The following is a 56,775-nucleotide window of genomic DNA, read 5'->3' on the forward strand; positions in this document are numbered from 1 at the left end:
CTTAGCAATATTAATCGTATCTACAGCATAGCGATGAAAAGAAAATCCTACAAACACACTTTTCTCAGTGAGCTCACTTAGCCTCAATAGAATATCATCTGTGCCAGGATTATACATCCTTGTATTTCCGTGGATTAAGTCGAGTGAATACGAAAACCAGCTTGCTAGTGCATGAGAGGAACGAACTCCAGCAACAATAACACGATCTGCATTTGTTAATTTCGTTACAGCTGTTGAGAGACTTTCCTCTGACAGCTGCTGCATCATTTTTTGAATGTTTCCTGCATCACTCGCCATTAATTGTTTAATGGAATTCTCTGTTCCGCCATCAACCTTTTTATCTTCTACATAATCAGATAATGAACTCCTTTGTAATAGGATATTTTGAACCTCCTCTTGAAGTTCCTTATATCCTTTATATCCAAGTTGTTTACAAAATCGTATGATAGTTGTTTCACTAACTCCAATTTGTTTTCCAGCTTCCGTGGCAGAAGAAACTGCAAACAACCTGGGATTCTCTAAGATATATGATGCAATCTTCTGTAAACTGTTCGTAAATATATTTTTTTGTTCATAAACTTTTTGGTATATATTTTCCATATAATCCCTCATTATTCAGCGAATAAAGGAATTCCTTTATTTATCAAAAGAAAAGAAGTAATTCCTTTTTTCAGTTAATTTATACTATCATATTTTCGAATGTATGTCACCCTGTATTTGATTTTAAAAAGACTATATTGCTTCAGGCAGCTGACGTTAGTTTGCACTTAATTTAGACAATATTTTGCACGACCTTTTGGCAGTGTCAGGAAATGTGTGTTTACAGCAGAAGGAAATTCCCATCATTAAGAGCCTAATTTCTCAGTATTAATATTGAGAAATTAGGCTCTTGGTTGCTCTATTAAAACGTTGATAGTTGCGGAAAATCTTATTAAAGAAATAGTGCTTTTTGCGCTAATGGCCGTTTTTTGGAACTTGCTTCTTTTTTCGATTATTGTTGTAGTGCAAAAACAGAGCATCTTAAAGCAATCGTACCATCACCAAGATGTATCGGTATCAATAATAGCTCGTTTTTTGCCTACATCCAGAAGTCCCCTCTATTACTTTTTTGCTAATTCAGTCATATAATCAAAGAATGCATTGCGATTTACATCATAAACGACATTAACAGGTCGTCCATCAGCGGTTTCAACTGTACGGCCTTGGCTTGGACCATCAGCGTGCACTATGCTGTTAATGGTTTGTACTTTCACAAGATCACGATTTCCAACAAATGCGGTCGTTAACACATCCCACAAATAGTATGTAGAGTTCGTTGAAAAGTGAACAAGTGGTGGTACCATCGCATAACATTGTCCAAGAAAATCAACACCCAGGTATTTGCGTTCTTTAGCCCAACGCTCACGCACATCTAAGGTTAGCGGTACTTGGTTTGTACTTTCAAGCGCCACTAAATCAATTTCTATGCTGGTATCCCATACACGAGCGGCTGCTTCAGGATCCCAAAACACGTTCCATTCCGCTGTTCCATCATGTTCAGGCTCATGTACGTTTCCTGCTTCACGGAATGTACCACCCATCCAAACAAGCTTTTCAATTTTCTCTTCAATTTCAGGAGCTTCATCTAATGCACGAGCAAGGTCAGTGAGCGGTCCTGTAAATAATAAAGTTGTTTTATCTTCAGTTGCTAAAACCGTATCTATTAAATGAAGATGTGCTGGCTTTTCCGCCACCGGTGTTACAACTTTTCCAGATTCATTTAAAACCGGCAGAGCATCAACATAAAATGCATGCATACGCCAGTCTTTCGGAAAAGGATTTTTCCCACGAGAATTTGATGCTGCTACATCAAGACCGCCATAACCAAAGCGATCAATAATTTTACGGCTCGCAAACATTGCTGGCTCTAAATAACAATCTGCTGGAATGACCGAAACACCTGTGAGTTCAACCGTATCCATTTTTAGTAATAAAAATAGCGAAACGAGATCATCAACTCCGCCATCATGATTAAAGTAAATCTTTCTATTCATAATTTTTTCGATCCCTTCATGATTAATTTTTTAAAATTGCTTGGAGATTACCCAACTGTTTTGTTGTTGAACACTCGGATAAAATGACTCTTTGTTTCCCATTTGCCTGACGCGTCACTGCTAATGATAACATCTTATAATATAAAAAATGCTCCGATAGCTACCAGAGCATTGACTAAAGCATGTGTAAAATACAAAAGGATGAATCAATCGTTTCTAACATTTAACACTTATATCGTAGTCAAGCCATTTACAGCAACATGGTAGAAACTATTGAACCCTATCCCCAGATCTTAATATTTATCATCTATAGCTTCAGCTTTTATTACTTTTACTATAACATAATAAGGGAAATCGGGAACATCATCGTACCATTTCAACAAGAATGGTCACATTTTTTGAATCTAATGCTTTCCTTGCACGGATCTATCCTCTACCATTCTAGAACAATCGCAAGAACAAAGATAGGGCACCTATCCCTATTCTAAGATAAGCGCCCTTTTGTTGAATAGCTATAAATTAAGTTATAGTGGTTTCCAATTTTGATCTTTCATATCTTTTTCGTTTGGTTTTCTTACAAATTCAATACACCTTTTCTCACATGCCCCAAATTCAATGTAATTTCTCTGTGCTTCCCTTAAAGAAGGCGTATTTGCACCACCTTCATAATCAGGATCATTAAATTGAACCGCATCATCTTCCCAAAAACAAATCTCACAAATAGCATATGTTCCAGGGGGTTCATCATCTAATGTTTTATAACCACAACAGGGACAAATAAATTTCATCTAATCACCTTCAATAAGTTAATCAGTAATAATAACAGCTTTTATTTTACGCTGGAATCGCGCCCTTTTGCGGTAGGTCTTAATCATAACTTCTTTTTGAACTAACGCCTCTGTTATGTACCATCATTTGATGATCTCACTTACTCAATTCTTTCATTATAAGTTGGAGTACAAACCATACTATAAAAATCCAGAACCGAAATAAGTTCCGGCTTCTCTTTAAAAGAAATCGGAACTTCATTTATTCGCCGCAATATGTTTAGCGTGACGCATTTGGAGGTTGACAAACATCACAATTACGTTGGTTATTATTTTTAAATTTCTTAAATGTTTTTTCAAAGTTACTGCCACATGCACATTTCAATAGTAACTTTTGAGAAAAACCGTGATATTCCGTCGTTAGCAACTTACTTTCTGAATTGCTCTCAACAAATTCTTTAATTTTATCAATCGTCCATCGTTTATTCATTCTCTTACACCTCCATATTTTATCGATAGGCGGAGGCTTTATTGGCATCCGTTCAAAAGTGAATGTCGTAATTCTCTTAAGATGCTCATTATAACATGAGCTGAAACACAATTAAACAGATGGAAGGTATCTTACTAAACTATCCAGACATATAGCACAATAGGAGCCTGCTCTTATTGAACAATTACACCAGTTAATTAAGTAAAAATTAGTAACTATATATTTTCATTTCTTTTTCTGAAATAACTTAATCAAAAAATAATCTACAGCAATAAATATTAGACGATCTTCCAATACAGAGACCAAGAGCTAAAACTAAAAATGGATGGACTACCATGGCATTCCATGAGGATTTCGAAGAAGCGATGTGGTTGGCATTAGGTGATATGCTATAATTTATATCATACTTGTATGACATTTCTCATGCAGTGGCTTATGCATATGCTATTATGGTGGTTGACTTACGGATGACTAAAATTGTAAATTCCTTAAAGGGAGTTCATACCTTTCTTCCCTTTTGTGCACTCAGATAAAATTATTAAAAACGCCCTCATTTCTAAATTGCGCTTTTCCTTTTGCTTTCATTGTCTTTTTCTTTCTTGTTGTAATATTTTACTCCTTTTATTAGAGCAGCAGTTCGTTTACTAAGATTTCTTTATTTTTCATTATTTCCGGTGTCAATCTTTGGGGTAAACGTAGTCATCAAAACTATAAAAACAGGTAATAAACTCCATAAGAAGAATCCCCAACGGTGTGTCATTAAAGATAATACTAAGAAGAAAGCAAGTGTTACAATTGAAATATAAACAGAACGTCTTTGGTATTTTTTCACCTAGAACACTCCTTTTTAACAATTAAAATATTCTGTGTTTAGTATAACATATCTTATTCCATCAAGTATTGCTTCATAGAGAAGTTATTTCTTAGTCTTTATAAATCAAGAAATGCGAGGTTATCTAATGGTAGATTTAAACGTTTTAATTGTTTAACGACTATCTCTTGTTTTACTTTCCCATCTTCTTGTAATGCTTTTGGATAGATTTCTGGGTGACCGACTACTGCACCTTTTTCAATCCACTGTTTTCGATATAATTGAAAAGCGGCTTCTTTCATTTCATCTGGAGTGACAATATATCCTAAATCTACATCATGATCTTCGCTGTACCCATATTGAAAACGACAACAAGGGCATATTTCATAAGAAGGAGCATTGGTATTCTCTTCGTATGGTGTTTCATCTTCTACCCCATCGTATCCGCAAATTGGACATGTATAAGTTTTCATCTAAATTCAGCTCCTTATTGATTATTATAATTTACTCCAGCTTTTTTCTTCCAGTCTTTTTGCCCATATTTAGGTTTGAAAAAGTTTTTATCACATATTTTTCGTTAAAGAAATAAATTCTCAAGTGTAATCTCTTTTATTTCTTTACCAGCACGTATTGTTTACCTTCTAAATAGAATGTATCGCAATGATGGGTTATATCTTTTAACTTATATGGCTATATGAGATCACTATATAAATTAGAAAGGCAGTTAAAAAATTTAGCAAACAACTTTGATAAAATTAATCACGAAAAACACGGGACACCCAAAAACGAATTCAGCCAGAATCACAACTAATGGAAATACAACCAGGGGATTCTATAATGGTTGATAGAATTATTGTACTAGCTGATACATCTCGCCACCTGATTGACCTTAATAGCTGTCCTTACTCGAACTAAAAAATATATAATACTAATGCAAATAATGACAAGCTAATTGTAACCACATAAATCCAAATGAGTGAAGGCAAATTGGATTTTAGCGATTTTGTCTCGTACTCAAGCGATCGTTCTAATTCACTTGCGGCCTCTTCTCCAGCTTCTTCATACTTCTTTTGTTTGTCTTCTTCCTGTTTCATTCCATACAAAGTCAATACAATAGCAATCAGACATACAACACCAATAAGAACAATCATTCCTGCACTTACCACCATGTGCCCTCCTTAATTCGTACCACACTTGAATAGCAAAAAAATTAATAAATACTTCAAATCTATTATATAGTATTTTCTTTAACGCTTGTTATTCTCTACCGCTTTGTTGATTTTTTGTAACTTCACTTGCTGCAAAAAACGAAGCCCACTTAATAATGGGCTCCGCCTTATTTAATCGATACAATCTATTAAACTGCAATAACACCAATTAATACAGCAATAATTAAAAGTACAATACTTAGTCCCCACATCCATAAAAGAGAATAACGGATATGTTTTCCCATTTCAAGGCCTGCCAAGCCTAATGCGAGCCAAAGTGCAGGTGAAAATGGACTAACAAAGGTACCTACAATATTACCAATTACCATGGAATATGCTGTAGAAAGTGATTCAATTCCAAATCCAGTAGCAATTTGATCAACAACTGGCAATAAAGCAAAGTAGTAAGCATCCGTGCTTAACAGTAAATCAAATGGTACTCCGAAAAATCCGATAATTAAGTGCAGATATGGTGCAATAAATGCTGGAATAATTGTAACGAGATCCTCTGCAATCGAATTCAGCATTCCAGTTCCGGTAAGAATACCTAAAAAGGAGCCTGCTGCGAGAATTATCGTTGCCATCATTAAAGCACCAGGTGCATGACTGCGTATTCTTTCCGATTGCTGTTTCATATTTGGATAATTAAGCGGCAAGGCAATACTAAGCCCAATCATAAATGCAAAGCCTGCTGGAATAATTCCCCATACAAGTACGCCAATTACGGCAAGAAAAAGAATCGCATTTACCCAAAGTAATTTAGGTCTGGTCAATGACTCCTCATCTTTTGCAGAAGACGAATCACCATTTATTCTTTCAATTGCGGCTGCAGATTCTTTCGCACTGACCAGTCCATAATGCTTGCTTATTCTTCGCTTTTCCATAACTCCAAGGAAAGCGGCTAAAGCAATCATCAACACAAGACCACTAATTTGAATTGGTATCAATGGTCTCCAAAGCTCAGTGACATCCATATTTAGTACAGAAGCTGTACGTCCTAAGGGACCTGCCCACGGAACCATATTCATAATACTGGCACTTCCACCAATTAATAGTAAAAGCAAATACGGGTTCATTTTTAAATGCTTATACAACGGTAAAAGTGCTGGAATTGTAATTAAAAATGTAGAAGCTCCAGAACCATCCAGATGTGCAATTGCTGCCACAAAAACTGTACCAATACTAACTGTAATAACGTTTCCTCTTGTAAGTCGTATCATATTTTGAATTAAAGGATCAAAAAGTCCCGCATCTTGCATGACGCCAAAAAACAAAATAGCGAAAATAAACATGATCGCAACTTCAATTACGGTTAATGCACCTTCTGTGAAAAAGTCTCCAATCTCTGAAAATCCAAAGCCTGCAATAAGCGCACCGATTAATGGCACGAGCACCATGGCTACAATTGGTGTTACTTTATTGCTGATCAGTAGTACCACAATAATTAAAATCGTCAAAAAACCTATTATACTTAAACTCACTCTAATTCCCCTTCCTAACTAAACGCAATACATCATCTTATCTCCCATACCCTTTATGTAAGCGCTAGCAAAACGTATAAGTAAAAAATAGTTTGTATTTTTTACTTATTGAAAAAAGTAACATAAATGAATTTAGGAAGGAAGTTTCTTATCATAAACGGTCTAATTTTCATATTAATCATTTTGTTCATAAGTTTCACAAGTGAAATATCTTCGCTCTGGTCTTCCTACAGTCCCATATTTCAGTCTTGTTTCAACCTGATCTATACTGACTAAATACTCTAAATATCGTCTTGCTGTTGAACGACTCGTCCCAATTTGTTTGCTAAGCTCAACAGCCGTAACCCCCCCAGATTGTTCGGTTTTCAACAAGCTTGTAATTTCCTTTAACGTAATCGCATCAATCCCTTTTGGCAGACCAGCACGCTGCTTTTTTGGTATTGTAGCTGGCTTTGACCAAAACATTGCATCTATATCTCCTTGTTCCATTTCCTTTACAGATGATAGTAAATGCCTTCTTTCTTTATACCTCGTTAACATTTGCTCAAATCGAGTCACATCAACTGGTTTGATAATATAGTCAAACACACCGCCACGAACTACTTCTTGAATTGTCTCTACTTCTTTTGCGGCTGTGATAACAATAATATCTATTTCTTTATATGTGCTTCTGATCTCCCAGAATAAATTTAAGTCTTCTACATCCGGAATATAGATATCCAAAAGAATAATATCCGGAAGTTCATTACCTTCACTAAGAAATGCCAATGCTTCTTCCCCTGTCCTTACCGTATCACTTACGATAAATCCGTCTACTTTTTCAACAAATTGGCGATTTATATTTGCAATGCGAAAATCATCTTCCACGATTAAGACACGATAAGCTTCATGCATCTGTATCTTCCCCTTTCTTTGGTATGATCATGATAAAACAGGCGCCTCCCAGGTCACCTTCTTCTAGAATTAATTGACCCTCAATCCGTTGGACTGCTTGATACGTTAAAGCTAATCCAATTCCTCGATGGGTTCCATTCTTTGTCGAAAAGCCTTGTTCGAAAATCCATGGAATATCTGATTCAGCAATACCCGGGCCGGAATCTTCTACTTCCACTAACACATCTTCTCCAATATCTGTAAACAAAATGGATACATTACGATTATTAGGCTTTTGATCTCTCACTGCTTCGATAGCATTTTCGATTAAATTCCCAAGTGCAGTTAATAATACATCTTTTTCCTCTTCCGAAAAGCGATAGGAAAGCTGACTATCTGGATGGATCGACATGTTCACACCAAGCTCATTCGCTTGATTGAATTTCCCTTGAAGAATGGCGTGAATAAGTGGATCTGCAATATTATCTGTCAAAAAACGCTGCCATTTTTGCATTAGTTTACTTTCTTTTTTAATAAATTCAATTGCTTCCTGATTCTGATTCAGCTGCAGGAGACCAAGAATGGTATAAAGCTTATTGGAAAATTCATGTGTTTGTGCACGTTGCGTATTTGCATACTGCTTTACCCTCGATAACTCATGGATAACACCTTCTAGCTCTGTTTTTTCACGAAATGTCAGAACGGTTCCAATAATTGTTTCCTCGTTATACATCGGGGTTTGGTTTATTAGTACCACTTTTTCACCAAGAATCGCTTCTCTGTCATAGAAGCTTCTATTATGATGTAGAAAATCTTGTATATTTAAAGAAGGGATTATCTCTTGAATTAACTTTCCACTGTAATCCTTTTCCCCTACTCGTTGTTTAAATAAAAGTTGCTGGGCTTGAGCATTCATCATTGTAATGTGCCCATTATTATGAACAGCAATTATCCCTTCATGTGTTGATTGCAAGATAGCTTCCTTTTCGATCATTAATTGTGATATTTCTTCCGGCTCCATATTGGACAGTAATTTTTTGATATAATGTGAAATAAAAATAGCTCCAAGAACACCGAGCAATATTATAAGAAATAAGGTAATCCAAAGCGAATGATTCTGATCTGCAATCACTTTCTGTATATCATCATTTAAGAATCCAACCGATACAACTCCGATAATTTCTCCTTCATCAGAGAAAACTGGCGCTTTTCCCCGAATGGATAATCCGAGCGACCCCTCTTCAACAGAAACGTAGGACTCTCCATCTTTCAGGGCCCGTTCATTATCGTCTCCAACCATTCTTTTTCCGATGTGATTTGTACTGGGGTGTGAATAACGAACACTCTCTGTATTTCCAACTACAATAAATTCTGCCTCTGTTCCCTTCCGAATGGGGGCAACAATATCCTGAATGACAGCTGCCGGATTTTCCAATTGAAAAGCTTCCCTCAATTCAGGGATGTTTGCGACACTTGTGGCAACACCGAGCGCTCTTTTCCCAATCTGTTCTTCCATCGTATCCTCAATAAAGTTCTCAAGGAATAATGCGAAAATGATAAAAACCCCTACAATTAAGATACTTATTAATGCAATCATTTTTGCTTTTAGCTTAATCCTTATTCTTGGGCGGATGTTTTGTTTCTCTGATGACTTCCGCATTTTCCCCGCTCCTTTTGAAATTTCCTTATATACTGTTTCTCCACTATAACATTCTTCATAAAACACATTATTTTAAGAATACTAACCAGCTACTATAAAATCAAACTTGGCTGTTATGCCTCTGAAATTTTCAAATTCTTTGATTCTCCAGCGAGAAATCGTTCACAATGGTTTCACTGAATCGCCAACACTTAATTCGTGATATAATGTTATACTAGCGCTACATACATAATAGATTGATTGTTCGAAAAGAAGCATAAATAAAAGGGGACATTCAAATGAAGAAAATACTCCTGCTACATATACTATTAGCTTTCATTCTTATCGGCTGTAGTTCAGAAGCTATTGAAACAAACATGTCGGAAAAAGTAGATGATTTTCAATTCACAACACAAGATAATGAGAGCTTAGGCCTTAAAGACTTGGAAGGTCAATGGTGGATAGCCGATTTTATTTTTACGAATTGTACGACTGTTTGTCTTCCAATGACAGCAAATATGGCTGAGTTGCAATCCAGAATGAAGGACGAAAACCTCGATGTCCAGCTTGTATCTTTTTCAGTTGATCCCGATTATGACACACCAGAGGTTCTGAAGGAATATGGCGAGCGTTATCAGGCAGATTTTGGAAACTGGTCATTTTTAACTGGATATGACTTTCAAACAATCAAAGAATTATCAATCAAATCCTTTAAAAATTTGGTCAAAGAACCACTAGAAGGAGATAATCAAGTCATGCATGGGACTAGATTCTTTCTTGTTAATCCTGAGGGAGAGGTTATTAAAGGGTATGATGGTATAAGCTCAAGTGAAATTGATATTATCGTAGGAGATTTGAGAGCTGTAACCAAGGAATAGCACATAGATAAGGAGTTGAAATGAGTTGCCGACCAGTGAATACAAGGCAATCTATTCAACACTATATAGCACACTCGAAAAATTAGATCATACAGATAAACCAAAAATCATTGCCATTGATGGACGATGCGGAAGCGGAAAAACGACATTAGGAAAACAACTTGCCTCAAAGTTCGATTGTACCCTTTTTCATATGGATGACTTTTTCCTTCCTTTGAAATGAAAACAGAAAAACGGATGTCTGAGCCTGGTGGCAATGTTCACTACGAGCGATTTAAGGAAGAAATTATTCAGCCTTTATAAAATGAAATACCAACCGTTCATCGACCTTATAATTGTCAGAAGAAAGCGCTGGATAATCCAATTCAAACAGCATTCTTCATCCATTCAATAATTCGAGTAATAGGAAGGGCTGCTCCAGCACGGAACAGCCCCTTTACATAGACAGTGTTAATTTCTAATTTGACCACTACCTTTAATTTGAAACTTACTTGATGTTAATGCCGCAAGTCCCATCGGACCCCTAGCATGTAACTTTTGTGTACTGATTCCAATTTCGGCTCCATATCCAAATTCAAATCCATCGGTAAATCGGGTTGAGGCATTATGGTAAACGGCCGCTGCATCGACATGCTGCAGGAACATTTCGGCATGTGCAGTGTTCTCCGTAATGATCGACTCTGAATGTCTCGTTCCATATTGATTAATATGTCCGATTGCTTCCTCAACCGAATCCACTACCTTAATACTAATGGAAAGCCCAAGGTATTCGCTCGACCAATCTTCCTCTGTTGCTTCGATAGCAGTTGGAATAACTTTTCGAACAAGCTCGTCAGCATAAATTTGTACACCGTTATCCCCTAGTTTTTTCATTAGGTCACTACCATGTTGATTGAACCAATTAGCATCGATTAATAGAGACTCGATCGCATTACACACTGATGGCCGCTGCAGCTTTGCATTCAGTACAATTTGCTCTGCCATTTCTTTCTCAGCTGTCCTATCAATAAAGATATGACAATTTCCAGCGCCTGTTTCAATTACTGGAACTGTAGCTTCGCGCACAACCGTATCGATCAGGTTTTTTCCGCCTCTAGGAATTAATACATCCAGGTAATCATTCAAACGAAACAACTCTCCTGCTGTTTTTCTGCTTGTGTCCTCGATTAATTGTACGGCATTCTTTGGAAGAGCACTATTCTCCAACGCACGGTGAATCGATCTGACTAATGCAATATTCGAATGTTTAGCCGATGAGCTCCCTCGCAAAATAACTGCATTACCAGTTTTTAACGTAAGTGTTGCGGCATCTACTGTCACATTCGGTCTAGCTTCATAAATGATACCTATGACTCCAATAGGTACTCGCTTTTTCTCTATGTTGAGTCCGTTTTCCTTGTTGATCGTTTCTAAGATTTCACCGATCGGATCATGGAGGTCAATTACTTGATGGATTGCAGCAGCAATTCCTTCAATACGCTCTTGATTCAGCATAATCCGGTCTAATACAGATTCCGACAGACCCTTTTCTTTTCCTGTTGCTAAATCTTTTTCATTCTCAATAAGAATCATTTCCTGATCCATTATTAATTGCTCTGCTATCAAAGCTAATGCTTCGTTTTTCTCTTTTGTTGTAACTCCAGTCATCAAATAACTTGTTTTCTTAGCAACCTTCCCTTTTTGAATAACTTCACTCATGACAGTTCCTCCCCAATTTTTTGTACACTCACCCAGCCATCACGGTGGATGGCTTCTATAGATGGCGTGATGCGTTCATTTTCCATATGATCTTCAATTGCCTTTTGTAATTCAACGGACGAACAGCATATTTCTCCCTTGCCAAGTAATTCATGTATTCCATAAACCTGGACGACATCACCCTTTTCAAATGTCCCGCTTATTCTTAGTACTCCAGCTGAAAGCAGACTACTACCGTGATGGGATATTGCTTCTTCTGCCCCTTTATCAACATAAAGCTTACCCATTGATTCGGAGTGAATTGCTATCCATTGTTTCCGTGTATTTATGTGCTCCTTAGCATGACCGGCAATATACGTACCATCTCCGCTTCCTTGCAACACTTGAAGGAGTTTATCATGGCCATTTCCATGACCGATAAAGACAGGAACACCTATCATTGTTGCCGTTTTAGCGGCCATTAGCTTTGATTTCATGCCACCTGTTCCAACTTTTGAACCGCTCGTTCCTGCAGCTTCGATCATTTCATTTGGAATCTCATCCAGGAAATCATATTTTACCGCCGAAGAATTCGTTCTTGGATTCCCACTATAGATTCCATTAATATCTGTTAAAATAATGAGCTGATCCGCATGGATAAACCCACTAACTAAAGCTGATAACATATCATTATCACCGAATGTCAATTCTTCAATTGACACAGTATCATTTTCATTTATGATTGGAAGAATACCTCTTTCCAGCAGCTCTGTCATGGTTGCATAAGCATTCCGGTAACGTTCTCGATTTGAAAAATCATCCCGCGTTAATAGTAGCTGTGCCGCCGTTATTCCAAAGACACTGAATTTTTCCATATAAGTTTGAATCAATAAGCTTTGCCCAACAGCAGCAGCAGCCTGCTTTCCTTTTAAGGTGACGGGTCTTGATGAATAACCAAGCCTTCTAAAGCCAGCTGCAACAGCACCTGAAGATACAAGAATAACTTCATGGTTTGCTTCTCGAAGCGCAGCCAGCGCGTGAATATGATCATTTAGTTTTTGCTGATCGATTTCACCCTTATCATTTGTTAGGGAGCTACTGCCAATTTTGACTACGATTCGTTGCTTACGCATTTCGATTACCTCCATTAAACGTATTTCCTTATGTACACAAAAAAGCCCAATCGCCCTATATTATAAGGACGAAAGAGCTCTCTTCCGCGGTACCACCATTACTTGAATGTATGCACATTCCACTTCATCCATAACGCTGGAAATGCGCCCATGTATTGGCATGGGACTCTAAAGGTAGGTTCTGCAGGTTGTCTATGACGGAATCTTTCAGCTTCTAAATTCCGCTCTCTTTCATAGCAAGTACCGCATACTAGTCCTTTATTAACGTTCAATATATTGATTTCTATTATGGCGAGAAAAAATCCCGTTGTCAATAGGTAAAATATTCAGTTCTTTTTATTGGTAATTTTTAATTTGATGAAGGTTATTATGAAAGTAAAGGACGTGTTGCTCGATAATACTAAAAAAAGACAGCTAGAAGATTCTACTGGATGAATAAAAAATTAAGCCCACTTTTAAAGAATTGGCTTATCGTAGCTCGATAAGCCAATTCCATATATAATGTATTATTCTGCTAAAGCGATTTTTATATGGGCTAAGTGGTGCTCTTCGTGCCAAGCTAATTTTGCAACTTTTGTTGCAACCGTGATTTTACCGTTTTTTTGGTGAGTAAACGCCAGATTTAATTGCTCTTCAGTTAAATTATTCCCTAAAGATACGATGCGTTCATTTATGCCTTCTAGCATTTTAATGGAACTTTCTATAGGAAGTTTTGTATCCGGTTGAATAGCCCACTTGTCTTGATCAAAATTTGGTACTGTGGGATTTTCATCTGTTAAAGCAAGCTTCAAACGTTGATACATATTCAACTGGGAATCTGCAATATGATGAACAAGCTGACGAACTGTCCAGCTGCCATCACGATATTGTCTGCTGAGTTCCTCATTACTTAATGAGTCAACAGCTTTCCTTAAACGGATCGTGTAAGTTTCAATTTCTTTTAGGCATTCATGTGTATTTTCTAATGTTACTTTTTCAGGAACCTGTAATTTCCCTATTGGATATTTGACATCCATTTTTAATCCCCTTTCCTTTATTCGTTATTTTTAATTTGATTAGATCATCCTCTTTTTATTTTAACATATCTATCTAATCCCTCTAGTAAACGCTTTCCATAGAAATGGTCCTCTTTTTCAAGAAATACCTTTCCAATTAAATATAGATTAACAACGATTTTTTTGGGGAAAATACATATTGGTTGTCATTTTCTCGATTTATTATAAGATTGTTAAAGAGTTCACAATTAATTCATTTCCCGTTTGAAATATTGTCATATCTAATATCCAATTAGGTACGTCAACACGTTAGAATGAACTTAGATGTGCCTTTACATATCTAAGTAGAGCCTAATCTTAGGTGGTTTATTTGTGAAATTAAGGAGGAGGATCTGCGTTGTTATTTGATGATCCGGTATTTGCCAGTAGATTATTAACCCTTTTAACCCTTTCGTTTCACATTATCTATGCAACCATCGGTGTAGGGGTGCCCCTCATGATCATGATTGCACAATGGGTTGGAATCAAGAAGAACGATATGCACTATATGCTGATGGCTAGACGATGGGCAAAAGGGTTTGTCGTGACGGTTGCCGTAGGTGTCGTGACAGGAACTGCAATTGGTTTACAATTATCACTATTGTGGCCTAACTTTATGGAGCTTGCTGGTAATATCATCGCATTGCCATTATTTATGGAAGTTTTTGCTTTCTTCTTTGAAGCAATATTCTTAGGGATTTATTTGTATACATGGGATCGTTTTGATAACCCTCGTAAACACTTACTATTATTGATCCCGGTTGCACTTGGAGGTGGTATGTCTGCTGTCTTCATTACGATTGTCAACGCCTTTATGAATGCCCCAGCAGGTTTTGACATTATGAATGGACAACTTGTAAATGCAAATCCGATTGCAGCAATGTTTACTGCAGCAATGCCGACGAAAGTGTCCCACGTACTTGCTACTGCTTATATGACCGTTGCATTTATGCTGGCAGCCATTGCTGCATTCAGATTGCTTAAAGGTTCGAAACATGAATACCACAAAAAAGCTTTGTTTATGACGATGAAAATCGGACTTATCTTTTCCATTGCAACTGTGTTAATTGGAGACCTGTCTGGAAAGTACTTGGCAGAATATCAGCCTGAGAAACTAGCTGCAGCTGAATGGCATTTTGAAACTGAGGAAGCTGCACCACTCATTCTTTATGGAATGCTTGATGAAAATCAGGAAGTGAATTACGCGCTGCAAATTCCATTTGGATTAAGTATTCTTGCGCATGGTTATCCAAATGCAGAAGTAATTGGATTAGATCAATTTCCAGCAGAAGAACAGCCACCGTTAATTATCCATTATTATTTTGATTTAATGGTTACAATCGGTATGTTCATGCTGGCTCTCTCATTCGTCTATTGGGTTGGAGCAAAACGAGGCTGGTCTTTCGTTAAGACAGCATGGTACCGATCACTTATTGTCCTTGGTGGGCCATTGTCATTCTTAGGAATTGAAGCTGGCTGGTGGATGGCGGAAGTTGGTCGTCAACCTTGGATACTCAGAGGAATCATGACGGTTGATCAAGCAGCAACATCAAGTGATTATGTTGGCCATATGTTTATCCTTTTCGTAGGATTATATTTCGTTTTAGGTGTTGGTACGGTTGTCGTGCTAAGACGAATGTTTAAAAACGATCCGATTGAAAAGGCGATCGCCAAACAGCAAGGTGGTGATTCTGAATGAGTTTAGAAGTTCTAGGAATTTCCGTACTCTGGTTATTTTTATTTGGATATGTCATTGTCGGCTCGATCGACTATGGTGCAGGGTTTTTTAACGCCCAAAGCATTATAACTGGTAAGCAACATATTTTATCTAAAATTATTCAGCGTTATCTATCTCCTGTCTGGGAAGTAACGAATGTATTTTTTGTTTTCTTTTTCGTTGGGATTGTTGGGTTCTTTCCACAATCGGCATATTACTTCGGAACAATTTTACTGATTCCAGGAAGTATTGCGCTAGTATTGCTGGCAATCCGAGGCTCTTATTATGCGTTTGAATCGTATGGAGCACGAGGTCATAAAGGATATGCCTTTATGTATGGAGCTTCCGGACTGTTAATTCCAGCTTCATTGTCGATTGTCTTAACCATCTCTGAGGGTGGGTTCGTATCCATCGTGAACGATAACCCAGTGCTTGATTACGCAGCTCTATTTACTAGCCCATTAACCTGGTCTATTGTGGCATTAAGCATTGTTGCTGTTTTATATATATCCGCTGTCTTCCTTACGTGGTACGCATATAAAACTGGTGATACAAAAGCAACTGATTTGATGCGGAAATACGCACTTGGGTGGGCTTTACCATTGATTATTACTGCTAGTGGCATTGTTTATGAATTAAGCTCTCACAATGAAGCCCACTTTGAACGGATTATGGATTTGTGGTGGATGTTTGCACTTTCCTTTATATTATGGTTTGCAACAGTATGGCTCATCTGGAAAAGAAGAAACTACGGTATGGCATTCTGGCTGCTTGTCGGTCAATTTGCAATGGCATTTTTCGCGTATGGAGTTTCCCATTATCCGTACTTGCTTTACCCGCATCTTACCATTTATGAAGGGTTCACTAATACGGCGATGGCAATTTCATTAGTATTCGTGTTTATTCTTGGCCTAGCCTTATTGCTTCCCTCCTTGTATTTGTTATTACGGCTATTTCTGTTCGATAAAAATTATGTACAAGGAATCAAGAATAAGAAGGAGTGAGCTAAATGTTTCATGATTTTCTAATCTTTGTCGCTCCCATTCTCATTATTCTAATTGCGATTGCGGTTGCATTTTGGGGAGCCGGTAAGGATAAACCTGTAACAAAAGAAGCTGACGAGGACTAATCTTCTCCGTCAGCTTCTTTTTCTTTTTACAGATCTGCCAAAAAAACACTTTGTTCGATTTTCTTCATTTGATAAAAATAACCTTTACTTTTCATCAATTCTTCAAAGGTGCCAGCTTCTGCAATTTCCCCTTGATCCATGACAATAATTTGATCCATTTTCTCAAGCCCTGTTAAACGGTGACTAATTAAAACGACTGTATCATTTTCAGCTACTTCAAATAGCCGTTTATATAGCTGTTCCTCTGTTAATGCATCGATGGACGAGGTTGGTTCATCCAGCAGCCATAATGGTGCTTGTTTTAGCAGTATTCGCGCCAGTGCTAATCGCTGCTTTTCGCCGCCTGAAAGATTCTCTCCCTTTTCTAAAACTTGATCATCCAATCCAAAATGATTTAACTGTACGTGAAACAGAATGTCTTCCATCTCTCTGTCAGCTAATCCATCCTGAGAAATCGCTAAGTTATCTCGAATTGTTCCATAGAAAAAATGGTTCGACTGAAGCATAACATTCGCATGCTCCCAAATGCTCTCAGCTTTTAGATCGGCTACCGATTGATCATTAAGTGAAATAGCACCATCTCGTACCTGGTACAATTTCAGTAAAAGCTGCATAATGGTAGACTTCCCGGACCCACTTGGACCGACAATTGCCGTTTTTGAACCAGCAGGTAAATGAAACGTTAGATCTTTTAATGTATCACGTGATTCTGTCGGAAAAGCAAAGGACACATCATGAAAAGTAATGGAAGGAGCCCGTTTAATTTGCAGCGTTTCGAACGAATCATCCTCATTTCCTTTCCTCTCCATTACCTCATCTAGCCTTGTTACTGCCTGACGACTTTCTTGAAGATAGCTTGGAAAAGCCGCCATCGGAGAAGTATTTTCAAACAGTGTTAAGGATATCATCACAAGCATGGCAAGAAACAAACCATCTAGCTGCTGTACGGATACGAAATATGCACTTACCGTTAGCACGGATACGGAAACAAGTAGGGATAGAAACGTATTTGCCGATTCACTAAATAAACGATGCACATTTTCCCGCTCCTGCTCCAACAAATACGTATCAGCTGATTTTAATAATGCTTCCTCTTTGTCATCTACTTGCTGATATATTTTTAAATCACGAAACCCGTACAGGAATTCTGTTACTTCCGTTGATAAATTGCCTCGCTCACTCCTAACACGATAATCGATTTTCCGTTGCTTCATGCCGATGACTAACGGAACAACCAAAGTGGTTAATAATAATCCAAGTAGCAGAAGCAAGGCTGCTTCAATGGAGAAATAAGCCGTGAAAAGAATGGTAACAAGAAATACAAGAACAAGCACTATCGGTGGGTAAAAAACACGTAAAAAGTAATTTTGCAGCGATTCTACATCGCCAACGATTCTTGCTAGTAAGTCTCCACTGCGATGACTTTGAAAAATAGTTGGTGCGAGTGGCTCCATTTTTTTATAAAACGAAACACGCAAATTACTTAGCATTGTAAAAGTCGCTCGATGTGAAAAATATCTTTCACCATATCGACTTAATGCCGATATTATTCCGAGTAGCTTAACGATCGCAACAAGTACCATCAAGGAATAGATCGGTGGCACTAAGGCTGCCTTGGAAATTAAATAACCACTCGATGAGAATAGCCCGACGGCAGTTACTCCAGCTAGAAATCCACAAGCAATTGAAAAAATGACATCTTTTTTTTCCTGCAACACGATCTTGATGACAGAACGTAATCCCTTCATTTAGTCATCCCTCCCTGCTGTACAGTCACCATATTCCGATAGGCTTCTACCGTTGTTAGTAACTCATCATGTGTTCCTGCTGCCTTAATTTCACCGTTATCTAAAAGGACGATTTTATCAGCCTTTTGAATCGTATGAAGGCGGTGAGCAACCGTAATAACTGTCGAATGTTTTCCTAGTTCCTCCATTGATTTCTGAAGAATTTGTTCCGTTTGCAAATCCAGCCCTGTCGTCGGCTCATCAAAAAGAATGACAGATGGGCGTTTGAGAAATGCTCTGGCTAGCGCTATTCGCTGTTTCTCCCCACCAGAAAGGCCTCTTCCTCCTTCACCGATTAACGTGTCATATCCATGTTCAAGCGAATCCACTAAATCATTAATCCCTGCCTTTTCAGCTGCTTTGATAATTTCTTCTTGATATGCGCTTTTTGTAGAACCAATTGCAATATTCTCTGCAATCGTACCTGAGAATATATACGGATTCTGTGAAATATAACTTAATTGGTCAAACCAATCCTTCTCTCTGTATTGCTTTAAGGAAGTTTCATTTACTTGAATCATTCCCTCCGTTAGCGGGACTAGTCCTGCTAGCATATGCAATAATGTCGTTTTTCCTGATCCCGTTTTTCCGATAATCGCAATCTGCTCAAAAGCTTCGAGTTCTAAATTAATATGCTTTAATGCAAAACCGCCTTCCTTGTAAGAAAATCCTGCTTCATTCACTTTAATATGGACTGGCTTATTTTTCGCCAAGGGTAGTTCTCCCCATCGTGTCTCATCATCTTCCAGTGCAGAAAGCTCTATATCTAATTTATTCGCTGCCGCCATGCTCGTCCGTCCCGTATGAAATGAATTTCCTAGCTCCTTTAATTTCGTGTAAAACTCTGGAGCAAGAATAAGCATTAAAAAGCCAGTAAAAAACGTGATATCTTGAAAAATAATCATTCGAACAGCAACTTCTAACGCGATAAGCCCAATGCTTAGCATAGAAATAAACTCTAAAGCCAGAGAATTCGTAAATGCAATTTTAAGCACTTCCATCGTTGCATCACGGAAATCTAAGCTGCTTTTTTGAATGGTTTTCTCCTGCTCTTTAGACCGTCCAAATAATTTCAATGTTGTTAACCCTTGCAGCGTATCAAGAAACGTACCGGAGAACGCATTCATCTTATCTAGCTGCTGTTCGGATTTGTCTTTCGTATTAAAGCCAATAATTATCATAAATATAGGAATAAATGGTGCGGTAACTAGGATAATAATTCCTGTTGCCATATGTTCCATTAAAATAACAACAAGGATGAAAAGCGGTACAATCGTTGATTGAATAATTTGTGGAATATAGCTGCTAAAATAAGAATCTATTTCATCAACCGTATCCAATAGGAGCCCAACCTTTTGACCAGACTGTCCTTCCAATGAAGCTTGCATTGAATTTCTTGAAAATGTATGTACAAACAGCCTGCGCAGCTCTCTTTTAGCAAGAGTAGCCATTCTTGCTCCTGCTCTTCCATTCAAATAATTTAGTCCTGTCCGTAAAAAAAGCGCTACGATTAAGCCTATAATTAACGGGCTAATTTCTGAAAATGAATAGCCTTTTAGGAAAATACGATCAATGATTATCACAAATAAATAACCTTGACCGATAATAGCAAACGCAGAAAGAATCGCAAGCACAATAAAAAGTATGAGCTTTCCTTTCTGTTCTGCTGCTATATTCTTCAATCTATTCATTGATTCTCCCCCTAACGAAAGCTATTTTAGTGAACATCTTCACATAAGTATACATGATTTAAAATACCGAAGTAAACGGATAGCTAGGGTGTTAACATAGTTGTCGATTTTAAGGGTGATAAAATTAACCTTGCTCCTTACGTTAGAGAATTTTCACCGTCTCCAAAAGAGGAAGTAGAATTCACGTAAAAACTGCCCAACAAAACGAGCGATCGCATAGTCTCACTTTGTTGGGCAGTCAGCTACTTCTTAATAAATTTTATAGCAAAGTAAATAACGCATGCAATTACAGCATAAATGAAAAACATGACAAAAAAGCCCCATAGTCCCATTACTGCATCTGCAAACTCCATGTTTCCCCGATTCGTAATTGCTTGCTGCAATTCAATTGCAAAAACGATAACAACCATAATGGTGAACGTATAGATAAAGGAAAATATCGTCGTACTCCATTTAAGCTTTTCCAATAGCTTGAAAAAGATATAGACAAAGAAGAAAATCGTCATTCCCATAAAGCCCATAATCCAAAAATGGAGTTCTTTATCTGTCATATGTAGACCGAACATGTCTGTAAGGATGTCATGAATATTATTTACAATTTCCGCAAGAGTAATAACGATTTCTCTCATTTTATCTCCCACTTTTCATTTGTCTTTATTACAATTTATCCAAATCATCAGCCATCTCCCAAAGTCAGTGATTTAGATAATCGTTCTATTCCGAAAGCGCGTTTAAATTTGCCAATGCTTTCTTCAATTGGACAATCTCTTCTTCTGTTAAAGTAACACCTTTACCCATCTTTTCCTTACCAGGTGCCCAGTCTCGTAAATCATATTTTGGTGGGCGACCATTCCAGCTGATCACATTCAATTCCTTTGTCCATCCTTTTGGCGACTCCGAAATAACAGCAATTGTTTCTACAATTTTATAATTTAATTCAGCCATATTCATACTCCTTTATGCTTCATTCTATTTAACAATCAAAACAGGGCACTTGGCGTTCTGTACAATCGTATTGCTCACACTACCTAACAGAAGACTTTTTATATTACTAAGCCCCCGATTGCCTACAATGATCAAATCTATTTCGTTAGCTAAAGCATATTCACAAATCGCTCTCCCCGGGTTGCGCTGTGAAAAGTCCGTCCGAATTTCCGTTATCGTAACAATTCCTAATGCTTCCATTTCCTTCTTGATTTGATGTAGTTCCGGTAAAAGAAATTCTGCATCTGCCATGGATATGTTGCCTGCAATAGCTGTCTCGTTACTTTTAATTCCCGGTGTCACAACAGAAATAACATGTACTTCTGCTTTTTCTGTAATTGACGCCTGATTCTTTGCCTCTTTAATCGCCTTTTTACTACGATTTGAACCATCATACGATACGAGAATTTTTCGATTCATTTGCATTCCTCACTTTATTAAAGGTTAGCTACTTAATCCACTTAATTTATTATACATGGATACGTCTAGAGAGGTTAATTTTTTAATGGCTTTCGTCAGACTTCATATTTGTTAAGTTGACACTGATGTACGGACTGCGCCCCATATTTTGGAGTAGGTTCGACTTATCGAACATTCCTGCGCAGGTGATTCACTCCAGAGTATAAGTGCTACTAATCTATGTCTTCCCAAGTCGGTAAGTCTTCGTTATCGTGTCATAAGGTATTTATCCACAGCATTCCCTGGTATCAAAAAAAGGAATAAGCTTCACTGCTTACTCCTTTTCTCTAACTTAATATCCGATTGCGTTTTTCACTTTATAGGCCGCTACTAGTTTACAAATAGACGCTCTTTCTGACTCCGTCAATGGTACAAGTGGTAGACGAACACCACCAACTGGTACTCCAATATGGTTCAGTGCTTCTTTTACTGGGGTAGGGCTTGGAACTGAAAACAATGCTTTCATTACTGGCAAAATATGTCGGTGTATAGCACTGGCATTAGCTACATCACCATTCTGAAAAAGCTTTACCATCTCTTGCATCTCATTACCTAATATGTGTGATGCTACAGAAATAACCCCAGTTCCACCTACAGCAAGTGTCGGCAATGTCAGGCTATCATCCCCGCTGTAAACAGTAAAATTATCAGAAGTATGGCTTATAATCTCCGAAACCTTATCTAAATCCCCACTAGCTTCTTTTAGTGAAACAATGTTTGGGATTCTAGAAAGTCGAACAATCGTTTCTAATTCCATGTTTACCACACTTCTACCAGGAATATTATAAAGCATGACAGGAAGTGCTGTACTTTCTGCAATCGATTTAAAATGCTGATACATGCCTTCTTGTGACGGTTTATTATAGTAAGGAACAACAAGCATAATCCCATCAACACCTGTAGCCGCTGCCTCTTTCGTTAATTCAATAGATGCTCTTGTATTATTCGTACCAGTTCCCGCAATAACAGGAATCCTTCCATTTACTTCTTCTACAACTGTTTGAAATAACTTCACTTTTTCATTATTAGAGAGTGTTGGTGATTCCCCCGTTGTCCCAGCAACAACTAAACCTTCTGTACCGTTTGCTATCAAGTAATTAACTAACCCCTTTGTTCGTTCAAAATCAATTTCTTCCGCCTCATTAAACGGAGTAACCATTGCTGTTAATACATTACCAAAATTCATATCAATACACCCTTTTCATCCAATATTTTATTGATGCTTTAGGACCAAATTAAAAAGCAGCAACGAGAGAGAGCTCGCTGCCGCTTATAGAACATTATTTACCGTTCTAAGCTTGATAGCCCTCCATATAGTTTCCTATATGACAGTCCCGTATCTATTTGATAACAGGCCCAGCTTCAGAAGATGAGTCTTCTTCCACTTCGGCAAATCCCCCTTTCCTCACATTTCTTCAGAGCTCATTCTCCTCCATGTAAGTATTAATGGTCTTTGCACCTCTACCCTTACTTTACAAATCTAAAATAAGAAAGTATTTAATTATTATGTGTATTATAACAGGGATATATCTAGAAAACAAGCATTTGAACCACAAGAAAAGAACAGCATTACTTTCAAAATGATGGGCAGGATAAGCGAACAAAACATACGCTATTACATAACTTAATTCTGAGGAGGTAATTAAGATGGAGCGAAATTCATATCGTGACCTCCCTGCAAATTTCGGTGATAAGCTAATTCTAGTAGGTGGTTTAATTAGTACCATTGGAAGTAATTTGGCAGTTATTGGTTCCTTTATCACATACGAACAGGAAAAAGAAGTGGAACTACAAGTAAATCAGGAAAAGATACAGATGGATCAGCAGATTCTATTGATGCAGCAGCAAATAACAGACTTGCAAAAAAAGATAGATATGCTATATCAAGATCAAAATCACGGGAAGTCATAGTTGCATGTTAAGCAAAGAAACTGTTGTCCAAACTTATGTTTAGAGAACAGTTTCATGCATTTTAGCTAAATGTATCATAATGTACAATTTCTTCTCTTGCTAGGTGTTTTTTCGGTTTTAATGCTTCTTGAGGATACCCCATTCCCAAAATAGCGACAATACGGTGTTCTTCCGGAATGCTAAGCAGCTTTCGCACATGGTTTTCCCTATCGATGGATTCGTTCTCATCCTCGGAATGATAAACCGCTCCAAACGCTGCACCAAGCCCAACCTCAACTGCTTCGAGCCAAATAAACGCACAAGCAATTGATGCATCCTGCAGCCAGTATTTACTTGTTTGGGGCTTTCCCGTAACGACAATCGCCGCCTGTGCCTCTTTTAACCATTTCATATAAGGTGTTGTTGCAGCAAGACTGTCCAAGGTAGAACGATTCCTTACTACAATTAACGACTTTGACGGAAGATTATTTCCTGATGGTGCATAATAACCTGCATCCACGACTTTTTCTAGTACTTCATTCGGAATGCAACGGTTAACATACGCAGTAATTTCGCGCCTTTCTTGTATCGCTTGAAAAACATCCATCGTACAACCTCTCTCCCTTTATTCTTATTTTCTGTATTAATCATATCAAACTAATATGATTTAGACCACCAAACGTCAAGTTATTTTTAACAATCCATGAGTATGTGTTTAGTGACAGACCCTTCAAAAGTGCTATAATAAAAATTAGCATTCTAGAGGAGGTTCTATCAATGACAATGAAAAAAACGTTAACACTTGCAGGTTCGGACACAAGTGGAGGTGCAGGTATCGCTGCTGATTTAAAAACGTTTCAGGAGCATGATGTATATGGTATGACTGCATTAACCTGCATCGTTACAATGAATCCAGAGGGATGGAATCATCACGTAACACCAATTGACCTGGATCTTGTAAACAGACAATTAGACACGATTCTATCCGTCGGAGTAGACGCGATGAAATCCGGTATGTTAGGCTCGGTTGATATCATTAAGCTTGGTGCAGAAAAAATCGATGCATATAAAATTAATAATTTCGTACTAGATCCAGTTATGGTTTGTAAAGGCGAAGATGAAGTATTACAGCCGGAAAATACAGACGCAATGCGTGAATATCTTCTTCCGCGCGCACTCGTTACAACACCTAACTTATTTGAAGCTAGTCAATTAGCACAGACTAAGCCCTTAAAATCAATTGAAGATATGAAACAAGCTGCATTAAAAATCCACGAGCTCGGTGCCAAGAATGTTGTCATTAAAGGCGGCAAGGCGCTGGATCATGAAAAAGCGATTGATTTATTTTATGATGGTACAGACTTTGAAATACTTGAAAAAGAAAAAGTCGATACCACATATAATCATGGAGCTGGATGTACATTTGCTGCAGCAATCACAGCAAATCTAGCAAATGGCAAAAGTGTAAAGGAATCTGTATTTGCTGCTAAGGATTTTGTTACTGCAGCAATTGCTAATGGTTGGAAGCTAAATGAATATGTTGGCCCAGTTATGCATGGTGCCTACAACAAAGTAACAAACAACAAATAAATATTAGAACAAGCCTTGGAAACGACTGCATTCGATTTTCAAGGCTTTTAATAAGCATTAGAATTCACAATCACTTCCTGATACAAATTACTTAGAATATTCTAGTTCTATCATTCAAATCTACAATTAAGATTCTTACCGTAGGTGAAAAGTTACAAAATGCTTTTACATCGTTTAGTTTTTAGGCTTTTGGGCAATATAGTGGTATAAACTATTAGATAGGAGTGAGCACCATGAAAAAGTTTATGGTACTAATAACAATAACAACATTAGCCTTTCTTATTGCAGCATGTGGAGGAACTACGGAAGAAGATACAAATCCTCCAGCGGATAATAATGCGGGAGAGACGGAAAATAACGCCACAAACGATCAAGATAATGCTTCTAACGATCAAAATAATGGCAATACAGACAGTGGTTCAGCGACAGATAATAATGCAACGAATGACAGTGATAATGTAACAACAGATACGGAATCCGATTACGCGTTTACTAGCTTTGATTTAGAAGCAGATTTCGAAGGAACAGAAGATATTGTCGAAGTAGAATATGAGCAGGATACGAACGAAACGGAAGCATCCTATCGAAATGAAACACAAGGAATTCAATTACGAGGCGATGAAGCGATGCAAGAGCTTGATAGCATCTTCTCTACTTTTGACTTTGATGAAAATACGCCAAAGGAAGAGGTTCTAAGTACTGTCCTTGAAGCTTTCAATATCCCAACTGACGCGCAGAATGTTGAACTAGACATCGAGTATGCTGGTGGTACGGAAGTCGAATATCAACAGTAAACCATTTGCAGCATAAGCTTCAACTAAAAACTCCGCTGTTTTGTATACGATACAAGCAGCGGAGTTTACTATTAATCATTATTTTACATCAGCAGTTACTTTAAAACTTTCAGTCCAGCTAACAAAATTCGTTACAACGGAATCAATAAATTGAACTGTTGGCTCATCTGTCAGATTCCCTTGTGCGTCAATTTTTTCATGAACAGAGCCAACAAAAACTTCATTTCCAGGCAATGTCAATGTTGCTACTCCTGGCGCATTCAAAATTTGACGTAAATGCAGTTGTGCTTTCACTGTACCTAACGCCCCCATTGAAGCTCCAACAATCATTGCTGGCTTTTTCACCATTACTTTTTCTACACGAGAAAACCAATCAATTGCATTTTTTAGCATTCCAGAAATAGAGCCATTGTATTCTGGAGTTGCAAATAAGATTCCATCACTTGCCATTATTTTCGCACGGATTTCTTTTACAACCTCTGGCGGAATTAGTTCGTCATCTTCGTTATACATCGGCAGCTGATCAATCGGTAAAATTTCAATATCAACTTTTCCTGCATATCTATTCTGCATGAACTGAACAAGCTTCATGTTATAGGACTCTTTACGGTTACTTCCTACCATCGCAACAATTTTCATTCTATAATTCCTCCATCTATAGTTACGTATCTTATTGTAATACTTTAATTACATAACTATATGTTTATCAAATTCAGGTCATATATTCAAGTAATGTGACTTCTCGAACTCACTTTCAGCTTTCACTCAAAATAATTGTTATTTCAGATATGAAAATAAAGCGTTTACAAAATGTAATGTTTAATTATTGTAGAAAATAGGCTAAAATAAATCTAGTTGAAAGGAGATTCATATGAAAAAATTAATAATGCTTTTATTAATATCGACCGTACTTTCCGGTTGTTCCTTCATTGAGGAGACGAATAATACATTGGACTATGCAACAGAGGCAACGGAGTATTTAAATGAATTGAGCAACTTTACAGAAGAGGTTCCAGGACTTGTAGATCAAGCAGTTTCCGACCCGGCAGTACAAGAAGATTTGAAAAGTCATTTCATAGCCTTAGAGGAATCCATTGCTGATTTTAATGCCATAGATGTTCCTGAACTCGCAGAAGGTCTGCATCAAAATTTCACAGAAAAAAATCAACAACTCTTGGACATTACATCAAATGTTATTCAAAATGGAGAAGTAGCTGTTGAGAAGCTAGAGGAATCGGAATTATTCCAAACGATTGAAACGATTACTGAACTCCAAAATCAAATCGAAGACCTTGGATTTTAATATATGAATCGGTTATGATGCATCGCCTGCGTTCATAGCCGGTTTATTTTTCATCTGGTCTTATGCCAAAGAAATAAAATTTCCCCAGCTAGACTATCCGCTTGATCATGGTACTAAACTCGGCCCGCTCACTTTGAAATTTAGTTTGCTCAACAAAGCCCGCTTTTTCATAAAGACGAATGGCTCGTTTATTAAAGGTAGCAACGGTTAGTCTTATATCTATTCCTTCATAGTTTTCTGCTACAAAATCAAGAATAGCTGAAAAAAACGAAAAGCCAAGCCCTTTTCCAGTAAATGCTGGCTTCATACCTAATCCCACATCTACACAAGCTTCTTGATATGCACCACGTGGATAGCCAGCAGGCACCTTAGCAGAAGCTCCAACACAGAAAAATCCTATCAACACATCGTATCGGTCAAAGACAACATAGTATTTATTTCCCGTCAATTCCATAATTGCATGACTTGTTAATACTTGATTATAGAAATTATATGGTCGTTCATATTTCCAGCAAAGAACCTCAATCGCATACGTTTCTGTCATGTTCCTTATCGTATATTGCATGTCATTTCCTCGCTTTTTCTGCGGCATGTATTATCCCAATATATACTTAATTATAACAAGGAGAATTGATGATTGTCTAAAAAATGATAGCCAGCTCTCCATTAATATTTTAGAGGCGGCCCAATTTGAACCACCTCTACAACAATTAATTATAGTTTCTTTTAGCTTTCCGATTTTTCCACAGTTTTCTAATGATTGGATAAAGAATCGGACCATATCGAATAAGTCTTCGTAGTAATCTGCTCATATGCATCTCCCTTACAGTAGTCGATTTTAATCCTATATCATTATCATTCCTTTGAATCAACATAATTAAACTAATCTAATTATTTCACATAAAGAAGTTATTTTTCCGCTTCTGCTTCTTTAATTTTTTCAATGAAAGTCCATAGCAGCTGGAAGACTTGTCGTTCATTGCCAATTACTTCTCGTTCATCAACTATTTTTGACAAAGACATGAGAACACTTTCTACTAAAAAGAGTCGTGGTTTTTCCATTTCTAATTCACCGATTAAAAATTGCAGATATTCACCTTTCTTTGTATGATTCCCTTCTCGTTTGTTTACTTCTTTAAGTAATGTCTCTAACTGAGAAATTGTTTGTATTTTTAAAGACATGATATTCTCACCTATATCTTCTGGAACGTTTGAAATCATATCCGCATGAAAAAGCACTTCCTGGGAGTGTCCTTTCACAATGGGCTTTATAGAATCGATAGCAAATTGTATCACTTTTCTTGGCGTTATTTCTTTATTCTCATTGATTTTCAAAAGATGAACGGCGTGATGGATAGTCCCCAAAAGAATGACAGCATGATCCAATGCAAAGCGTTCTGTATCCGCTCCATTAACCTCTTTTAGTCTTTTTGCAACCCATTGTAATTCCCTTCTGTGTTGCTTTCCAATGAATGCTTGTAAATCTTCATCATCCAAAAGCGATATCGAAGAAAAAAGCGCCATCATGCTATGCTTGCGATTCGTATCCATCCGAATAGCTATTTGTTCAGCTAAAACCTTCTCATCATTTATATTTTTCCCATGCGCAATCTCATTTCTTTTTTGGTTCGTTTCTTCATATACAAATTCCAATATTGCCATTAAGCATTCATTTTTTGAAGTAAAGTAATTATAAAACGTCCCCTTTGCAATTTCCGCTTCATCTAAAATATCTTGAATTGATGTTGCTACAAATCCTTTTTCAATAAACAAACGATGTGCAGCATTTATAATTTGCTTTTTCTTACGGTTCATTTAATCACCTTTTTATAATAGTCGTCTAGTTATAATATAGTCTTTTAAACTTGTTATATCAATTTTTACATAGAAAATAAATTATATACTTGATATTATTAGACTGTGAGTATAGAATATACTTTGTCCTAAATGCAGGACTATTTAATTATAGAAAGAAGGATTAGGAATAATGAGTGAAATAAATCCTATTCAACATAAACCTCCATATGGTATGATTGCAATTTTATTTATCGGCGCCTTTGTTTCCATCTTAAATGAAACCCTGTTAAATATTGCTCTGCCATCTATTATGGATGAATTTCAAGTAAATCCTACCGCTGTCCAATGGTTGTCTACAGGATACATGCTTATTAACGGAATTTTAATTCCTGCGAGTGCATTTTTTATTCAACGTTTTACGAATCGCAGTCTATTTCTGACTGCAATGACATTGTTTACGATAGGCACATTGCTTGCAAGCTTGTCTCCAACATTCGGTATACTTCTTACTGCAAGAATGATTCAAGCAGCAGGATCAGCGATGATGATGCCATTGTTAATGAATATCATGCTAACTGCCTTTCCAATCGAAAAAAGAGGTACTGCGATGGGTATCTTTGGAATGGTTATGTTTGTGGCACCAGCAATCGGGCCAACTCTTTCTGGCTGGATTGTTGAACACTACAGTTGGAGAATGCTGTTCGACATTGTATTACCTTTTGCTGTCTTCACCTTAATTTATTCCATTTTCAAACTGAAAAATATTACACCACAGCGTGATATAAAGCTCGATGTATTTTCCATTGTTTTATCTAGTTTCGGCTTTGGCGGACTATTATACGGCTTCAGTTCAGCTGGTGACAAGGGATGGGATCACCCACTTGTTTACAGCACAATTATCGTCGGTATCATAGCTTTAATTGCCTTGATACTTCGTCAGCTTCGAATGGATGACCCAATGCTCGAATTCCGGATATTCAAATATCCAATGTTCGCATTATCATCAGCAATCTCCATTGTTTTATCCATGGCAATGTTCTCTGCGATGATATTAGTACCGATTTATATTCAAACCATTCGTGGTTTTTCTCCAATGGACGCTGGATTACTCATGCTTCCTGGAGCAGTCGTAATGGGATTCATGTCCCCGATCACCGGCCGTCTTTTTGATAAATACGGAGCAAGAACGCTTGCCATTATAGGGCTAATTATTGTCGTAACAACGACCTTTTTCTTCAGTCAACTAGATATGGAAATGTCCTATGTGAGTCTCATGCTTTTATTTACTTTCCGTAGCTTTGGAATGTCTATGGTAATGATGCCAGTCATGACAAATGGATTAAATCAGTTACCCATGGAAGCAAACCCACACGGGACTGCAATGAATAATACGCTTCAACAGGTTTCTGGTGCAATTGGTGCTGCATTATTAGTTACCTTAATGAATAATCGTACAGAAGCAAAAGCACTTGAATTAACTGAAAATGCGATGGCAACAATAGATTCTAGTATAGCACAATCTAACCAAGCAATTGCAGAGGCACAGGCACAAATTATCAATGAAGCAATGCTTCATGGAATCAATTTTTCTTTCTTTGTTTCCACCATAATCGGAGCTGTAGCACTAGTTCTGGCATTCTTTATTCGTCGTGTTAAATCAGATGGTACGATTGAAAAAAGGAATGTAAAGAAAAAGGAAGCGGATAAAGCAATTGCAGGATAATAACTGATATAACAAAAAAATCCCTTGAAATTCAACTAAATTCCAAGGGATTTTTAATGCATTAAATTTCTATATCAATTAAGGAAAAGGAATCGAAATGGAATAACCCCTGATCCGTAAGCTTTAATTCAGGTATTACTGGTAAGGTTAAGAAAGATAGAGTTAGAAACAAATTAAATGATTCACTTGCACCTAACTTGCTTGTTGCAGCATTCATTTTTTGTAGCGTTTTGTAAGTATCTTCATAAGTAGTGTTAGACATCAATCCTCCAACAGGTAAAGATAAGGAAGCTAACACTTCTTTTCCATCTACAACTACTAATCCACCATTTGTTTTTAAAACTTCATCGACCGCGCGAAGCATCTCCTTATCAGATACTCCAACAACAACAATATTGTGAGAATCATGTGCCACTGAAGTAGCAATTGCCCCTTTTTGCAATCGAAATCCTTTCACAATCCCTATTCCAACATTTCCGGTACCCTTATGTCTTTCAATCACAGCCACCTTCAGATGATCAGTTTTTGCTGAAGCAACAAACAATCCATTTTCTACGTGTACACTTTCTTTTAAATGCTTCGTCACAATACTGTTCGGCATAATTTCGATAATATTACAATCAGTTGATTTAAGAGGAAGCTCTAAATCATTTTCCGTTAGCTTTTTTGTATGAAATGCGGGAAGAGAAGCCATCGTGCTTTGAATTGATCGCACCTCAGAAAATGATGCTTTATTAATTTCTCCCTTATCTACAACACACTTGCCACCCTTATATACTTGATGAATGGAGACAGACTGTAAGTCATCTAACAGCAGAAAATCTGCCTGATATCCTGATGCAACAGCTCCAATATGACGTAAACCAAAACATTCAGCAGCATTTAAGCTTGCCATCTGAATCGCAATTGCCGGGTCTAGTCCCTTTTCCATTGCAAGTCGGACAATATGATCAATGCTTCCTTGCTCTACAAGATCATCTAACAATATATCATCTGTTACAAACATACACCTTCTGGAATTTTGTGCTGTGATAATCGGAAGTAATGCCTCTAAGTCCTTGGCAACAGTACCTTCTCTTACCATTAGATACATCCCTAAATCAAGACGGGCTTTTCCTTCTTGACTGCTTACACTTTCATGATCCGTGCGAATTCCCGCAGCCATATAGACGTTTAAATCTTCCTTATCAACTCCTGCTGCATGTCCGTCAATTACTCCTCCATTCGCTTGAACCATTGCTATCTTGTTAATAATCTGTTTCTCTCCATTTTTCACAGAAGAAAAATCCATGACCTCAGCAAGACCCAGAACATTTGGATGAGCCAAAAAGGGCTGTAAACCTTTCGCATCTAATGTTGCACCATTGTTTTCAAACATAGTTGCCGGTACACTGGATGGCAAATTGATGAAAATATCCATCGGCAGATCTTCGGCGTCATTCAAAAAAAACTGGATTCCTTCTGCTCCGGCAACATTGGCAATCTCATGTGGATCCGTTATAACTGTCGTTACACCATGTTGTAGCGAAAGCTTGGAAAATTCCCGTGGAGTGAGCATCGTACTTTCGATATGAACGTGACCATCAATAAATCCTGGTACCACTGTTTTCCCACTGGCATCTATTTCTTCCATTCCGTCATACGATCCAATTCCAGCAATATAGCCATCGACAATCGCAATATCTCCATCCATCATTTCTCCTGTAAAAACATTTAGAATATCAGCATTTTTAATAACGGTATCGGCAGGAGTTCTTTTGCCAGCTACTGCTATTCTTTTTTTAATTGCTTCTGAATTGCTCATCAAAACAACTCCTATTCATGTTCTGGAAATACTTCTTTCGTCACAGCTATTTAAACCCCATCATAGCTTTTTCATTATTGAACCGTCAACTTGTACCCAACGTATAATATTCCTGCGCTTGAAATGTTCGAAAGCCACAGGATTCATATAATTTCAGCGCATTGGAATTTTTCGCTTCTACATCTAGAAATACATCGTAACCATTTCTATATTCATTCATTATTACTTGCCTTAAAGCTCTTCTTCCAATTCCTTTTCCTTGAAATTCAGGAAAAACAGCGAATCCATAAATCCAAGCTTCTGACTCTTCATGAGAAATACGTATTTTTCCAACGGACCTCTTTTCATGTTCAATGATAAAAAATCGCTGTTTATCATCTCTCCTTATCCGCTGATTATAATCAACTGCTTCGTCTTCTAAGAAATTAAAACAGCTTATATCTAATTGTATTTCTGTTTTAAAATCCTGTTCTGATAGAGAAGGTCTAACTATAACTTCTATGTCTTCATGAAGGTCCATATTCGACCACTTCATTTGATATTCTGTTGATGTATGGTCACATTTAATTGTTTTTAAAAATTCCTTTGCTGTTGCAGATGCAGCTGGTGCATTCAATAAAATCTCTCTATACTTCCGGTTTTTACAAATGGCAAGTGCTTCATCAAGCAACCTTGAAAATATACCTTTCCTACGATACGCCGGCTTAACCATTCCACATATCTCTGCTTTATTCCCAAATCCATACAAACCTAAAAATGCAATCAGTTCTTCATCTTCATAATAAAAAAAGTCATTCTTTTCGTTTGCCTCTCTATTTTGCAGCATATCCCAATTCAATTTTAACGTTATTTGATCGTCTGCTTCACAAAGATACTGAAGCGCTTTGATATCACGTAATTGTTTTGTCGTTAACATATATTCCCCCATGTTTCTAGCTTATTGGCACATATTCTTCAAGCGGAAAAACGTTATATGCTATGACGTCTTCCCCTTCATAAGCAAACCGATATTCATATGTATTTTCTTCTTCTAGCATCTGCGACAAATAATAGTGCAGATTAGCTATGCCAGTATTTTCGGGATGCAGAATCCAATCGATTTTTTTCCAGTCTAATATTCCTTCTTCAGTTTTGAATGGCGTTTGATAAGTATAATTTTTAGGCACCTCTGCAATAAATGCGTGCATGCCGCCTGAATAATGGCTCTTGTCTCCCCATGTAACCGTTCCTTTATACTGAACCACTGATAAGAGGATTCCGGTTTCCTCTCTCACTTCACGTAAAATACAATCAGTTGGCGTTTCCCCAGGTTCGATTTTCCCTCCTACACCATTCCACCTGCCCATCCAAATAGACTTTTCTCGATTTAGCATTAATAGTTCATCACCCCGTCTAATGAAACAAATGGTATATTTAAACATTATTCATTTCCCTTCATTTTGAAACCAACGAGTGCCCCTAGTGAACAGCCTGCAACATGAGCAGTGTCGATTTCTAAATAATCCATCGTCTCCAACAAAACCTTTGCAGATTCGTTAAAATAATCCACATACGCTTCCGAAACGGATTTACCATGACCACATAAATCCGGTAAAATCACCTGATATTTCCACGAAAATAAGCAGCTTGTTCCGCAAGCTCCGTTCCACCTGTCTGTAGCGCTGTATGCAGGAAAATAATCGTTTCCCCTTCCCTTGACTTTTCCGTATGTAAAATCATTTATTTCCCTCCGATTACTCAACCAGCTCCTCTCTTCCTGTTTTAGAGAGAGGAGCAGCGCTTTTTTTTCTTCTTTTTCTGTTTACCAAATCAGTGCAACCGTACCTGCAACACCTAAATTGCGATCCATGATTCAATATTCATCTGTTTCCATACAAACCAATCATTATCACATCTCACTTCTGCTTGCACAACTTCTATCGTCTATTATTACACAGAGGTTAACCATTCACTTTTCATACGCCCGTTCAGCAACCTTCTGCAACTGTTTCAAATCCGACCATCCATAAACAATTTCATGCATGAACGCACCAGCTATTTTGATTTCTAAACGATCGACAATATGCGCCCCTAATGATTCATAAAAAACCCTTGATGGATTTTCTTCAATCACCTTAACAATCATTGTAGTTATTCCTTTTTGCAGCAATTCTTCCACGACAGGTTGAATAAGCAGCTTTCCGATACCTTGCCGCTGATATGCTTTTAAAATATAAATCGCATTAAGTTCCCCTTCATACCCGTCATACATTTCTGTTCTTTCCTTTTCACCGATAGAAAAACCAACAACTTTGCCCTCAGCATTTTCCGCAACGTATACATTCTGTTCCAATGTATTACGCTCCCAAAGCATTGTTCGTTGTTCATAGGATAAACGATTTAAAAATTCGTCAGGTAAGATCCCCTTATAAGCTGTCTTCCAGCTGTCTACATGTACTTTAGCAATATCTTCTGCATCAACAATCGTTGCTTTTCTTATCATCATTGTTTCTCTCTCCCTTTAATTAGATAGGTTATTTCCCTAGACGCAATACCATTCGAACCGTATTCAACATGTGCCCCTCTAAGTTATCATCATACTCAGCTACCACTTCGAATCCTTTAGCATGATAGAAATTCATTCCAATTTGGTTATTTTTCTCCACATTCAAATGAAGTTCCCTCAAACCAAATTGGTCAATACCGGCTCTTAAAAACGCAGTACCAATTCCTGCCCCTTGATACTCCGGATATATATAAATCGCTCCTAATTCTACTCGCCCACTTTCAGGAACTTGAAAAAAATTAGCAAACCCTACTATTCGGTGATTTATCTCAGCAACAAAAAAGGTAGTGTTTTTTAGACGCCATTTTAAATTTTGCTTACTGTAAACAGTTTTTAGGAAGCGCTCTTGAATATCCATAGGAATAATCCCTTCGTAAGTGGCACTCCAGCTTGTTTTCGCAACGTCTTGCACCTGCTTCATATCTCGCTTTTTCATTTTGCGAATCAAATAATCCATAAAACTCATCCTTTTGAACACTCTTTTTAATTATTGCTTAATTCGAATAGTTTCTAACATTATATCATCAATTAATTTAAAAAGGAGTAGGCAATCACAATTTTTTACATACAAAAAGCATTGCAGCTGTTTGCAATGCTTTAATCTATTAACGATTTTTCTTTATTTTTTATTCCCTTTTTCCAAATGCTTTTCCGTTACCTATTACCTCTGCAGAGAAAGGAAGTTCATATCGTCTATGTATCTCAAAATACCTATTATTGGGAATGTTTATTAGAATCATCTGTAAATGCATTACTATATGCTATTTTCTCTATTAATGTAAATAAAGTATTAACTCCGAATCAGAACTCATTAAAAGAGATAATAGCTTATACCCGGGATGAAGTCACTCCAAAGGAAAAAGCCACTACATACAACCTGGAAGATTCAGAAATTGTTCAGCTTTATGACTATTATATCTTGATGCAGATCTGTACTATGGATAGAAATCAATTTCATAAAGATATTATAAACTACCTGTGAAAGCAGCTAAACAAGGGACGTTCGTTCAGTCCCTTGTTTTACTTAGTAATGAAATCGAGCTTCCACAACAGCCCTAATACCAACCTCACCAGGTTCAATTGGTGTAGAAAAGCTTTCTGCTGAAACTGCCATTGTTTTGAATGTAGCAGGCGTTTCTGAGACTTCTTCCGTTATTTTGATTGGTGTAAGATCAAGGTCTACTTGCAAGCTTTCCGCGATCGTACTAGCTTTTGCTTGTGCATTCTCCAGTGCTTGGATAAGTGCTTGCTGGTAATAGTTTTCTACATTCGTAACTGAAAATTGAATGGATGATACCCGATTTACACCGTTTTGTACTGCAGTATCAATAACTGTTCCAACCTCAGAAATCGGACTAATACGAACCGTAATCTGATTTGTAACCTCATAGCCGCGTAATAACTGCTCACCATCTACAAAATCATACCTAGGGAATATTTGATATGAAGTTGTACGGATATTTTCCCTTGGTATACCTAAATCTACTAACGACTGAATAACTTGATTCATTGTTTGCGCATTGTCCTGTTGAGCCTTACTTAACGATTCATCCTCTGTAATAACAGCAAGCTGAATACTCGCTATATCGGGTTCAACCGAAACTCTACCATTTCCAGTCACTATAAGCATACGATCTTGTTGCCTGGAAACAGGCTGTCTGTATGGAGGTCCATACGAATAATACATCCTTATCCCGCCCCTCATTATCTTTAGCTTCCATAGATAATATGCAAAGGAAAGGGAAAAGATTAAATTTAATTAAATTGACTATCAATGCTTACTCCCAATAGTTAGGATCAGACATTCGAATCTCCTCTACAGCATCATCTAAATCTGCTGGTGTAATCGTAAAAATAGGATAATCCTTATTTGCGTTTTTTGCTGCTTCATAAAAGAATCGATTGCTTCCTGGATATTCTTCATCCATTAAAAGGAGACAGCCATCACTCTTGTCCACAAACCACATATTTTTGGCCTTGAATTGATAAGGTCCTTTATAATCTCCTTGATAAATTGGTTTATAAAAATCTGCAATCATCATTAATTCTTGGTATTTTTCTTTTATAGAATCGGGCCAACGGTTATCCTGATTTTCAAATGGAGGAAAGACACCAATATTAATATCATACATCTCCTTCAATTCGAACACTAAATCTGCTGTCCATAATTCAACACCCATTTGTCCAGAAATTAATACCCATTCCAGGCCTTCTTCAATAAAGCCGATTAGCCTTTTTTCAATTGCTGCTTTTATAAAAGTAATACGTGGATCATCTTCTTTAAAAATATTTAATTCCATTGGTTTGTATCCAGATACGGTTAAAATCTTCATATGTACGAACACCTCATTTAAATACCTTCTTTACACTTATTAATAGGATAGTTACTTTCCTTCCAATTTGTCAAAAGGAAAAGCTGGCAACATATAATTTGCCAGCCCTTTTCTTTCGTTAGCACCATTTTTGTGGCTTTTTACAATTATGGTTTCCATGCCCATATCCTGGTGACATAGATCCTGCTACTTGGCCTCCTTGGCCATATCCCGGTGACATAGCTCCCGCAACTTGGCCTCCTTGACCATATCCTGGTGACATAGCTCCTGCTACTTGTCCCGGACCGCCCGGAACTTGGAAAGATCCACCGTATGCATCAACACTATTTGTTGTATTTTGAAAAGATGTTGAGTGCGGGAAGAAATGATTATTTTTAACTAAATGATGGTTTGTAACAGTTGTATGAGAAGGATGCACATGGTTAACTGTACTTTGTGAGAAAGTATCAACACAATTATACTTTGTCGGATGTACAATTGTTTTACAAGAATTACAACCACAATGACGTCCATGACGATGTCTCATTGAATAATCCCCTTTCTATTATTGGTTCACTTCTAACCTATGTTAGTTAATCGCGGATTGTATGAGACATGTACCTATTTCCTGAAATTTTTCTAAGAAAACGCCTTTTCTGTTACTACTAATAATGTGCCATTAATCCTTTCTTCATCGCAACTCGTTCACAATATAAGAATACCCCAATGCCTATTGCAAAATAAAAAAGTGCATTAAATCCTAATATCATAAAATCTCCGACTTGAAGCTGGTTAAATGCTGCCCCATGGATCATCACTTCGCGAACCATGTCAATCCCTTGCACAAAAGGTAAGAAAGCGAGAACTGGTGACACGGATAAGGGAATAAAGGTTAGTGCCATTAAAATAAATTGCAGGATTTGTAAGAATGCTTGAACCTGCTTTAGAATAATGGATATTCCTGCGATAATGAATCCTACACCAAACATACTAATCACGGTAAGCAATAAAATTGGAGCTATCGTTATCACATCGATATTCAGCCATTGTCCCGCAGTTGCCATCGACAAATATAATAGCACAATCACAATAACTAAATTTATGAACGTCGTGGAAATTAGCCGTACCGTCATAATACGCCACATTCCCATCGGTGACATCGAGAGCTGCTCCAACGTCCCTTTCATCGCCTCATTAATAATTTCATAGCCAATACTATTGATAACCATAAAGGATAAAAACCAGAAAATATAATTTACAATCGCATATTGGATGTTGCTATCCTGTGTACTTGGATCGCCAATTAGCTGAATTCCAGCAAACATTCCGACAAAAATAATGTAAAAGGTAAGCAGCATCGCAATTGTATTTGGTAAATAGCGCTTTAATTCAATATATTCCTTTTTTGTATTTGCTTTAAGAAGATTGAGCCAACGCATCCTGCTTTTCCCCCTTTACAATTTTCATAAAGATTTGTTCAAAATTAATGGTTTTTCGATCAATTGCCTCTACAGGTGTATTATTCAATTTGAGCACATCGAATAAATCATAAATTCCTTCACTTTTTGCTAATTCGATATTTAAAATGGATTGATAAGTATCTTGTTGATAGTCATGTTGTGGAAATTTTTGTAGAAGTAATTGTTGTTGCTGACTGTTCAAAATGTCACCAAGTGTAATGGTGTAGGCGCGAATCTCAAATAATTTCAATAGGTTTTCTACTCGATCATCTGTTACAATTTTCCCTTGATTAATAATCACTGTGCGCTCACAAATATCCTGAATAACATCCATATCATGCGAGCTAATAATAATGGTTCGATTGTAATCCCGAACAATCGCCTTTAAAATTTCTCGTACCTCATAGCCTGTTTCAACATCCAATCCAAGAGTCGGCTCATCCAATAAAATAACATCACTTTCGGCCAGCATTGCCACTGCTATTGCCAGCTTTTGCTGCATTCCTCTAGAAAGTCGATTAACAAGTTCATTTTCCTTACCCTTTAAATTGAATTTTAGTAACAGATCCTCAACTTGATCAATGACGTCCTTCCGCGACATTCCCCGATTTCCTGCAAAGTACTCCAAATTCTCCCTGACAGTCAAACGCCAGTATAGATTGCGATTCCCTTCAAGCACTGCACTGATATGCCGTAATGCTTTCAGCCGTTTCTCCTTATTATCAATTCCATTAATCCGAATCATACCTGAATCAGGTATCAGCAATCCGCAGATCATTTTAATTGTCGTCGTTTTTCCCGCTCCATTTGGACCTAGCAAGCCTAGAATTTCACCTCGATTTACTTTAAAAGAGATATCACTGACCGCGTGTACATATTCTTTTGATCTTCTTTTCCTGTACGTTTTCCTAAGATTCTGAACTTCGATAATCGATTCCATTTATTTCATCCTTTCTTCAATCTATTTTCATTCTAATTAGGAATTGGCCCTGCATCCACTACCCGAAGTTGTAAATCACCTACGTCTAAAGACTGATATTCACATATTACGCAGTGCAGTGATTCGTTTAATTGCAATTGCTTCATTTGATGAGTGACCAATTTACTTGGCTTTCTCTTTTTTGGGGCACTCATCACCTTGATGAGTGACCGATTTACTTAGCTTTCTCTTTTTTGGGGCACTCATCACCTTGATGTTGACCGATTCTCTTGGCTTTCTCTTTTTTGAGGCACTGATCACCTTGATGAGTGACCGATTCTCTTGGCTTTCTCTTTTTTGGGGCACTCATCACCTTGATGAGTTAACGATTTACTCGACTTTCTCTTTTTTGGGGCACTGATCACTTCTATGAGTTACCCATTCTCTTGGCTTGCCCTTTTTTGGGGCGCTCATCAACTTAATGGGTGACTGAACGGCATGAAATTGGGTATTAATCAATCTTACTTATCGTACGAAATCAGCAAGACGTTACTTTACTAGAACTTAAATGACATTATTTAAGAAAAAGTGAAACCTAACTCGCTTTTGAAACGTATTAATATTATCTTTTTGAACGGGGGTGAATACAGATGCTTATCGAGCTCTTATCCGAATTATTTAACGAGTTCTCGCCAATCTATTTCTATATCGGTTTATTGCTCTCCATCATTCCATTGCGAATTTACAATCAACCAAATACTTATCAAACAGATGTGTATCTTCGAAGATCACATGCATTGCAATTTCAATTGCTTTCCTTACCTGACTTAACCGCAACAGCTCTGGATATACGTAATTGGATTACCAATAGAACGAAACGTATTGAGGTACCGGATGATAATGAAGAAGACAGCTCTTCTCTAGTTTTTTATCGTTATAAAAATCTAGGAGGGCTAAAATGGAAACAACTTCTGTATTCATCAAAATTAAAAAATATAGCTTCATCATACTTGGGCTTTTATCAATTGTATTACTTGCTGGATGCCAAGGCACAACCGAGCCAATAAGCGCTAATTCCACTGGTTGGTTTGACCATTATTTCGTCTATACGTTTTCTGTACTAATCAAGGGTTTAGCCGGTTTTTTCAATGACAATTACGGGTTATCCATTATCCTATTGACTCTATTTATTCGATTTGCATTGATGCCTATCATGCTAAAACAAATTAAAAATAATACTGCAATGAAAGAGAAAATGAATGTATTAAAACCTGAAATGGATGCGATACAAGTGAAGTACCGCAACAAGCAGGATTTAGACGAGCAGAAGAAAATGCAGGCGGAATTAATGCAGCTTTATGGAAAACACCAAGTAAATCCATTAGCTTCACTTGGTGGATGTTTACCGATGATCATACAGTTTCCGATATTAATTGGATTTTACTATGCGATTCTTCGAACACCTGAAATTGCAGCCCACTCTTTTCTTTGGTTTAATCTTGGGCAGTCGGATATCATCCTAACCATACTGGCTGTGGTCATCTACTATTTCCAGTTCAAAGTGTCTCTACTCGGTATGGACCCAAAAACAAAAAAGCAGATGACCATCATGGGGCTCCTCTCACCAATCATGATCGGCGTAATTTCGTTAAATGCCCCAGCAGCATTGCCGCTATACTGGGCAGTTGGTGGACTATTCATGATTGTGCAACAACTGATTGCTAAGAAAATGTACAACTCTTATAAAAACAGCGAAAAACCTGCAGAAGCATAATCTGCAGGTTTTATTTTACGTTTTGTTCTTTTAATAGATCTCTAATCTCAGTAAGCAGCTGTTCTTGCTTATCGATTACTTCTTCAACAACTTTTTCTTCTTTCTTTTTAAATTTAGACAGGACGCGGATTGCCATAAAGATTGCAAATGCAATAATCAAAAAATCAACAAAGGATTGAATAAAATTGCCATATAATACTTCCGCATTTCCAACAGTTATACTTAATCCGGTAAAATCAATACCCCCTGCTAAAATTCCTACGAGAGGCGTAATAATATTCTCAACAAAGGATGTTACAATTGCACCAAAAGCTGAACCAATTACAACTGCCACAGCTAGGTCAAAGATATTCCCTTGAAAAGCAAATTTTTTAAAATCCTTCCACATTAATAAATTCTCCTTTTAAAAAGTATACCTACCACTAAATATCAATTCGCAGCACAATTATAATTTTAGGGGATAGAATGGAAAAGAGCAATAATCGTAACTGATTATGCTCTTTTAATAGAAGAAGAACAATTATAAACCATGGTGTGGATTATGATTTTGTCTAGAATGATTTGCATTTTTATCCTTTTTAGAACCACTTAATGGCTCACCATATGGCTGAACTGGACTTTTAGGTAAGTTCACTTTCTCTTGCTGCTTTGGTCCCTTTGGTTTTCCTGCCATGATGTATCACTCCTTTCCCCTTTCTCTTAGTTTCTATTTTAAGTGTGATATTATGCATATTTTTTAATTGGCAAACCAACGCAAAATACTGCTATATCAGTACTTTAAGTAACAATATAAATCTCCTCAAAACTTTTTTGAAAAAAAGTGGATATTTTTAAGAAATCTATGCTATAATATAAATAATTATTGTTGTTCGTGAGAAATACAGGATAGACAGTAGTATCTCTTTAGTGATTTCGTCTTGAGTTGTATCTTGAACAAAAATAGTAATAAACGTGCAAAATGCACATGGAGGTTTTTTTAATGAACACAGGTTCAGTAAAATGGTTTAACGCAGATAAAGGCTTCGGTTTCATCGAAGTTGAAGGTGGAGACGATGTATTCGTACATTTCTCAGCAATTCAAGGCGAAGGATTCAAAACTTTAGAAGAAGGTCAAACAGTAACTTTCGATATCGAAGAAGGTAACCGTGGACCACAAGCTACTAACGTTAACAAAGCGTAAGTATTGATAAAAAAAGCTTTCCCATTTGGGAAAGCTTTTTTATTTTATATGCGACTAAATAGAAAGGATCTCTAACCTAAGATAGGAGCAGAGATCCTTTTCCATTACTTATTTTAAAAACTCGTCTGTTAACGTTGTAACAATTTGCTTCTTGCGAGATACGACGCCTTTTAACATTGCTCTATTGTTTCCTGCAAATGTTACATCAAATCCAGATGCTACTTTATCTTTCCCGCTACCGATTGCAAGTACTTCGGAGTCATTATTTAAAATATCCGTTGCAACAAATAGAAATAGATCCAATCCCTTCGCTTCTACAACCTTCTCTATTTCCGCTTCAATTTGGTCCTGGCTTTTATAAATATCACTCGTGTCAACCGCATTTACTTGAGCAATCTCGACTTTTGCCTCACCCATAGAAAATTCTTTAGCGTCCATCGTAATTAAGTCACGTGCAGACTTATCACTTAGATCAGCTCCAGCTTGAAGCATTTTCAGACCATAGGTTTCAATGTTCACTTCTGCGATTTCTGCAAGCTCATGTGCTGCTTGCACATCTTCATCCGTACAGGTTGGAGATTTTAGCAATAAAGAATCCGAGATGATCGCTGATAAAAGCAAACCAGCAATTTCCTTTGTAACAGGAATACCTTTTTCTTTATACATCTTATTTAAAATCGTAGCTGTACAGCCTACTGGCTCTGCACGAAAATATAATGCTTCTCTCGTTTCAAAATTAGAGACACGATGGTGATCGACAACTTCTAGAATATGCGCATTTTCAATGTTTTCCACACTTTGCTGGAATTCGTTATGGTCCACTAAGATAACCTTCGCACCGTCTTCTACTTTTTCAATCTGTTCAGGTGCTTTGACACCAAAATAATCTAATGCAAATTGCGTTTCATTATTAACGGCTCCAAGTCTTACCGGAACTGCTTCTTCGCCAATTTTATTTTTTAAATCCGCAAAAGCTAAAGCCGAGCAAATTGTATCTGTATCTGGATTCTGATGTCCAAAAATGAATGGTTTAGTCATACTTTTTTTATAACTCCTTTAATGTGAATTTTCTCTTGGCAGTTAAGAAAGTCCAATATTTTCTTACTGCATAAACAGGTGCAACTGAGGTTTGCCACCTAGACTCTTGGTAACAATCAAGTTTTCCAATACTAGAGTACCATATTTTTTGTCGCTATGTGTTATTTTTTGACTTATTCTATGTCTTTTAATGTTTCCGTTACATTCCAGATTCGGTCAAAGGTTGTGTAATTATTCAGTGCAATATCTAAATCATGAAAATAACGATGCAAATCACGAACAATGTCACTATCTTGCTCATCCGATATACGGTTTGCTATATCAACAATATGATTTAAATCCGCAAGTAGTGATTCATCTGTAACTTCTGTTTTTAGCTGTTCGATCTTATCGATGACAGTTTCTGCTTGTCCCCTTTGCTCATCCCAATCCAGATTATTAATCCCACCATATCCAGTTGTGTTATTATAAAACTCGTGCATCGTGGCAATAAAACGGCTTATCTCCGTATTTTCACTCCCAACGGTAGCACGTACCCGATCAATTTCTTCCATTGACTCTTGTGAAATATCCTTCTGATTTGTTGAGCCAACCAAATCCTCATCCTGGAATAGGGACTTTATATCTAGATGGAATACATTAAAAAAGAAGAGACTAGATGCAATTACTATAATTACGACGACCCAAGTCATCGTCCAACCAAACCAACCCATTTTCAGTTTTCTCTTTTTCAAAAAAAGCCACCCCTTGTTGCAATTAATAAAATACAGTTTTTCCACTCCATCCAAGTGCTTCTGTCGTTCCTTATGCTTCCTGTTTATTTTTCATCCGTGTAACATATCATCATTTTAAGAAAGTCATTGGAAACGAATTCACGAAAAATCTGTATCAAAACATCTCCCTTCCTTTATTATTCTTGAAAAGTTTACAATTTCCTTTATAAAAATCCATATAATTGTTAAAGTAGTGCTATTTCTATTATAATCAATACTATTGGAGGGATAAATATGTCACGAAAACAATTCAATTTAACAAGAACTTCTTTACTGACATTTATAAAAGAGCTAGACGAATCTACCATTGATCGCCAATCGGAATACTTTAGTAATACGATTCGCTGGCACATTGGACATGCACTTGTTGTAACTGAGAAATTTTTATTTAGATATCCTGCAAAGTCTACAAATATTCCAAAGGTTTTTGCAGAGCTTTTTAGTTCGGGTACCAAGCCGAGTGATTGGACTTCAGAAGCACCATCACTTGATGTATTAATTGAAGCACTCGAAGATCAGCAAAATCGTGTAAATGAATTTGATGATTTATTTTGGAAATCCAACGTTAAGTTTAAGGTACCGTTTGGCAGCATCGAAACACATGGAGATTTGTTAATCATGCTTGCTTATCATGAAGCAGAGCATATTGGAAAAATCAAAGCAATGCACCAAGTTGTGAAAGCTGGGTAACATGGTCAAGAAATGCATTATAATTGGCTCTGGAATACTAGGGGCAAGCACTGCCTACCATCTCGCCAAAAAAGGCGTCAATGTTATTGTTATTGATCGAAATGATCAAGGACAAGCAACAGATGCCGCCGCGGGAATCGTTTGCCCCTGGCTTTCCCAGCGCCGAAATAAAGCATGGTATAATCTAGGGAAAAACGGGGCGCGGATGTACCATAAGTTAATTAATGAATTGCAAAAAGATGGTGAAGAGGACGTTGGTTATGCTCAAATCGGTGCGATTAGTCTTCATACGGATGAAAAAAAGCTTCTTGCAATGCGTGATCGAGCACTTAAACGCCGGGAGACCGCCCCTGAAATTGGTGAAATTACCTTACTTGATTCGAAACAGACTACATCAATGTTCCCTTTACTTTCAGAAGCGTATAGTTCCGTGCATGTGAGTGGTGCAGCTAGAGTCGATGGGCGCAAACTACGGGATGCGCTGCTTCGAGCTGCAAAAAAGAATGGTGCTGAATTTATAACTGGAAATGCGAGCCTTGTTAGAAATGGCTTTGAAATTACTGGAGTTTCTGTAAATGGTACAAACATTGATGGAGATTGCGTAATTGCAGCAACAGGTGCATGGATGAATGAACTAATCGAACCACTTGGAGTAACTTTTCAAGTTACCCCACAACGTGCGCAAATCATGCATTTAGCAGTTCCTGATATGGATACATCCACATGGCCTGTTGTCATGCCTCCGAATAACCAATACTTGCTAGCATTTGATGGTGGACGAATTGTGGTTGGTACAACATACGAAGATGACACTGGATTTGATTATCGAAATACTGCTGGTGGCATACAGGAAATTTTAAATAAAGCAATTGATGCAGCTCCTGGCTTACAGAGTAGTACCATATTAGAAACAAGAGTTGGTTTTAGACCAGTTACCCCTGGTTTTCTACCTGTAATTGGGGAACTGCCTAATTTTAAAAGACTACTGCTTGCCAATGGACTAGGCTCTACCGGGTTAACAATGGGACCCTATATTGGTAACCAATTAGCAAGCCTGGCATTAGGGAAGCCGCCTGAAATTAATTTAGACAACTATCCAGTAGCTGGTGCTGTTAAATAGGTTGGGTATTTAATCCTTCCTATTTCTAACAATAAACAAAAAACTGCCCTCATGATAGGGCAGTTTTTCAATATAATTATTTAACAATCAAGACCGGGCATGCTGTTCGTTTAGCAACCTTGTGGCTGACGCTCCCCAAAAGAAAGGATTGTACTTGATTTAATCCGCGGCTTCCGATTACCACACAATCAACTTCTCTTTCTTCTGCAAACTGAACAATACATGGGCCAGGTTCTCCATGGAGTACGTGTGTACCAAAAACAACATTCGATTGTTCCAATAAATTCCGAATCGGTTTTATTTTTTCTTTCCGCTTCGCTTCAATTTCAAGCTTATTTGCAGCATACAATACATCTTTCTTAGCGGTATTTTCGTCTACAACATAAACGGTTTCAATGACACCATCAAACTTTTCAGCCAGTTCGATCGCATATTTTACCGCGCGAACGGAATGATCTGATCCATCAACCGCTAGCAAAATTCGTTTAAACAAACGCACCACCCCCGTTTTTTCCATCATAGCACAATCAGCTTAATATTCGGAAGAGATACCATGTATTTTGTTTTTCAACTGCATACTTTCCTTGTTTAGCCCAGTATACATAACTCGAATGTTAGCATCCTTAAACTTTGATTCGATTTTATCCAATGCAGCTATTGCTGAATCATCCCATAAGTGCGCATTCAGCAAATCTATTTCAACACTTTCAACTGCATCTTCATAGTTAAACCGCTTTGGAAGGTCACTAACAGAAGCAAAGAACAATTGTCCGACTACATGATAGATTCGTTTATTTCCTGCCTTATCAAGACTATCTGTCACCGTTACTTTCGAAATTTTCGCTACAAAGAAGATTGCACTTAATATTACACCTGCAAATACTCCTAAGGCTAGATTATTCGTTACAACAACAATTATAACCGTTGCTACCATTACGAACGCATCGGTTCTTGGCACTTTGAAAATATTGCGTACCGAAGACCAATCAAACGTACTAATGGAAACCATCACCATTACCCCAGCCAAAGCTGCCATCGGTATTTGAACAACAAGGTCACCCAAAACGACTATAAGAAACATTAAAAATGCGCCAGCAACAAATGTCGATAACCGACCTCTTCCACCTGATTTAACATTGATACCAGATTGTCCAATCATCGCGCATCCAGCCATACCGCCAAAAAATCCGGTTACGATATTTGCGATTCCTTGACCGCGGCTTTCCCTATTCTTATCACTTTCCGTATCTGTCATATCATCCACAATATTCGCTGTTAAAAGCGATTCTAATAAACCAACAATTGCCAATGCAAGAGAATATGGGAAAATAATCATTAATGTTTCCAATGTTAATGGAATAGACGGAATCAGAAAGACTGGCAATTGCTGTGTCAATGCCCCCATATCACCAACCGTTCGAATATCAACATTGCCGAATATCACAATTGCAGTCACAACTACAATTGCCACCAATGTAGAAGGTATTGCTTTTGTAAAACGTGGAAAAAGATAAATGATTGCTAACGTTAAGCCAACAAGTGCATACATAATCCATGTTTCCCCGACAAAGTGCTCAAGCTGAGCAGCAAATATTAAGATAGCTAATGCATTAACAAAACCAATCATGACGGAGTGCGGTACAAATTTCATTGCTTTTGCTAATTTACATACCCCAAAAACAACTTGAATAATTCCTGTTAAAATAGTTGCTGCTAATAGATATTGCAGCCCATGCTCTGCTACGAGGTTTACCATTAATAATGCCATCGCACCTGTTGCAGCTGATATCATGCCTGGTCTTCCCCCAACAAAGGCAATGACAATCGCAATGCAAAAAGATGCGTATAAACCTACCATTGGATCTACACCAGCAATAATCGAAAATGCGATTGCTTCTGGAATAAGTGCAAGTGCAACAACAATTCCAGACAAAATATCACCCTTCACATTTCCAAACCATTCTTGCTTTAATTGCTCAATTTTCAATTTTTTACCTCTTTCTATTTTATATATTATTGCTTATAAACTACCTAGATTATCATTTTCCAAAAGCTTATCATACCATAATACAAGCTTCTTATCAAAGTCATAATTTAGCGTATACACGGGTGATTTCTTCGTGTTCGGAATTTTATATTTACAGGTAATGACGAATTTGATAACCTATCTGTAGACGAAAGAGGTGTCTTCCATGAAGGGTAAAGTTGTTATACTTATCATTGTGCTTGTTACTGTAATTGCTATGCTTCTAACCTGGTGGTTTATGGAGAATATCATTGAGGATTATGATGTTGATAGAAAATCATTAGAAGAAAGCACAGAGCTTTTCATTTGAGATAGCCAGAGAAGTGTTTATTTCTTTGGTTTTTCGATTTTATCTTCTTCCACTCGCACACTCTAATTAAAACCAGTATCATTATGCCTGTGGTAATACTGCGATTCTTTCGTTGAATAACACTCGATTATCCAACACTTTTCAAATGTTAATTCATTATTCCCCAAAGCTGTTATAAGGCGAGCTTCATTATCCTGATATACTCTTTTAACGATTTCATATCAGCTTGCTTAGAATCCTTATCCAATAGTATTGGAGTATCTGTATTTACCTCAATTAAACTACTGATCGTACAATAAAAGTCTTCTCCAAATGGCATTAACAAACCACTGATAAGATCCCCGTTCTTCAGAGATGGATAGTGATTACAATACACAACACTTATCCTTTGGTGAATCACATCTTGAAAAATAAAGATACTACCACTCCTGTTGCCTGCTTCCGTTACACGATAAAAACCAGGTCGCAGCTCAAGCCAGCTAAATAGAACATTACGCAGCTTTATATTGATACCTTCCAAGCAATTCCTTCTTTTGTTTAAATAATGCTGATATATTGTTAAACCATCTGCATCACGATCGCAAAAAATAACAATCCAGATAAATGATTTAAATAATCCGCCCTGAAAATCTTCACGAATACCAAGTTGCAGGATCATCCATTCGATTTTCTTATAAAGGCGCACTCGATAATGTTCTTTAGCAAAGAATAACAGATCGTCTAGAATACCATATAGTTCTTCTGTAAGCTTATCTCTATCATAAACCACATTCACATACCTCTCCCCCTCTTTAATTATTTCCTTCATTCTAGCATAGCTAAAATATATTTCCAGAATAGTAAATATCATTATCAGTTTGCTTATCCCTACCAAAATCGAATTCTTTCCTTTGTTAAAATTAAATTTCCAATAAATAAAAGTTATTAATTTTTAACTTTTATATAAAATTTCCAGTATCTTGGCATCTAATTCCTTTAGGAGTGTGCCTTTGCTTTCTATATTGCAAAAAAAATAAACATGCAGGACATGTCTATTTTTTTTCTTCTGGATTCCAATTCTTTATATCATCTGTTTCGACAATCCCTAACAAAACATCGGCAACTTCTGGCTCCCTTAATAAAACGTCTCTTAAGCGATATTTAATATCATCCGCCTCATCTAAACTTAGTCCTTTTTTCAGTTCAACCGTGCCTTCCACATGATAAAGCCTGCCTTCTTGTATCATTCGTATCCGTTTAATATCCACGACATCTTCATCTTTTAATACGATGTTATATATTTTATCCTGAATCTCCGCTGGAGCAGATACACCGATTAAACCAACCATGTTATCATAGCCAACCCGAAAGGCAACATATAACATTAGAATCCCAATAATCATAGACGCTATTCCATCTGCGGCAAGTATACTGAAAAATTGCGCCAATACAATCCCAATAATCGCTAATACTGCACCTGCCGTAGCAACCAAATCTTCATAAAACACAAGCCTTGTTGCAGGTGAAGCCTTATTTACATTTTTAAATGCATAAGGAATGATAGCGACAGCTTTGTCGCCTCCAGTCTCCATCCTGATTTCCTTCATTGCTTTATACAAGATAAACCCGTCAACCAATAACGCAACCAATAGAATAATTAGATTAAGCCAAAAGTGCGTTGATTCTGCTGGATGCTGTAATAAATGCCAGCCTTCTTTAATTGTTTCATACGCCATTATTGTAACGACAACTACGGCAATCATGCAAAAGATATTAATAACACGGCCAAATCCTGCTGGAAAACGCTTCGAGGGTGGCAATTCAGCAAGAACACTTCCAAAATAAACAAAGCCTTGATTAACCGCATCTGCTAAGGAATGCATTGCGGATGCAAACATCGTACCACTGCCACTGAACGCAGCAGCTACACCTTTGATAGCAGCAAGAAACGTATTTCCAAGTGCAGCAATACCTGATGATGTATTTCCCTGTTTCAATCTTTCAATAATACCCATCACATACCTCCTATATAAATAGCTATACCCATAGTTGCCCTGTTATATTAGGAGAATTTATTTTGCATTAGATGCTCTTTCCGGATGCTTATAATCCCGTCGAAGCACAACCTTACCAAGCCTTAAATATGTAAATTGAAAGATTGGACTTTGAATAAACGTAAAGATAAATGTAAAAATAAAGACTGGTCCACCAATTAAAAGTCCAATAACAAGTACACTGCACTCTGTAATTATTCGTACCCTGCCAATCGGCGCTCCCAGCTTTTCTGCTATCGAAAGCATAAAGCCATCTCTTGGTCCTGCCCCCAAGCCTGCCGCATTGTACATTCCACCACCAAATCCCATAATGACAATACCAAGAATGATGAACAGAATATCAATCCATGTATGTGTCGCGTTTGGCAAAATATCCATCCAACGATACAGATCGACAAACAAACCAACTAAAATTGCATTCAAAAACGTACCAAGCTTAATATAATTTTTACCTATGATCCATGTTATTATGATTAATACAGCAGAAATGATGATATTCCATGATCCAATCGATAGCCCCACCTTTTCAAAAAAGGCGACGCTTAGCACATCCCACGGATGAATCCCCAAGTGCTGCATATTAATTGTTAATGTAATACCTGCACTGAACACAATAACGCCTATGAAATAAAACGCTAAACGAAGTGGATAATTAATTTTAACCTCCCCCATCTGTAACCATAAAAAATGCTTTATATCCATACTCCTTTTTTCAAATGTAGAGTCTGTTCCTCGATATATAGAGCCGCGCTACTTCATCTTTTTTTACTTTTTTACCCATTCCTTTGCTACCTGTGTATAGAAATCTTCATCATGACGATGGTCACGAAGCTTAATAAAAGAATCGATCAACTGTATGGAAAGCTTATTCTTGCCTTCGACGGATCCTTTTGTTAAATCCTCATGGAGCTGATTATTTTCCACCAATATGGTATGATAATTTCTCATGAGCGCTTCAGATTCGTAACGATTCGTTTTTAACAGTGTATTCAACGATTTCTTTGCGATGAAAAGCTGACTATACGATTTCATTTTTTGTAACATACTTCCTATCCTTTCATTAATTCTTATAGAATATAGTTTCTTCATCAATTACTTGCATTCCCACTAATCGTCCCAGACATAGTCATCGCTGCATCCATATCGACAAAGAATAAAACAACAGTCGTGTCTTCTATTGCTGTAATGGCTGGAAGTGGGTTATCCAAGTCTGTTACCGCTTCCTTCGGATTTAACTGAACATCATCGATTGCAACTTCTCCATCTAGTACATATAAAAAAGGCACGAGCTCTGGGTAAACAGGAATATCCAAGACATCTCCCTTTTTTGGGTGTGCGTCAAGAATATATACATTATTTCTAACATACAACGGTGTCTGACTATCCTCTGGCCCTACCATCACATACCAATTTCGATTAGCTACCTCTTTCTCATGAAATTGAATTCTAGGTTCCAGGTCTGCTTCTCTCGGCCGCACGAAAATTTGCAGCATCTCTACGTCTTCATTTTTTACTTTCTCTTCATGCCAAAAGCTAGAACCAGCATTCATCATCATAAGTTTCCCAGGAAATATTGGAGCGTCTAACCCTGATGAGTCTTTGTGATTTGATGTCCCCTTATAAACATAACTTAGTATCTCATCGTTCATATGCTCATGCATTTTTATCGTTAACCCTTTTTTCATAACAGCATGATCAATAACGCTTAAAGGACCAAATGCAGTATCATGAAACTTTTGATCAACAATATCGCCTGGATACACACGAGTTATTGTGAAATAGCCTTTGTAGGGCTGTTTATGTTTGTCTGCGAATAACTTTTGCAGCATCCAAAGCCCTCCTTTTCATTTATACATTCTGCTATTATTATAGCAAACTATAACGATTTTAGAGCTACCTGAAACAATTATATATTCTTATCTGCCTTCTGAAATTGCACTCTCCCTCGTGCCACCTGTACATCTTGGACTGTTCCCTTGACTTCAAGCCATTGTAAATCGTTTTTCTCTTCTACAATCAGTTGCAGTTCATCATTCACATATACTGGCTGCAGAAAATTCATCTCATAATCGGAAATCATCACATTGCTTTCCAAAAGACTAGAACAAAGCGCAGCACCAATACCCATGATTAGCATTCCATGGGCAATCGGCTGCCTATACTTGTATTGCTTTGCAATCTTTTCATCATGATGAATTTGATTTTGATCACCTGATAATAGCGTATATTGTTTTACTTTTTCTTCTGTTAAGAAGACCTTACAATTAGTTCGGATACACATCGAAAGCTCTCCTTTCCTTCTAAGTCGAAACCTACAAGGGTTTGTGTATAAAATGTATTCATTCCTCTTCTCACTTTTCGATCAAGCAAAACTTCACATTCGTAACTTTCGCCAATCATGAGTTGAGAATGACAAACACATTTTTGCTTTCGATGAATAGGTTCTGCTTCGTATTTCCATGGCACTTCGATATACTTATAAAATAACATCGGAAAAGTCGGTGGCAATTGTTTTTGTTTGCCAAAAATCGCTTCATACCTTTCCACCATTTTTTCAGTAATCGTCACACAAACCCTTTTTGATTTCATTTTATTCTCTCCCAGAGCACCGCTATACCAAGGCCACCGCCAATTCCAATAGTTGAAATGCAGTAATTGGGCTCAAGTCTTTGTGCCTCATAAAACAATCTTGTCACAAGAATCGCTCCTGATGCACCGTATGGATGTCCTAACGCAATCGCACCGCCTTCTGGATTTATACGGTCATACGAAAACGAAAGCGCTTGAGCAAATAATGCAACCTTCACCGCAAATGCTTCATTTAGTTCAATGAGATCAATGTCTTCTATGGATAATTTATTTTTAAATAGGAGCTTCGAAACGGCTGGAATCGGACCTGACGCAGGGTAGTTCGGATCGACTCCAATTACACTGCTATCTACAAAGCGAAGGATTGGTTGCAGATTCAGCTCCTTTGCTTTATCTTCTGACATAATTAGAACAGCTGCCGCCCCATCATTAACGCCACAAGAATTACCCGCTGTTACCGTTCCATTCTTCTTAAAACAGGGGGACACGCGCTTTAACATCCGCTCATAATTCAAATCTGGTTTTAATCCTTCATCTCTAAACGAAATATCTGCAATCCGGACCATCTCATCAGAAAAGTATCCTTTTTCATGGGAATCAAGTGATCGCTGATAGCTTAAATTCGCGAATTCATCCTGCATTTCTCTTGTAATCCCGTATTTTTCAGCAATATTCTCGGCTGCAATCCCCATATCAGGGTCACCGATATACGCTGGCGAAAAACGAGCTCGACTTTTAAAGGGGGACGTGCTCACACTTTCCACACCACCAGCAATATAGATATCGCCTGCGCCTCCCTGAATGAGATGACAGGCAAGACGGATTGCTTCTAGCCCGGAACCACATTGCCGATCAACTGTTAATCCTGGAACCATGTATGGCAGACCACTTTCCAATGCTGAAAGTCGCCCAAGGTTTCCACCTGGACCAACCGTATTTCCTAAAATGATATCATCAACTGATTCGTTAAGTTCTTTTGTAAGATCATGGATAACAAATGATGCTAACTGTTCTGGAGAATAGTGTTTCAAAACACCATTTTTCTTTCCAATTACCGTTCGTTTCGCATTTACAATCACTGCATTTCTCATACATAAAAACCTTGTTCGAACCGCTTTTTCAATTCTTGACGGGAAACTTTGCCACCAGCTGTTTCCGGAAAAGAGTCGATTTTCCGGAAAATTCTAGGTATCTTGTATGCCGCTAAGTTTTTAAGACAATAGTTTTTTAAGGATTGGATCGAAACATCGCCCTGGATAAAAGCAGCCACCTTTTCTCCCCAATACACATCACTGATTCCAATGACTGCAGCCTCTTTTACACCAAGATGGCTTTTAAGCATCTTTTCTATTTCCTGTGGATAAATGTTGTACGCTCCATATAAAATCATGTCATTTTTCCGACCAAGAATGTATATATACCCATCTTCATCCATTTTGGCAACATCATACACTGTAGCCCAATCTCCTTGAAGAACCTTTTTCGTTTCGCCTGGATTATCAATGTATCCATCAAAAAACATATTGCTTTTCACATATAATATTCCTTCTTCTCCCACTTCCGCTTTTTTACCATCTTCCTTCATGATGCAAATCTCTACGTTATGAAAAGCTTTGCCAACAGATGTATCATATTTTTCATTCGCATCGTCTTTTATAAGGGAAACAAAACTAAGCTCTGACGCACCATAAAATTCATGAATGAGCACACTGGGAAATTGTTTTCGAAACGCCTTCTTCACACTTGGCAACAGCTTGGCCCCTGTTGAAATAATGGTCACCTTTCTGTCACTTTGATATCCTTCATTTATCATTGCCTGTGTCATTGTCGGAACAACATAAACTGTCGATATAGGATATATATCAATGGTCCTCATCAGATGTTGAGCATTAAATTTCTTCAGCAAATAAACTGTACCACCATCATAGAGCGTACTTATTGCCCCATAAAGAAACGTTGAATTTACAAATGACCCAGGGATCAGTACGTGTTCACTTCCATTCATCCCCAAATCTTCTCGATTGCATGTAAATGTCTCAATCCACGAAGCATGCGAACGTACAAAAGCTTTTGGCATTCCAGTTGAGCCGGAAGTAAATCCAATATAAAATGGGACATTTTCTTCTAAATCTGCCTTTTGAAGACTTTTACTATTTACCCATTGAGCCAAATCATCGGAAAACACAACCTTGATAGGGTAATCAGCCAGAATCTTTCTCATTTTTTTATCAGCTATAATGAAATCGGGTGACGTTTGTTTCAATCGTGCTTCTATTTCTCTCTTTTTCCATCTCATATCACCAATAATACTAGCCCAGCCAGCCTCACATGCACCTGCAAATACTTGTAAAAACACGTCATCATTTGGCAAAAAAAGTGCAACCCTTCTTGTTGTGCCCGCTTCCATCGAAAAAGCGGCTGCTGTTCGTTGTACGGATTCATACCATTCCCCATAGGTCAGATGTTTTTGTTCTGTAATAATTGCAGGCTTATTAGGGTATAATTCGTTATGTTTTTTATATGTACTCGTCACTTTCAACTTAAGCTTTGACCTCCTTTAAAAGCGGAACACGCTTCTGTAATTTAATAGCTAGTAACGAAGCAATCATGACTTTTGTGAAATCACCTGGTAGATAGATCAAATTTAAGAGAGCTGCTTGCCCAATCGAGATTTCCATCACAAAAGCCTGAAACGGTATCCCAAACAAATAGATAACCAACATACCGCCAACAAGATTAGCTACCATTAATTTAAATAAGGATGTTTCTTTCATTTTATAGGATATGTAGCCAATGATAAATGCACCAGCAACCCAGCCAATGAGAAAACCAACTGAGGGTGTAACAAACACGCCCAGACCGCCTCTGCCACCTGACAATAATGGCAGTCCTGTAGCAACTAATAATAAAAATAAAATTAAACTATACGATGCATACTTGGGTCCAAAACGAGCACCTAACACACTTCCAGCAAGCATAACACCTAATGTTTGCAGCGTTATCGGAACTGGTGAAAACCCCAATGGAATCGGAGGAAATAACCCTAATACCCCAATGACTGTTGCAAATAATGATACATATACAAGTTTTCTTACATCCATTGTCAACCACCCCTGATTATAAGTTAACAATAGTGTAGTATAAATATCATTTTTAGTAAATTGATACGACCACTTGCTAATTTTGATGCATTATAAATAAGCGTTACGATGGTGAACTTTTAATATATTCTTTTCCTTTGTTAAATATTGAATTACACTATCTTCAACGTTTGTTTTTTAACTATTTCTTCAAGTAACCTGTCGCCTTAGCAC

The 56,775-nt window shown here is 37.4% G+C and carries 67 protein-coding genes, 1 pseudogene and 2 riboswitches (1 of these 70 running past the window's edge); of the genes and pseudogenes, 16 read left to right on the forward strand and 52 right to left on the reverse strand.

What is annotated here, in order from left to right; all coding sequences use genetic code 11:
- From NST46_RS21125 to NST46_RS21170, 11 genes and pseudogenes are all read right to left on the reverse strand, one after another.
- Positions 1-600, reverse strand: the 5' portion of a protein-coding gene (locus NST46_RS21125) for a MurR/RpiR family transcriptional regulator (protein ID WP_341137719.1). Its footprint begins 243 nt before the window's first position; the window shows 600 of its 843 coding nt (coding positions 1-600); the start codon lies at positions 598-600; the stop codon falls past the left edge of the window.
- A 500-nt stretch (positions 601-1,100) separates the two neighbouring features.
- Positions 1,101-2,033, reverse strand: coding sequence for a nucleoside hydrolase (locus NST46_RS21130; protein ID WP_340003115.1), 933 nt, complete (start codon positions 2,031-2,033; stop codon positions 1,101-1,103).
- A gap of 218 nt (positions 2,034-2,251) precedes the next feature.
- Positions 2,252-2,350, reverse strand: a riboswitch (purine riboswitch).
- Positions 2,351-2,557: 207 nt separating this feature from the next.
- Positions 2,558-2,821 (reverse strand): CPCC family cysteine-rich protein, encoded by a 264-nt coding sequence (locus NST46_RS21135; RefSeq protein ID WP_251660557.1) that lies wholly within the window; start codon positions 2,819-2,821, stop codon positions 2,558-2,560.
- A gap of 259 nt (positions 2,822-3,080) precedes the next feature.
- Positions 3,081-3,290 carry a hypothetical protein gene (locus NST46_RS21140; RefSeq protein WP_095309888.1) on the reverse strand — a complete coding sequence of 70 codons (210 nt, stop codon included), beginning with the start codon at positions 3,288-3,290 and terminating at the stop codon, positions 3,081-3,083.
- Between the two features lie 655 nt (positions 3,291-3,945).
- A complete protein-coding gene (locus NST46_RS21145; protein WP_168927275.1) occupies positions 3,946-4,122 on the reverse strand; it encodes a hypothetical protein in 177 nt (58 codons plus the stop codon).
- Between the two features lie 98 nt (positions 4,123-4,220).
- Positions 4,221-4,574 carry a hypothetical protein gene (locus NST46_RS21150; protein WP_340003114.1) on the reverse strand — a complete coding sequence of 118 codons (354 nt, stop codon included), beginning with the start codon at positions 4,572-4,574 and terminating at the stop codon, positions 4,221-4,223.
- A 14-nt stretch (positions 4,575-4,588) separates the two neighbouring features.
- Positions 4,589-4,694, reverse strand: a pseudogene (locus NST46_RS21905) (SAR2788 family putative toxin); the annotation flags it as partial.
- Positions 4,695-5,012: 318 nt separating this feature from the next.
- Positions 5,013-5,267 (reverse strand): hypothetical protein, encoded by a 255-nt coding sequence (locus tag NST46_RS21155; protein ID WP_303448634.1) that lies wholly within the window; start codon positions 5,265-5,267, stop codon positions 5,013-5,015.
- A gap of 191 nt (positions 5,268-5,458) precedes the next feature.
- Positions 5,459-6,790: a CitMHS family transporter gene (locus tag NST46_RS21160; RefSeq protein ID WP_118888635.1), complete on the reverse strand. Its 1,332-nt coding sequence runs from the start codon at positions 6,788-6,790 to the stop codon at positions 5,459-5,461.
- A 174-nt stretch (positions 6,791-6,964) separates the two neighbouring features.
- Complete coding sequence (locus NST46_RS21165; RefSeq protein WP_341137720.1) at positions 6,965-7,684, reverse strand: response regulator; 720 nt, start codon at positions 7,682-7,684, stop codon at positions 6,965-6,967.
- Positions 7,677-9,323: a sensor histidine kinase gene (locus NST46_RS21170; protein WP_341137721.1), complete on the reverse strand. Its 1,647-nt coding sequence runs from the start codon at positions 9,321-9,323 to the stop codon at positions 7,677-7,679. The genes NST46_RS21165 and NST46_RS21170 overlap by 8 nt, the downstream gene beginning before the upstream one ends.
- 278 nt (positions 9,324-9,601) lie before the next feature.
- Between NST46_RS21170 and NST46_RS21175 the strand changes: the two genes are divergently transcribed.
- Positions 9,602-10,180 (forward strand): SCO family protein, encoded by a 579-nt coding sequence (locus NST46_RS21175; RefSeq protein WP_340003110.1) that lies wholly within the window; start codon positions 9,602-9,604, stop codon positions 10,178-10,180.
- A 25-nt stretch (positions 10,181-10,205) separates the two neighbouring features.
- Positions 10,206-10,403: an NB-ARC domain-containing protein gene (locus NST46_RS21180; protein WP_095309900.1), complete on the forward strand. Its 198-nt coding sequence runs from the start codon at positions 10,206-10,208 to the stop codon at positions 10,401-10,403.
- Between the two features lie 227 nt (positions 10,404-10,630).
- Here NST46_RS21180 and NST46_RS21185 read toward each other — a convergent pair whose 3' ends face one another.
- The 3 genes from NST46_RS21185 to NST46_RS21195 form a co-directional block, all read right to left on the reverse strand.
- Positions 10,631-11,878 (reverse strand): glutamate-5-semialdehyde dehydrogenase, encoded by a 1,248-nt coding sequence (locus tag NST46_RS21185; protein WP_341137722.1) that lies wholly within the window; start codon positions 11,876-11,878, stop codon positions 10,631-10,633.
- Complete coding sequence (gene proB / locus NST46_RS21190; RefSeq protein ID WP_341137723.1) at positions 11,875-12,990, reverse strand: glutamate 5-kinase; 1,116 nt, start codon at positions 12,988-12,990, stop codon at positions 11,875-11,877. The genes NST46_RS21185 and proB overlap by 4 nt, the downstream gene beginning before the upstream one ends.
- Positions 12,991-13,496: 506 nt before the next feature.
- Positions 13,497-14,006, reverse strand: coding sequence for a YfiT family bacillithiol transferase (locus NST46_RS21195; RefSeq protein ID WP_095309908.1), 510 nt, complete (start codon positions 14,004-14,006; stop codon positions 13,497-13,499).
- A gap of 376 nt (positions 14,007-14,382) precedes the next feature.
- On the opposite strand from NST46_RS21195, the gene NST46_RS21200 reads away from it, so the two are divergent.
- From NST46_RS21200 to cydS, 3 genes are read left to right on the forward strand one after another with little or no spacing between them, the layout of a single operon-like run.
- Entirely contained in the window at positions 14,383-15,723 is a 1,341-nt protein-coding gene (locus NST46_RS21200; RefSeq protein ID WP_340003108.1) for a cytochrome ubiquinol oxidase subunit I, read from the forward strand.
- Positions 15,720-16,745, forward strand: a complete 1,026-nt coding sequence (locus NST46_RS21205; protein WP_095309912.1) for a cytochrome d ubiquinol oxidase subunit II — start codon at positions 15,720-15,722, stop codon at positions 16,743-16,745. The genes NST46_RS21200 and NST46_RS21205 overlap by 4 nt, the downstream gene beginning before the upstream one ends.
- Positions 16,746-16,750: 5 nt before the next feature.
- A complete protein-coding gene (cydS, locus tag NST46_RS21910; protein WP_379600300.1) occupies positions 16,751-16,870 on the forward strand; it encodes a cytochrome bd oxidase small subunit CydS in 120 nt (39 codons plus the stop codon).
- A 26-nt stretch (positions 16,871-16,896) separates the two neighbouring features.
- On the opposite strand, the gene cydC is transcribed toward cydS, so the two are convergent.
- From cydC to dapA, 6 genes are all read right to left on the reverse strand, one after another.
- Complete coding sequence (cydC, locus tag NST46_RS21210; protein ID WP_118888634.1) at positions 16,897-18,618, reverse strand: thiol reductant ABC exporter subunit CydC; 1,722 nt, start codon at positions 18,616-18,618, stop codon at positions 16,897-16,899.
- The gene (gene cydD, locus NST46_RS21215; RefSeq protein WP_341137724.1) at positions 18,615-20,348 is read right to left on the reverse strand and encodes a thiol reductant ABC exporter subunit CydD; all 1,734 of its coding nucleotides are present in this window, start codon (positions 20,346-20,348) and stop codon (positions 18,615-18,617) included. The genes cydC and cydD overlap by 4 nt, the downstream gene beginning before the upstream one ends.
- A gap of 242 nt (positions 20,349-20,590) precedes the next feature.
- Positions 20,591-20,977, reverse strand: coding sequence for a hypothetical protein (locus NST46_RS21220; RefSeq protein WP_118888632.1), 387 nt, complete (start codon positions 20,975-20,977; stop codon positions 20,591-20,593).
- 85 nt (positions 20,978-21,062) lie between these two features.
- Positions 21,063-21,293 (reverse strand): YdbC family protein, encoded by a 231-nt coding sequence (locus NST46_RS21225; protein ID WP_095309920.1) that lies wholly within the window; start codon positions 21,291-21,293, stop codon positions 21,063-21,065.
- Positions 21,294-21,317: 24 nt separating this feature from the next.
- On the reverse strand, positions 21,318-21,752 hold the full coding sequence (locus NST46_RS21230) for a universal stress protein (protein WP_340003104.1): 435 nt from the start codon (positions 21,750-21,752) through the stop codon (positions 21,318-21,320).
- Between the two features lie 331 nt (positions 21,753-22,083).
- A complete protein-coding gene (gene dapA, locus NST46_RS21235; protein ID WP_341137725.1) occupies positions 22,084-22,977 on the reverse strand; it encodes a 4-hydroxy-tetrahydrodipicolinate synthase in 894 nt (297 codons plus the stop codon).
- A gap of 108 nt (positions 22,978-23,085) precedes the next feature.
- Positions 23,086-23,263, reverse strand: a riboswitch (Lysine riboswitch).
- 175 nt (positions 23,264-23,438) lie between these two features.
- Between dapA and NST46_RS21240 the strand changes: the two genes are divergently transcribed.
- The gene (locus NST46_RS21240) at positions 23,439-23,702 is read left to right on the forward strand and encodes a hypothetical protein (RefSeq protein WP_095309926.1); all 264 of its coding nucleotides are present in this window, start codon (positions 23,439-23,441) and stop codon (positions 23,700-23,702) included.
- A 61-nt stretch (positions 23,703-23,763) separates the two neighbouring features.
- Here NST46_RS21240 and NST46_RS21245 read toward each other — a convergent pair whose 3' ends face one another.
- Positions 23,764-24,288: a nitroreductase family protein gene (locus tag NST46_RS21245; protein ID WP_340003102.1), complete on the reverse strand. Its 525-nt coding sequence runs from the start codon at positions 24,286-24,288 to the stop codon at positions 23,764-23,766.
- Positions 24,289-24,458: 170 nt separating this feature from the next.
- Between NST46_RS21245 and pdxK the strand changes: the two genes are divergently transcribed.
- Both pdxK and NST46_RS21255 read left to right on the forward strand, forming a co-directional pair.
- On the forward strand, positions 24,459-25,271 hold the full coding sequence (gene pdxK, locus NST46_RS21250) for a pyridoxine/pyridoxal/pyridoxamine kinase (RefSeq protein ID WP_095309930.1): 813 nt from the start codon (positions 24,459-24,461) through the stop codon (positions 25,269-25,271).
- A 233-nt stretch (positions 25,272-25,504) separates the two neighbouring features.
- The gene (locus tag NST46_RS21255) at positions 25,505-26,065 is read left to right on the forward strand and encodes a YusW family protein (protein ID WP_095309932.1); all 561 of its coding nucleotides are present in this window, start codon (positions 25,505-25,507) and stop codon (positions 26,063-26,065) included.
- A gap of 78 nt (positions 26,066-26,143) precedes the next feature.
- Here NST46_RS21255 and NST46_RS21260 read toward each other — a convergent pair whose 3' ends face one another.
- Positions 26,144-26,704, reverse strand: a complete 561-nt coding sequence (locus NST46_RS21260) for an NADPH-dependent FMN reductase (protein ID WP_341137726.1) — start codon at positions 26,702-26,704, stop codon at positions 26,144-26,146.
- Positions 26,705-26,936: 232 nt separating this feature from the next.
- Between NST46_RS21260 and NST46_RS21265 the strand changes: the two genes are divergently transcribed.
- Positions 26,937-27,368, forward strand: a complete 432-nt coding sequence (locus NST46_RS21265) for a DUF6376 family protein (RefSeq protein WP_341137727.1) — start codon at positions 26,937-26,939, stop codon at positions 27,366-27,368.
- An 88-nt stretch (positions 27,369-27,456) separates the two neighbouring features.
- Here NST46_RS21265 and NST46_RS21270 read toward each other — a convergent pair whose 3' ends face one another.
- On the reverse strand, positions 27,457-27,933 hold the full coding sequence (locus NST46_RS21270; protein WP_341137728.1) for a GNAT family N-acetyltransferase: 477 nt from the start codon (positions 27,931-27,933) through the stop codon (positions 27,457-27,459).
- A gap of 344 nt (positions 27,934-28,277) precedes the next feature.
- Positions 28,278-29,183: a TetR/AcrR family transcriptional regulator gene (locus NST46_RS21275; RefSeq protein WP_095309940.1), complete on the reverse strand. Its 906-nt coding sequence runs from the start codon at positions 29,181-29,183 to the stop codon at positions 28,278-28,280.
- Between the two features lie 172 nt (positions 29,184-29,355).
- Between NST46_RS21275 and NST46_RS21280 the strand changes: the two genes are divergently transcribed.
- Positions 29,356-30,888 carry a DHA2 family efflux MFS transporter permease subunit gene (locus tag NST46_RS21280; RefSeq protein WP_341137729.1) on the forward strand — a complete coding sequence of 511 codons (1,533 nt, stop codon included), beginning with the start codon at positions 29,356-29,358 and terminating at the stop codon, positions 30,886-30,888.
- Positions 30,889-30,949: 61 nt separating this feature from the next.
- Here NST46_RS21280 and ade read toward each other — a convergent pair whose 3' ends face one another.
- The 12 genes from ade to NST46_RS21340 form a co-directional block, all read right to left on the reverse strand.
- Positions 30,950-32,692, reverse strand: a complete 1,743-nt coding sequence (ade, locus tag NST46_RS21285; protein WP_341137730.1) for an adenine deaminase — start codon at positions 32,690-32,692, stop codon at positions 30,950-30,952.
- Between the two features lie 85 nt (positions 32,693-32,777).
- Entirely contained in the window at positions 32,778-33,608 is an 831-nt protein-coding gene (locus NST46_RS21290; protein WP_340003097.1) for a GNAT family N-acetyltransferase, read from the reverse strand.
- A gap of 16 nt (positions 33,609-33,624) precedes the next feature.
- The gene (locus NST46_RS21295; RefSeq protein WP_340003096.1) at positions 33,625-34,113 is read right to left on the reverse strand and encodes an NUDIX hydrolase; all 489 of its coding nucleotides are present in this window, start codon (positions 34,111-34,113) and stop codon (positions 33,625-33,627) included.
- Complete coding sequence (locus tag NST46_RS21300; protein ID WP_341137731.1) at positions 34,113-34,292, reverse strand: hypothetical protein; 180 nt, start codon at positions 34,290-34,292, stop codon at positions 34,113-34,115. The genes NST46_RS21295 and NST46_RS21300 overlap by 1 nt, the downstream gene beginning before the upstream one ends.
- Positions 34,289-34,411, reverse strand: a complete 123-nt coding sequence (locus tag NST46_RS21305) for a hypothetical protein (RefSeq protein ID WP_303448680.1) — start codon at positions 34,409-34,411, stop codon at positions 34,289-34,291. Before NST46_RS21305 ends, NST46_RS21300 begins: the two co-directional genes overlap by 4 nt.
- 229 nt (positions 34,412-34,640) lie before the next feature.
- Complete coding sequence (locus NST46_RS21310) at positions 34,641-35,177, reverse strand: GNAT family N-acetyltransferase (protein WP_095309952.1); 537 nt, start codon at positions 35,175-35,177, stop codon at positions 34,641-34,643.
- A gap of 28 nt (positions 35,178-35,205) precedes the next feature.
- A complete protein-coding gene (locus NST46_RS21315; protein ID WP_095309954.1) occupies positions 35,206-35,694 on the reverse strand; it encodes a GNAT family N-acetyltransferase in 489 nt (162 codons plus the stop codon).
- A 567-nt stretch (positions 35,695-36,261) separates the two neighbouring features.
- Positions 36,262-36,924 (reverse strand): SIMPL domain-containing protein, encoded by a 663-nt coding sequence (locus tag NST46_RS21320; protein ID WP_303448685.1) that lies wholly within the window; start codon positions 36,922-36,924, stop codon positions 36,262-36,264.
- A gap of 91 nt (positions 36,925-37,015) precedes the next feature.
- Entirely contained in the window at positions 37,016-37,570 is a 555-nt protein-coding gene (locus tag NST46_RS21325; RefSeq protein WP_341137732.1) for a DUF1273 domain-containing protein, read from the reverse strand.
- 118 nt (positions 37,571-37,688) lie between these two features.
- On the reverse strand, positions 37,689-38,096 hold the full coding sequence (locus NST46_RS21330; RefSeq protein WP_341137733.1) for a spore coat protein: 408 nt from the start codon (positions 38,094-38,096) through the stop codon (positions 37,689-37,691).
- A gap of 118 nt (positions 38,097-38,214) precedes the next feature.
- Entirely contained in the window at positions 38,215-38,988 is a 774-nt protein-coding gene (locus NST46_RS21335) for an ABC transporter permease (RefSeq protein WP_095309968.1), read from the reverse strand.
- Positions 38,966-39,949 (reverse strand): ABC transporter ATP-binding protein, encoded by a 984-nt coding sequence (locus NST46_RS21340; protein ID WP_251660515.1) that lies wholly within the window; start codon positions 39,947-39,949, stop codon positions 38,966-38,968. The genes NST46_RS21335 and NST46_RS21340 overlap by 23 nt, the downstream gene beginning before the upstream one ends.
- Positions 39,950-40,578: 629 nt before the next feature.
- Between NST46_RS21340 and NST46_RS21345 the strand changes: the two genes are divergently transcribed.
- Both NST46_RS21345 and yidC read left to right on the forward strand, forming a co-directional pair.
- Positions 40,579-40,995: a hypothetical protein gene (locus NST46_RS21345; protein WP_158586199.1), complete on the forward strand. Its 417-nt coding sequence runs from the start codon at positions 40,579-40,581 to the stop codon at positions 40,993-40,995.
- Positions 40,887-41,702 carry a membrane protein insertase YidC gene (gene yidC, locus NST46_RS21350; RefSeq protein ID WP_118888625.1) on the forward strand — a complete coding sequence of 272 codons (816 nt, stop codon included), beginning with the start codon at positions 40,887-40,889 and terminating at the stop codon, positions 41,700-41,702. The genes NST46_RS21345 and yidC overlap by 109 nt, the downstream gene beginning before the upstream one ends.
- A 10-nt stretch (positions 41,703-41,712) precedes the next feature.
- Here yidC and mscL read toward each other — a convergent pair whose 3' ends face one another.
- Both mscL and NST46_RS21360 read right to left on the reverse strand, forming a co-directional pair.
- Positions 41,713-42,090 (reverse strand): large conductance mechanosensitive channel protein MscL, encoded by a 378-nt coding sequence (gene mscL / locus NST46_RS21355; protein ID WP_095309977.1) that lies wholly within the window; start codon positions 42,088-42,090, stop codon positions 41,713-41,715.
- Positions 42,091-42,222: 132 nt separating this feature from the next.
- Positions 42,223-42,375, reverse strand: a complete 153-nt coding sequence (locus NST46_RS21360) for a small acid-soluble spore protein P (RefSeq protein ID WP_095309980.1) — start codon at positions 42,373-42,375, stop codon at positions 42,223-42,225.
- 306 nt (positions 42,376-42,681) lie between these two features.
- Between NST46_RS21360 and NST46_RS21365 the strand changes: the two genes are divergently transcribed.
- On the forward strand, positions 42,682-42,882 hold the full coding sequence (locus tag NST46_RS21365) for a cold-shock protein (RefSeq protein ID WP_067724698.1): 201 nt from the start codon (positions 42,682-42,684) through the stop codon (positions 42,880-42,882).
- A gap of 108 nt (positions 42,883-42,990) precedes the next feature.
- Here the strand turns inward: NST46_RS21365 and NST46_RS21370 are convergent, their stop codons facing one another.
- A complete protein-coding gene (locus NST46_RS21370; protein WP_341137734.1) occupies positions 42,991-43,920 on the reverse strand; it encodes a manganese-dependent inorganic pyrophosphatase in 930 nt (309 codons plus the stop codon).
- A gap of 173 nt (positions 43,921-44,093) precedes the next feature.
- Positions 44,094-44,654 (reverse strand): hypothetical protein, encoded by a 561-nt coding sequence (locus NST46_RS21375; protein ID WP_240033718.1) that lies wholly within the window; start codon positions 44,652-44,654, stop codon positions 44,094-44,096.
- A 273-nt stretch (positions 44,655-44,927) separates the two neighbouring features.
- Here NST46_RS21375 and NST46_RS21380 point away from each other — a divergent pair, with 273 nt between their 5' ends.
- Together NST46_RS21380 and NST46_RS21385 are read left to right on the forward strand one after the other, a co-directional pair.
- Complete coding sequence (locus NST46_RS21380; RefSeq protein ID WP_303451123.1) at positions 44,928-45,383, forward strand: DinB family protein; 456 nt, start codon at positions 44,928-44,930, stop codon at positions 45,381-45,383.
- Between the two features lies 1 nt (position 45,384).
- Complete coding sequence (locus NST46_RS21385; protein WP_341137735.1) at positions 45,385-46,503, forward strand: NAD(P)/FAD-dependent oxidoreductase; 1,119 nt, start codon at positions 45,385-45,387, stop codon at positions 46,501-46,503.
- A 76-nt stretch (positions 46,504-46,579) separates the two neighbouring features.
- Here the strand turns inward: NST46_RS21385 and NST46_RS21390 are convergent, their stop codons facing one another.
- Together NST46_RS21390 and NST46_RS21395 are read right to left on the reverse strand one after the other, a co-directional pair.
- The gene (locus NST46_RS21390) at positions 46,580-46,996 is read right to left on the reverse strand and encodes a universal stress protein (RefSeq protein ID WP_095309988.1); all 417 of its coding nucleotides are present in this window, start codon (positions 46,994-46,996) and stop codon (positions 46,580-46,582) included.
- A 39-nt stretch (positions 46,997-47,035) separates the two neighbouring features.
- On the reverse strand, positions 47,036-48,490 hold the full coding sequence (locus NST46_RS21395; RefSeq protein ID WP_341137736.1) for a SulP family inorganic anion transporter: 1,455 nt from the start codon (positions 48,488-48,490) through the stop codon (positions 47,036-47,038).
- Positions 48,491-48,695: 205 nt separating this feature from the next.
- Between NST46_RS21395 and NST46_RS21400 the strand changes: the two genes are divergently transcribed.
- On the forward strand, positions 48,696-48,839 hold the full coding sequence (locus NST46_RS21400; RefSeq protein ID WP_158586198.1) for a hypothetical protein: 144 nt from the start codon (positions 48,696-48,698) through the stop codon (positions 48,837-48,839).
- A 172-nt stretch (positions 48,840-49,011) separates the two neighbouring features.
- Here the strand turns inward: NST46_RS21400 and NST46_RS21405 are convergent, their stop codons facing one another.
- The 10 genes from NST46_RS21405 to NST46_RS21450 all read right to left on the reverse strand — a co-directional run bounded on the left by NST46_RS21405 (position 49,012) and on the right by NST46_RS21450 (position 56,562).
- Positions 49,012-49,614: a hypothetical protein gene (locus tag NST46_RS21405; RefSeq protein WP_095309992.1), complete on the reverse strand. Its 603-nt coding sequence runs from the start codon at positions 49,612-49,614 to the stop codon at positions 49,012-49,014.
- A 256-nt stretch (positions 49,615-49,870) separates the two neighbouring features.
- Positions 49,871-50,833, reverse strand: coding sequence for a cation diffusion facilitator family transporter (locus NST46_RS21410; protein WP_095309994.1), 963 nt, complete (start codon positions 50,831-50,833; stop codon positions 49,871-49,873).
- 57 nt (positions 50,834-50,890) lie between these two features.
- Positions 50,891-51,544, reverse strand: a complete 654-nt coding sequence (locus tag NST46_RS21415) for a YczE/YyaS/YitT family protein (protein ID WP_341137737.1) — start codon at positions 51,542-51,544, stop codon at positions 50,891-50,893.
- Between the two features lie 93 nt (positions 51,545-51,637).
- Positions 51,638-51,916 (reverse strand): hypothetical protein, encoded by a 279-nt coding sequence (locus NST46_RS21420; protein ID WP_095309996.1) that lies wholly within the window; start codon positions 51,914-51,916, stop codon positions 51,638-51,640.
- A gap of 44 nt (positions 51,917-51,960) precedes the next feature.
- The gene (locus tag NST46_RS21425) at positions 51,961-52,701 is read right to left on the reverse strand and encodes a pirin family protein (protein WP_341137738.1); all 741 of its coding nucleotides are present in this window, start codon (positions 52,699-52,701) and stop codon (positions 51,961-51,963) included.
- A gap of 77 nt (positions 52,702-52,778) precedes the next feature.
- A complete protein-coding gene (locus tag NST46_RS21430; protein ID WP_341137739.1) occupies positions 52,779-53,153 on the reverse strand; it encodes a MaoC family dehydratase in 375 nt (124 codons plus the stop codon).
- Positions 53,120-53,461: a hypothetical protein gene (locus NST46_RS21435; protein ID WP_095310002.1), complete on the reverse strand. Its 342-nt coding sequence runs from the start codon at positions 53,459-53,461 to the stop codon at positions 53,120-53,122. Before NST46_RS21435 ends, NST46_RS21430 begins: the two co-directional genes overlap by 34 nt.
- Positions 53,458-54,552: an acetyl-CoA C-acyltransferase gene (locus NST46_RS21440; protein WP_095310004.1), complete on the reverse strand. Its 1,095-nt coding sequence runs from the start codon at positions 54,550-54,552 to the stop codon at positions 53,458-53,460. Before NST46_RS21440 ends, NST46_RS21435 begins: the two co-directional genes overlap by 4 nt.
- Positions 54,549-55,994 carry an AMP-binding protein gene (locus NST46_RS21445; protein ID WP_341137765.1) on the reverse strand — a complete coding sequence of 482 codons (1,446 nt, stop codon included), beginning with the start codon at positions 55,992-55,994 and terminating at the stop codon, positions 54,549-54,551. The genes NST46_RS21440 and NST46_RS21445 overlap by 4 nt, the downstream gene beginning before the upstream one ends.
- Positions 55,995-56,001: 7 nt before the next feature.
- Positions 56,002-56,562, reverse strand: coding sequence for a biotin transporter BioY (locus NST46_RS21450; RefSeq protein WP_341137740.1), 561 nt, complete (start codon positions 56,560-56,562; stop codon positions 56,002-56,004).
- Positions 56,563-56,775 lie beyond the last annotated feature (213 nt).

Origin of the sequence: Oceanobacillus sp. FSL W7-1309 (assembly GCF_038002145.1) — a bacterium.
GTDB lineage: Bacteria > Bacillota > Bacilli > Bacillales > Amphibacillaceae > Oceanobacillus > Oceanobacillus profundus.

Excerpts from the sequence above, each read along its gene's own strand:
- NST46_RS21130 (WP_340003115.1), bottom strand. The coding sequence starts at position 2,033 with ATGAATAGAAAGATTTACTTTAATCATGATGGCGGAGTTGATGATCTC.
- NST46_RS21135 (WP_251660557.1), bottom strand. The coding sequence starts at position 2,821 with ATGAAATTTATTTGTCCCTGTTGTGGTTATAAAACATTAGATGATGAA.
- NST46_RS21140 (WP_095309888.1), bottom strand. The coding sequence starts at position 3,290 with ATGAATAAACGATGGACGATTGATAAAATTAAAGAATTTGTTGAGAGC.
- NST46_RS21150 (WP_340003114.1), bottom strand. The coding sequence starts at position 4,574 with ATGAAAACTTATACATGTCCAATTTGCGGATACGATGGGGTAGAAGAT.
- NST46_RS21165 (WP_341137720.1), bottom strand. The coding sequence starts at position 7,684 with ATGCATGAAGCTTATCGTGTCTTAATCGTGGAAGATGATTTTCGCATT.
- NST46_RS21170 (WP_341137721.1), bottom strand. The coding sequence starts at position 9,323 with ATGCGGAAGTCATCAGAGAAACAAAACATCCGCCCAAGAATAAGGATT.
- NST46_RS21175 (WP_340003110.1), top strand. The coding sequence starts at position 9,602 with ATGAAGAAAATACTCCTGCTACATATACTATTAGCTTTCATTCTTATC.
- NST46_RS21185 (WP_341137722.1), bottom strand. The coding sequence starts at position 11,878 with ATGAGTGAAGTTATTCAAAAAGGGAAGGTTGCTAAGAAAACAAGTTAT.
- proB (WP_341137723.1), bottom strand. The coding sequence starts at position 12,990 with ATGCGTAAGCAACGAATCGTAGTCAAAATTGGCAGTAGCTCCCTAACA.
- NST46_RS21195 (WP_095309908.1), bottom strand. The coding sequence starts at position 14,006 with ATGGATGTCAAATATCCAATAGGGAAATTACAGGTTCCTGAAAAAGTA.
- NST46_RS21205 (WP_095309912.1), top strand. The coding sequence starts at position 15,720 with ATGAGTTTAGAAGTTCTAGGAATTTCCGTACTCTGGTTATTTTTATTT.
- cydS (WP_379600300.1), top strand. The coding sequence starts at position 16,751 with ATGTTTCATGATTTTCTAATCTTTGTCGCTCCCATTCTCATTATTCTA.
- cydC (WP_118888634.1), bottom strand. The coding sequence starts at position 18,618 with ATGAAGGGATTACGTTCTGTCATCAAGATCGTGTTGCAGGAAAAAAAA.
- cydD (WP_341137724.1), bottom strand. The coding sequence starts at position 20,348 with ATGAATAGATTGAAGAATATAGCAGCAGAACAGAAAGGAAAGCTCATA.
- NST46_RS21220 (WP_118888632.1), bottom strand. The coding sequence starts at position 20,977 with ATGAGAGAAATCGTTATTACTCTTGCGGAAATTGTAAATAATATTCAT.
- NST46_RS21225 (WP_095309920.1), bottom strand. The coding sequence starts at position 21,293 with ATGGCTGAATTAAATTATAAAATTGTAGAAACAATTGCTGTTATTTCG.
- NST46_RS21230 (WP_340003104.1), bottom strand. The coding sequence starts at position 21,752 with ATGAATCGAAAAATTCTCGTATCGTATGATGGTTCAAATCGTAGTAAA.
- dapA (WP_341137725.1), bottom strand. The coding sequence starts at position 22,977 with ATGAATTTTGGTAATGTATTAACAGCAATGGTTACTCCGTTTAATGAG.
- NST46_RS21240 (WP_095309926.1), top strand. The coding sequence starts at position 23,439 with ATGGAGCGAAATTCATATCGTGACCTCCCTGCAAATTTCGGTGATAAG.
- NST46_RS21245 (WP_340003102.1), bottom strand. The coding sequence starts at position 24,288 with ATGGATGTTTTTCAAGCGATACAAGAAAGGCGCGAAATTACTGCGTAT.
- pdxK (WP_095309930.1), top strand. The coding sequence starts at position 24,459 with ATGACAATGAAAAAAACGTTAACACTTGCAGGTTCGGACACAAGTGGA.
- NST46_RS21255 (WP_095309932.1), top strand. The coding sequence starts at position 25,505 with ATGAAAAAGTTTATGGTACTAATAACAATAACAACATTAGCCTTTCTT.
- NST46_RS21260 (WP_341137726.1), bottom strand. The coding sequence starts at position 26,704 with ATGAAAATTGTTGCGATGGTAGGAAGTAACCGTAAAGAGTCCTATAAC.
- NST46_RS21265 (WP_341137727.1), top strand. The coding sequence starts at position 26,937 with ATGAAAAAATTAATAATGCTTTTATTAATATCGACCGTACTTTCCGGT.
- NST46_RS21270 (WP_341137728.1), bottom strand. The coding sequence starts at position 27,933 with ATGCAATATACGATAAGGAACATGACAGAAACGTATGCGATTGAGGTT.
- NST46_RS21275 (WP_095309940.1), bottom strand. The coding sequence starts at position 29,183 with ATGAACCGTAAGAAAAAGCAAATTATAAATGCTGCACATCGTTTGTTT.
- NST46_RS21280 (WP_341137729.1), top strand. The coding sequence starts at position 29,356 with ATGAGTGAAATAAATCCTATTCAACATAAACCTCCATATGGTATGATT.
- ade (WP_341137730.1), bottom strand. The coding sequence starts at position 32,692 with ATGAGCAATTCAGAAGCAATTAAAAAAAGAATAGCAGTAGCTGGCAAA.
- NST46_RS21290 (WP_340003097.1), bottom strand. The coding sequence starts at position 33,608 with ATGTTAACGACAAAACAATTACGTGATATCAAAGCGCTTCAGTATCTT.
- NST46_RS21295 (WP_340003096.1), bottom strand. The coding sequence starts at position 34,113 with ATGTTTAAATATACCATTTGTTTCATTAGACGGGGTGATGAACTATTA.
- NST46_RS21305 (WP_303448680.1), bottom strand. The coding sequence starts at position 34,411 with ATGATTTTACATACGGAAAAGTCAAGGGAAGGGGAAACGATTATTTTC.
- NST46_RS21310 (WP_095309952.1), bottom strand. The coding sequence starts at position 35,177 with ATGATGATAAGAAAAGCAACGATTGTTGATGCAGAAGATATTGCTAAA.
- NST46_RS21315 (WP_095309954.1), bottom strand. The coding sequence starts at position 35,694 with ATGGATTATTTGATTCGCAAAATGAAAAAGCGAGATATGAAGCAGGTG.
- NST46_RS21320 (WP_303448685.1), bottom strand. The coding sequence starts at position 36,924 with ATGTATTATTCGTATGGACCTCCATACAGACAGCCTGTTTCCAGGCAA.
- NST46_RS21325 (WP_341137732.1), bottom strand. The coding sequence starts at position 37,570 with ATGAAGATTTTAACCGTATCTGGATACAAACCAATGGAATTAAATATT.
- NST46_RS21330 (WP_341137733.1), bottom strand. The coding sequence starts at position 38,096 with ATGAGACATCGTCATGGACGTCATTGTGGTTGTAATTCTTGTAAAACA.
- NST46_RS21335 (WP_095309968.1), bottom strand. The coding sequence starts at position 38,988 with ATGCGTTGGCTCAATCTTCTTAAAGCAAATACAAAAAAGGAATATATT.
- NST46_RS21340 (WP_251660515.1), bottom strand. The coding sequence starts at position 39,949 with ATGGAATCGATTATCGAAGTTCAGAATCTTAGGAAAACGTACAGGAAA.
- NST46_RS21345 (WP_158586199.1), top strand. The coding sequence starts at position 40,579 with ATGCTTATCGAGCTCTTATCCGAATTATTTAACGAGTTCTCGCCAATC.
- yidC (WP_118888625.1), top strand. The coding sequence starts at position 40,887 with ATGGAAACAACTTCTGTATTCATCAAAATTAAAAAATATAGCTTCATC.
- mscL (WP_095309977.1), bottom strand. The coding sequence starts at position 42,090 with ATGTGGAAGGATTTTAAAAAATTTGCTTTTCAAGGGAATATCTTTGAC.
- NST46_RS21360 (WP_095309980.1), bottom strand. The coding sequence starts at position 42,375 with ATGGCAGGAAAACCAAAGGGACCAAAGCAGCAAGAGAAAGTGAACTTA.
- NST46_RS21365 (WP_067724698.1), top strand. The coding sequence starts at position 42,682 with ATGAACACAGGTTCAGTAAAATGGTTTAACGCAGATAAAGGCTTCGGT.
- NST46_RS21370 (WP_341137734.1), bottom strand. The coding sequence starts at position 43,920 with ATGACTAAACCATTCATTTTTGGACATCAGAATCCAGATACAGATACA.
- NST46_RS21380 (WP_303451123.1), top strand. The coding sequence starts at position 44,928 with ATGTCACGAAAACAATTCAATTTAACAAGAACTTCTTTACTGACATTT.
- NST46_RS21385 (WP_341137735.1), top strand. The coding sequence starts at position 45,385 with ATGGTCAAGAAATGCATTATAATTGGCTCTGGAATACTAGGGGCAAGC.
- NST46_RS21400 (WP_158586198.1), top strand. The coding sequence starts at position 48,696 with ATGAAGGGTAAAGTTGTTATACTTATCATTGTGCTTGTTACTGTAATT.
- NST46_RS21410 (WP_095309994.1), bottom strand. The coding sequence starts at position 50,833 with ATGGGTATTATTGAAAGATTGAAACAGGGAAATACATCATCAGGTATT.
- NST46_RS21415 (WP_341137737.1), bottom strand. The coding sequence starts at position 51,544 with ATGGGGGAGGTTAAAATTAATTATCCACTTCGTTTAGCGTTTTATTTC.
- NST46_RS21420 (WP_095309996.1), bottom strand. The coding sequence starts at position 51,916 with ATGTTACAAAAAATGAAATCGTATAGTCAGCTTTTCATCGCAAAGAAA.
- NST46_RS21425 (WP_341137738.1), bottom strand. The coding sequence starts at position 52,701 with ATGCTGCAAAAGTTATTCGCAGACAAACATAAACAGCCCTACAAAGGC.
- NST46_RS21430 (WP_341137739.1), bottom strand. The coding sequence starts at position 53,153 with ATGTGTATCCGAACTAATTGTAAGGTCTTCTTAACAGAAGAAAAAGTA.
- NST46_RS21435 (WP_095310002.1), bottom strand. The coding sequence starts at position 53,461 with ATGAAATCAAAAAGGGTTTGTGTGACGATTACTGAAAAAATGGTGGAA.
- NST46_RS21440 (WP_095310004.1), bottom strand. The coding sequence starts at position 54,552 with ATGAGAAATGCAGTGATTGTAAATGCGAAACGAACGGTAATTGGAAAG.
- NST46_RS21450 (WP_341137740.1), bottom strand. The coding sequence starts at position 56,562 with ATGGATGTAAGAAAACTTGTATATGTATCATTATTTGCAACAGTCATT.